Annotated in this window: 46 protein-coding genes (1 of these 46 running past the window's edge); 25 read left to right on the top strand and 21 right to left on the bottom strand. The window is 60.2% G+C overall.

Going from position 1 to position 51,535, the window contains the following annotated elements; genetic code table 11:
• Nucleotides 1-173: 173 nt before the first annotated feature.
• Entirely contained in the window at nt 174-1,892 is a 1,719-nt protein-coding gene (locus GGR39_RS10670; protein WP_221226085.1) for an AMP-binding protein, read from the bottom strand.
• A gap of 128 nt (nt 1,893-2,020) precedes the next feature.
• Here GGR39_RS10670 and GGR39_RS10665 point away from each other — a divergent pair, with 128 nt between their 5' ends.
• The 4 genes from GGR39_RS10665 (at nt 2,021) to GGR39_RS10650 (ending at nt 6,094) form a co-directional block, all read left to right on the top strand.
• The gene (locus tag GGR39_RS10665; RefSeq protein ID WP_183617100.1) at nt 2,021-2,959 is read left to right on the top strand and encodes an acyl-CoA dehydrogenase family protein; all 939 of its coding nucleotides are present in this window, start codon (nt 2,021-2,023) and stop codon (nt 2,957-2,959) included.
• A complete protein-coding gene (locus tag GGR39_RS10660; RefSeq protein ID WP_183617099.1) occupies nt 2,956-4,107 on the top strand; it encodes an acyl-CoA dehydrogenase family protein in 1,152 nt (383 codons plus the stop codon). The genes GGR39_RS10665 and GGR39_RS10660 overlap by 4 nt, the downstream gene beginning before the upstream one ends.
• A gap of 73 nt (nt 4,108-4,180) precedes the next feature.
• A complete protein-coding gene (locus GGR39_RS10655; RefSeq protein ID WP_343055857.1) occupies nt 4,181-5,266 on the top strand; it encodes an aldo/keto reductase in 1,086 nt (361 codons plus the stop codon).
• Between the two features lie 63 nt (nt 5,267-5,329).
• The gene (locus tag GGR39_RS10650; RefSeq protein ID WP_183617098.1) at nt 5,330-6,094 is read left to right on the top strand and encodes an SDR family NAD(P)-dependent oxidoreductase; all 765 of its coding nucleotides are present in this window, start codon (nt 5,330-5,332) and stop codon (nt 6,092-6,094) included.
• A gap of 98 nt (nt 6,095-6,192) precedes the next feature.
• Here the strand turns inward: GGR39_RS10650 and GGR39_RS10645 are convergent, their stop codons facing one another.
• From GGR39_RS10645 to GGR39_RS10635, 3 genes are read right to left on the bottom strand one after another with little or no spacing between them, the layout of a single operon-like run.
• Nucleotides 6,193-7,017, bottom strand: coding sequence for an enoyl-CoA hydratase/isomerase family protein (locus GGR39_RS10645; RefSeq protein ID WP_221226084.1), 825 nt, complete (start codon nt 7,015-7,017; stop codon nt 6,193-6,195).
• 28 nt (nt 7,018-7,045) lie between these two features.
• Entirely contained in the window at nt 7,046-8,647 is a 1,602-nt protein-coding gene (locus tag GGR39_RS10640) for a GMC family oxidoreductase (protein ID WP_183617096.1), read from the bottom strand.
• Nucleotides 8,648-8,693: 46 nt separating this feature from the next.
• Nucleotides 8,694-9,959, bottom strand: a complete 1,266-nt coding sequence (locus GGR39_RS10635) for a cytochrome P450 (RefSeq protein ID WP_183617095.1) — start codon at nt 9,957-9,959, stop codon at nt 8,694-8,696.
• Between the two features lie 284 nt (nt 9,960-10,243).
• Between GGR39_RS10635 and GGR39_RS10630 the strand changes: the two genes are divergently transcribed.
• The 5 genes from GGR39_RS10630 to GGR39_RS10610 all read left to right on the top strand — a co-directional run bounded on the left by GGR39_RS10630 (nt 10,244) and on the right by GGR39_RS10610 (nt 18,349).
• Nucleotides 10,244-11,977: an FAD-binding protein gene (locus tag GGR39_RS10630; protein WP_183617094.1), complete on the top strand. Its 1,734-nt coding sequence runs from the start codon at nt 10,244-10,246 to the stop codon at nt 11,975-11,977.
• Nucleotides 11,978-12,122: 145 nt separating this feature from the next.
• On the top strand, nt 12,123-13,217 hold the full coding sequence (locus GGR39_RS10625) for an NAD(P)H-dependent amine dehydrogenase family protein (RefSeq protein ID WP_221226082.1): 1,095 nt from the start codon (nt 12,123-12,125) through the stop codon (nt 13,215-13,217).
• A gap of 61 nt (nt 13,218-13,278) precedes the next feature.
• A complete protein-coding gene (locus GGR39_RS10620; RefSeq protein ID WP_183617092.1) occupies nt 13,279-14,079 on the top strand; it encodes an SDR family NAD(P)-dependent oxidoreductase in 801 nt (266 codons plus the stop codon).
• Nucleotides 14,080-14,322: 243 nt separating this feature from the next.
• Nucleotides 14,323-16,785, top strand: coding sequence for a TonB-dependent receptor (locus GGR39_RS10615; protein WP_183617091.1), 2,463 nt, complete (start codon nt 14,323-14,325; stop codon nt 16,783-16,785).
• A gap of 229 nt (nt 16,786-17,014) precedes the next feature.
• Nucleotides 17,015-18,349 carry an aromatic ring-hydroxylating oxygenase subunit alpha gene (locus GGR39_RS10610; RefSeq protein ID WP_183617090.1) on the top strand — a complete coding sequence of 445 codons (1,335 nt, stop codon included), beginning with the start codon at nt 17,015-17,017 and terminating at the stop codon, nt 18,347-18,349.
• A gap of 57 nt (nt 18,350-18,406) precedes the next feature.
• On the opposite strand, the gene GGR39_RS10605 is transcribed toward GGR39_RS10610, so the two are convergent.
• The 9 genes from GGR39_RS10605 to GGR39_RS10565 form a co-directional block, all read right to left on the bottom strand.
• Nucleotides 18,407-18,826, bottom strand: a complete 420-nt coding sequence (locus GGR39_RS10605) for a carboxymuconolactone decarboxylase family protein (RefSeq protein ID WP_183617128.1) — start codon at nt 18,824-18,826, stop codon at nt 18,407-18,409.
• 49 nt (nt 18,827-18,875) lie between these two features.
• Nucleotides 18,876-19,730 (bottom strand): SDR family NAD(P)-dependent oxidoreductase, encoded by an 855-nt coding sequence (locus GGR39_RS10600; protein WP_183617089.1) that lies wholly within the window; start codon nt 19,728-19,730, stop codon nt 18,876-18,878.
• Nucleotides 19,727-20,467, bottom strand: a complete 741-nt coding sequence (locus GGR39_RS10595) for an enoyl-CoA hydratase/isomerase family protein (protein WP_183617088.1) — start codon at nt 20,465-20,467, stop codon at nt 19,727-19,729. Before GGR39_RS10595 ends, GGR39_RS10600 begins: the two co-directional genes overlap by 4 nt.
• An 11-nt stretch (nt 20,468-20,478) precedes the next feature.
• On the bottom strand, nt 20,479-21,450 hold the full coding sequence (locus GGR39_RS10590; RefSeq protein WP_183617087.1) for an NAD(P)H-dependent flavin oxidoreductase: 972 nt from the start codon (nt 21,448-21,450) through the stop codon (nt 20,479-20,481).
• 26 nt (nt 21,451-21,476) lie between these two features.
• The gene (locus tag GGR39_RS10585) at nt 21,477-21,857 is read right to left on the bottom strand and encodes a cupin domain-containing protein (protein WP_183617086.1); all 381 of its coding nucleotides are present in this window, start codon (nt 21,855-21,857) and stop codon (nt 21,477-21,479) included.
• Nucleotides 21,858-21,998: 141 nt separating this feature from the next.
• Nucleotides 21,999-22,391, bottom strand: a complete 393-nt coding sequence (locus GGR39_RS10580; protein ID WP_221226080.1) for a cupin domain-containing protein — start codon at nt 22,389-22,391, stop codon at nt 21,999-22,001.
• A 288-nt stretch (nt 22,392-22,679) separates the two neighbouring features.
• Nucleotides 22,680-24,095 carry an acyl-CoA reductase gene (locus GGR39_RS10575; protein WP_183617084.1) on the bottom strand — a complete coding sequence of 472 codons (1,416 nt, stop codon included), beginning with the start codon at nt 24,093-24,095 and terminating at the stop codon, nt 22,680-22,682.
• Nucleotides 24,096-24,107: 12 nt separating this feature from the next.
• A complete protein-coding gene (locus GGR39_RS10570; protein WP_183617083.1) occupies nt 24,108-25,487 on the bottom strand; it encodes a hypothetical protein in 1,380 nt (459 codons plus the stop codon).
• A 155-nt stretch (nt 25,488-25,642) separates the two neighbouring features.
• Nucleotides 25,643-26,545, bottom strand: a complete 903-nt coding sequence (locus tag GGR39_RS10565) for a helix-turn-helix transcriptional regulator (RefSeq protein ID WP_183617082.1) — start codon at nt 26,543-26,545, stop codon at nt 25,643-25,645.
• 139 nt (nt 26,546-26,684) lie between these two features.
• On the opposite strand from GGR39_RS10565, the gene GGR39_RS10560 reads away from it, so the two are divergent.
• The 4 genes from GGR39_RS10560 to GGR39_RS10545 all read left to right on the top strand — a co-directional run bounded on the left by GGR39_RS10560 (nt 26,685) and on the right by GGR39_RS10545 (nt 32,583).
• Nucleotides 26,685-28,280 (top strand): GMC family oxidoreductase, encoded by a 1,596-nt coding sequence (locus GGR39_RS10560; RefSeq protein ID WP_183617081.1) that lies wholly within the window; start codon nt 26,685-26,687, stop codon nt 28,278-28,280.
• Nucleotides 28,281-28,289: 9 nt separating this feature from the next.
• A complete protein-coding gene (locus GGR39_RS10555) occupies nt 28,290-29,768 on the top strand; it encodes an aldehyde dehydrogenase family protein (RefSeq protein WP_183617080.1) in 1,479 nt (492 codons plus the stop codon).
• A gap of 214 nt (nt 29,769-29,982) precedes the next feature.
• On the top strand, nt 29,983-30,933 hold the full coding sequence (locus GGR39_RS10550; protein ID WP_183617079.1) for a LysR family transcriptional regulator: 951 nt from the start codon (nt 29,983-29,985) through the stop codon (nt 30,931-30,933).
• A 357-nt stretch (nt 30,934-31,290) separates the two neighbouring features.
• Nucleotides 31,291-32,583, top strand: coding sequence for a cytochrome P450 (locus GGR39_RS10545; RefSeq protein ID WP_221226079.1), 1,293 nt, complete (start codon nt 31,291-31,293; stop codon nt 32,581-32,583).
• A 1-nt stretch (nt 32,584) separates the two neighbouring features.
• Here the strand turns inward: GGR39_RS10545 and GGR39_RS10540 are convergent, their stop codons facing one another.
• Both GGR39_RS10540 and GGR39_RS10535 read right to left on the bottom strand, forming a co-directional pair.
• Complete coding sequence (locus GGR39_RS10540; protein WP_183617078.1) at nt 32,585-33,379, bottom strand: helix-turn-helix transcriptional regulator; 795 nt, start codon at nt 33,377-33,379, stop codon at nt 32,585-32,587.
• 170 nt (nt 33,380-33,549) lie between these two features.
• The gene (locus GGR39_RS10535) at nt 33,550-34,695 is read right to left on the bottom strand and encodes a thiolase C-terminal domain-containing protein (RefSeq protein WP_183617077.1); all 1,146 of its coding nucleotides are present in this window, start codon (nt 34,693-34,695) and stop codon (nt 33,550-33,552) included.
• A gap of 162 nt (nt 34,696-34,857) precedes the next feature.
• Here GGR39_RS10535 and GGR39_RS10530 point away from each other — a divergent pair, with 162 nt between their 5' ends.
• The 6 genes from GGR39_RS10530 (at nt 34,858) to GGR39_RS10505 (ending at nt 39,616) form a co-directional block, all read left to right on the top strand.
• The gene (locus GGR39_RS10530) at nt 34,858-35,664 is read left to right on the top strand and encodes an enoyl-CoA hydratase-related protein (RefSeq protein ID WP_221226078.1); all 807 of its coding nucleotides are present in this window, start codon (nt 34,858-34,860) and stop codon (nt 35,662-35,664) included.
• A complete protein-coding gene (locus tag GGR39_RS10525) occupies nt 35,664-36,083 on the top strand; it encodes a Zn-ribbon domain-containing OB-fold protein (protein ID WP_183617076.1) in 420 nt (139 codons plus the stop codon). The genes GGR39_RS10530 and GGR39_RS10525 overlap by 1 nt, the downstream gene beginning before the upstream one ends.
• 6 nt (nt 36,084-36,089) lie before the next feature.
• Nucleotides 36,090-37,010: an SDR family NAD(P)-dependent oxidoreductase gene (locus GGR39_RS10520; protein WP_183617075.1), complete on the top strand. Its 921-nt coding sequence runs from the start codon at nt 36,090-36,092 to the stop codon at nt 37,008-37,010.
• Nucleotides 37,011-37,014: 4 nt separating this feature from the next.
• A complete protein-coding gene (locus GGR39_RS10515; protein WP_183617074.1) occupies nt 37,015-37,470 on the top strand; it encodes a MaoC family dehydratase in 456 nt (151 codons plus the stop codon).
• A 105-nt stretch (nt 37,471-37,575) separates the two neighbouring features.
• Complete coding sequence (locus tag GGR39_RS10510) at nt 37,576-38,523, top strand: quinone oxidoreductase family protein (protein WP_183617073.1); 948 nt, start codon at nt 37,576-37,578, stop codon at nt 38,521-38,523.
• Between the two features lie 97 nt (nt 38,524-38,620).
• A complete protein-coding gene (locus GGR39_RS10505; RefSeq protein WP_183617072.1) occupies nt 38,621-39,616 on the top strand; it encodes a phosphotransferase family protein in 996 nt (331 codons plus the stop codon).
• Between the two features lie 51 nt (nt 39,617-39,667).
• Here GGR39_RS10505 and GGR39_RS10500 read toward each other — a convergent pair whose 3' ends face one another.
• Nucleotides 39,668-40,330, bottom strand: a complete 663-nt coding sequence (locus tag GGR39_RS10500) for a nitroreductase (RefSeq protein WP_183617071.1) — start codon at nt 40,328-40,330, stop codon at nt 39,668-39,670.
• Between the two features lie 80 nt (nt 40,331-40,410).
• Nucleotides 40,411-41,946 carry a class I adenylate-forming enzyme family protein gene (locus GGR39_RS10495; RefSeq protein WP_183617070.1) on the bottom strand — a complete coding sequence of 512 codons (1,536 nt, stop codon included), beginning with the start codon at nt 41,944-41,946 and terminating at the stop codon, nt 40,411-40,413.
• A gap of 362 nt (nt 41,947-42,308) precedes the next feature.
• Here GGR39_RS10495 and GGR39_RS10490 point away from each other — a divergent pair, with 362 nt between their 5' ends.
• Nucleotides 42,309-43,397: a CaiB/BaiF CoA transferase family protein gene (locus tag GGR39_RS10490; RefSeq protein ID WP_343055856.1), complete on the top strand. Its 1,089-nt coding sequence runs from the start codon at nt 42,309-42,311 to the stop codon at nt 43,395-43,397.
• Here the strand turns inward: GGR39_RS10490 and GGR39_RS10485 are convergent.
• A complete protein-coding gene (locus GGR39_RS10485) occupies nt 43,384-44,313 on the bottom strand; it encodes a LysR family transcriptional regulator (RefSeq protein ID WP_183617068.1) in 930 nt (309 codons plus the stop codon). The genes GGR39_RS10490 and GGR39_RS10485 overlap by 14 nt on opposite strands.
• Before the next feature lie 220 nt (nt 44,314-44,533).
• On the opposite strand from GGR39_RS10485, the gene GGR39_RS10480 reads away from it, so the two are divergent.
• The 5 genes from GGR39_RS10480 (at nt 44,534) to GGR39_RS10460 (ending at nt 49,720) form a co-directional block, all read left to right on the top strand.
• Entirely contained in the window at nt 44,534-45,553 is a 1,020-nt protein-coding gene (locus tag GGR39_RS10480; protein ID WP_183617067.1) for a zinc-dependent alcohol dehydrogenase, read from the top strand.
• Nucleotides 45,554-45,814: 261 nt separating this feature from the next.
• Complete coding sequence (locus GGR39_RS10475) at nt 45,815-46,987, top strand: acyl-CoA dehydrogenase family protein (protein ID WP_183617066.1); 1,173 nt, start codon at nt 45,815-45,817, stop codon at nt 46,985-46,987.
• A 2-nt stretch (nt 46,988-46,989) separates the two neighbouring features.
• Nucleotides 46,990-48,099 carry a CaiB/BaiF CoA transferase family protein gene (locus GGR39_RS10470; protein ID WP_183617065.1) on the top strand — a complete coding sequence of 370 codons (1,110 nt, stop codon included), beginning with the start codon at nt 46,990-46,992 and terminating at the stop codon, nt 48,097-48,099.
• On the top strand, nt 48,096-48,947 hold the full coding sequence (locus GGR39_RS10465) for an HTD2 family dehydratase (protein ID WP_183617064.1): 852 nt from the start codon (nt 48,096-48,098) through the stop codon (nt 48,945-48,947). The genes GGR39_RS10470 and GGR39_RS10465 overlap by 4 nt, the downstream gene beginning before the upstream one ends.
• Nucleotides 48,944-49,720 carry an HpcH/HpaI aldolase/citrate lyase family protein gene (locus tag GGR39_RS10460; protein ID WP_183617063.1) on the top strand — a complete coding sequence of 259 codons (777 nt, stop codon included), beginning with the start codon at nt 48,944-48,946 and terminating at the stop codon, nt 49,718-49,720. Before GGR39_RS10465 ends, GGR39_RS10460 begins: the two co-directional genes overlap by 4 nt.
• A gap of 16 nt (nt 49,721-49,736) precedes the next feature.
• On the opposite strand, the gene GGR39_RS10455 is transcribed toward GGR39_RS10460, so the two are convergent.
• The 3 genes in view from GGR39_RS10455 to GGR39_RS10445 are tightly spaced (at most 3 nt apart) and all read right to left on the bottom strand, a layout consistent with a single transcriptional unit that may run on beyond the window.
• Nucleotides 49,737-50,144, bottom strand: coding sequence for a Zn-ribbon domain-containing OB-fold protein (locus GGR39_RS10455; RefSeq protein WP_183617062.1), 408 nt, complete (start codon nt 50,142-50,144; stop codon nt 49,737-49,739).
• Nucleotides 50,141-51,310: a thiolase family protein gene (locus tag GGR39_RS10450; protein ID WP_183617061.1), complete on the bottom strand. Its 1,170-nt coding sequence runs from the start codon at nt 51,308-51,310 to the stop codon at nt 50,141-50,143. Before GGR39_RS10450 ends, GGR39_RS10455 begins: the two co-directional genes overlap by 4 nt.
• A gap of 3 nt (nt 51,311-51,313) precedes the next feature.
• Nucleotides 51,314-51,535 carry the 3' end of an aromatic-ring-hydroxylating dioxygenase subunit beta gene (locus GGR39_RS10445; RefSeq protein WP_183617060.1) on the bottom strand. Its footprint extends 270 nt past the window's final position, so the window shows 222 of its 492 coding nt (coding positions 271-492); its start codon lies beyond the right edge, outside the window; the stop codon is at nt 51,314-51,316.

The raw sequence follows: 51,535 nt of genomic DNA, 5'->3' as shown, positions 1-51,535 counted from the left end.
CGGAAAGCTCGTCGACATCTTCCAGCCCGCCGAATGCGCCAACTACTTCAAATCATGCGGCTATGAACCGGAATGAACGGAAACTGCTCTAGCCGGGAAAAAGACGCCGCCTGAAGCCGCGTCGGTGGGGAGAGGGAGATCCGTTCCATCCACCCACCGCCTGCCCCGTGAAATCAGGCGGGAGCGGTCTCGGCCCTCAGCCTGGCGCGCAGAACGTCCTTACGCACCTTGCCATTGGCGGTCAGCGGCATGGCCTCGACGCACTCGAGGCGTTCGGGCCACTTGAGTTTTGCGGTGTCCTTGGCGGACAGGTGCGCGATGACCTCGGCGAGTGTGAGCGTCTGCCCGGCTTCAAGTACGATGACGGCACATGCGCGCTCGCCGAGACGTTCGTCGGGATAAGCGACGACTGCCACCTCGCGGATCGCGGAATGGTCGAGCAACAAGTCTTCGATTTCCTTCGGCGAGATGTTCTCGCCGCCGCGGATGATGATGTCCTTTTTGCGATCGGTGATCGTGATCGCACCATCCTCATCAAGATGGCCGATATCGCCGGTGAGGAACCACCCTCCCGGCAGGAAGCTTGTCAGTTCGAGTGACGGATCGGTGTAGCCGATGAACAGTTCGGGGCCTCGCGTCGCGATCTCGCCGTCGGTTCCGATCGGGACATCGTTGCCGTTGTCGTCGACGATGCGGATCTCTGTTCCTTCGCTCGGAACGCCGTCGGTGGTCGACCGCTGGGCGAAGGACCCGTTGTCATTGACGACGCTGACCGTTGGATGCTCGCTCAGACCATAGAAGCGTCCGGCCAGAAAGCCCGCATCGCTCGCCATGCGAATATGGTGCGGTGTCACCGCCGTGCCGCTCATCCTGTAGCTGACAATTGAGGAGAGATCGCGGCTATCCTGCCTTGCCGCTTCCAGCAGGCCGATCAGCATCAGCGGCACGCCGCCCGTCTGGGTCACGCGGTGGCGCTCGCAGACTTCCGCAGCGAGCGCGGCGTCCCAGCGATCGGCCGTGACCATTTCCACACCCTTGAGGATGGAGTGGAAAATCACCACTAGCGCGGCGATATGCCCCGGAGGCATCATGGTGAAATATGGGCCATCGTTTGCCAGGAACGGAACGGTGTATTCGGCCAGGATCGATTCATTCGAATGACGAATGCCCTTGGGCACGCCAGTGGTGCCCGAGGAAAAGAGAATGAGGCTGTCGTCCTGCGGGTCGCCCGTGGAAATCAGGCTATCATCCTTGCCATCGTCGTCGGAGGCCAGAAGGTCGCCGTAGCGCAGGGTCCGCGGCGTGAACGCCCCTCCGTTGCCGATGACCAGCACGGTGTCGAGCGATTGCGGCAGGGTCGCGGCGGCCAGACGCTCTGCAAAATCGATGCCGCGCCATGCGTCGGGGATGATGAGCATGCGGACGCGACCAGCCGTCAGGATCGTGGTCAGGTCGGCAGGGCCGTAAGTGTGGACAATCGGCAGGGCGACTGCGCCGAGATGCGCGATAGCCAGCTGCACTGGCACCACTTCCGGCACCATCGGCATCTGCACGGCGATTACATCGCCTTTGCGAATTCCCGCACGGGCCAGGGCGCGAGCGAGCTTCCAGGCCTGCGCATTGATCTCGGCGATGGTGGCGGTCTGGTAGCCGTGCTCGCTGTAGAAATGGTCCCGGGTGTTGGGCTTGCGGACAACAGCCGCGTCGATAGCCTGGGACAGAGTTTCCCCCGTAAAGAAGCCCTCGTCGATCCAGCGTTTGCGCAGGACGGCGCGATCTGCATCGATCTGGGCTCGATCCACTGCCATTTTCATCCGCTCCTGGTGTGCCTGTTCCACCGTCTTGGCACTTTTTGCATCGGCAAGACAACGCACGGTGCGAAGGGCTGTCATTGGCAAGATCAATACCAGTACCATCCATCGGGACAGTGACGAAGGCGATCCAAGGCGCGATAGCATCCGCGTGCCGACCGCGACAGCGAGCGGGCAACTGACAGGCTTGGCGCAAAAGGGAACGGCAATTGATCGACCTCATTCCGGACGAGGACCAGCAAGCGCTCCTCGATTCCTTTCAGGATCTGCTTGCGGCGGAAAGCCCGGTGGGGTCAGGCAAGGCGCCTGATCTGTGGGCGCAGATCGTGCCGTTGGGCTGGCTGGGCCTGGCCCGGCCCGAAGCGGTTGGCGGCGCTGGGCTGGGAGCGGTCGAACTGATGCTGCTTCTGCGCGAATGCGGGCGTTATCTGGCATCGCCTGCCTTGATGGCGACCCTCGTTGCTATCGATCTGCTGGACGAAGCAGGGCAGGGCGACCTCGCAGCACGGCTGGCGGACGGGCACGACCGGGTTGCCTTTGCCCTAGGGCGGGACGATCGCTCCGCTTATCTGGTGGACGGGGATGGCGCCGACCTTGCCCTGCGGGTTGATGACGGCGGGCTCGCCCTTCACCGTATCGCCGATGGGCGAACCCCGCTCGTCTCGATCGATGAGCGTACGACGCTCCACGCGGCTGGGCTGTCTGATTTGCTCGCTACCAGCGAGAAGGGCGCGTCTTTCCGGCTGATGCTGGCGGCCCAGTTTGCCGGCGTAGCCGAGGCGGTTCGCGACGTCGCTGTCGAACAGGCCAAGCTGCGCGAACAGTTCGGCCAGCCGATCGGTGCGTTTCAGGCGATCAAGCACCAGTGCGCCGACTTGGCCGTTCGCGCCGAGGCGGCCGGCGCGCAGGCAAGCTATGCAGCGCTGATGATGGCGAACGATCCGGCCAAGGCGACGGTCGAACTGGCCGCCGCCGTACGCATCGCCCGGCGGGCCGCGGTCTCAAGTGCGCAGGACAACATCCAGATCCATGGCGCCATGGGCACCACGGACGAATGCCATGCGCACCTTTATCTCAAGCGCGCCAACTTGTTGTCCATGCTGGACGGCGCGTCGTCCTGGCAGGCGGAGGCTTTGCTCGCGGTATGAAAATCGAAGTTACCAACGACGAAAAGCAGTTCCGTGAGGAAGTGCGCGCCTGGCTCGCCGATAACGTTCCCAAGGAGCGCAGGCCGACCGAGGGGGAGGCCGCAGCGCAGTTCGACCGGCAATGGGTCAACCAACAGTATCTTGGTGGTTGGTCAGGCATCGCTTGGCCAAAGGAATTTGGCGGGCGGGGCGAAAGTCTTGGCCGACAGATGATCTGGCTGGAAGAATATGCCCGCGCGGGGGCTCCCGAGATTGGCAACTTCTTCGTCGCGATTGCCCACGCCGGCCCCACGATCATGGCGCGCGGCACTCCGGAACAGCAGGAATTCCATTTGCCCCGCATCCTGAGCGGCGCGTCGATCTGGTGCCAGGGCTTTTCAGAGCCCGGTGCCGGGTCTGACCTTGCGGGAATTTCTACACGAGCCGTTATTGAAGGGGACGAACTGGTGGTCAACGGGTCCAAGATCTGGACCAGCTATGGCCATGTCGCGGATTTCCAGGAGTTGTTGGTCCGCACCGATCCTTCGTCGGGCCGACACAAGGGGCTGACCTGGGCGATCTGTGACATGAGCCTCCCGGGTATCGAAGTCCGTCCCATTCGCAGCATGGCCGGGCATCACGAATTCAACCAGGTCTTCTACGACAACGTCCGCATTCCGCTGAAGAATGTGGTAGGCACCGTTGACGACGGATGGAGTGTCGCGATGGCGACACTCGGATTTGAGCGCGGTACCGGGATCATCGTGTTCCAGGTTGAACTGGCGCGCCGGCTCGAGGAACTGGTCGAGCAGGCAAAGGCCAGCGGGGCGATACGCGACATGGTCATTGCCGATCGGCTTTTGAACCTGCGTGCCGAGGTGCATGCCTTGCGCGCAATGACGTTGATGAACATTTCGCGGTCGGATCGGAATGGCGCGCTTGGAGCCGAGGCGACGCTCGTTGCGGTGTATCATGCCGAAATGGAAAAGAAGGTCGCGCGGATGGCTTTCGAGTTGGCAGGGAACCGGGGTCTTGAAGCATTTCCCGGCAAGTGGAGCGTGGCGTTCGAGTATTACAATAGCTTCGCCCATACCATCGCGGGCGGGACCTCGGAAATACGTCGCAATATCATCGGCGAGCGGGTTCTGGGACTGCCAAGGGGGCGTTGATCAGGAGATCGGGTGGAAGCGCAAATTGTCGCCATCCACCCCTCTGTCCCGGCAAGGGGACTAGTCGCGCACCGTGGCGATCAACAGACTTAATCCTCAAAAGCAGATAGTTCCGGAGACGAGCGCCATGGCATCGCTTAATGAATATCGTCACTTGGGCCGCTCCGGTCTGCGGGTCTCGCCGCTTGCTCTTGGAACGATGAATTTCGGGGCCGAGTGGGGTGCAGACGAAGATGCCAGTCGCGAGATGTTCGATACCTACGTCGACGGGGGCGGCAACTTCGTCGACACGGCTGGATATTACTCAGCGGGCAAGTCGGAATCCATGCTCGGCCGCTTCATGCAGGGGCGCCGCGACAACATCGTCGTGTCAACCAAATACTCGCTGAATGCTCCGGCCGACGTGAATGCAGCGGGCAATAGCCGTAAAAGCATGGTCCTGTCGGTAGAGCAAAGTCTGCGGCGCATGCAAACCGATTATATCGACCTGCTGTTCCTGCACACCTGGAACGATACAGCACCCGAGGATGAAATCCTGCGCGCTTTCGATGATCTCGTGCGCCAGGGCAAGGTTCTTTACACCGGGCTGTCCAATATCCCCGCATGGCGAGTGGCTCGATTGCAGACCATGGCAGAGCTGCAGGGCTGGACCCGCTTTGCCAGCCTGCAGATCGAATACAGCCTGCTGGAGCGGACTGTCGAACGTGAGCTTATGCCGGCAGCGCTGGCGTTGGGAATGGGCGTTCTGCCATGGTCCCCGCTCAGCAGTGGCCGCCTGGCTGGAGGCTATGCGACCGGTGCGGTTGCAACTGGGCGCCGGTCCGCGATGCTGGCGGCTGCCAATGCCGTCTCGCCGGAGGTGACGCGCGTGGCCGACGCGGTCAAGGCGGTCGCAGACGAGATCGGCATCAGCTCTTCGCAGGTTGCACTCGCCTGGACCAAGCGCAACCCCGCTGTGACCGCGCCGGTAATCGGGCCGCGTACCACCGAACAGCTGATTGACACGATCGCCGCGCTCGATGTTCAGCTCGACCAGGCGCAGGTCGATCGTCTGGAAGAGGCCGCGAAGCTGGAAACGCTTTATCCAGATCGACTGCTTGCCTTCGATTTCATTCAGGCCGGCCTGTCAGGTGGGCACAAGGTCCTGCCCCGCATCTAAACACAGGCCGGGAGTCGGAACCGGCATCGCCGTTCCGCTCGGCATCCTGCAGGAGCTTTGAATATGGATCTCGGTCTTGGCGGGCGCGTTGCAATCGTAACCGGTGGCGCAAGCGGTATCGGCCTTGCCATTTGCTCGACGCTTCTTGAGGAAGGAGCGGTCGTTGCCATGCTGGATCGCGATGCTGGCCTGATCAGGGAGGCATGTGACGCCTTGGGCGCTGGGGACAGGATCAGCGGTCATGCCATCGATGTTGCGGATGGTTCTGCGTTCGCGTCCTGTCTCGATGCCATATCGGCCCGGTACGGCCGGATCGACATATTGGTGAACAATGCTGGCATCGCCAATTTCTCGAGCCTCGGGGAAATGACCGATGAAGCTTGGCAGGCGGTGTTCGACACGAACCTGGGCGCGGTGCGGACATCAACGCGGTTCGTACTTCCCCTCATGCGAAAGCAGGGTGGGGGCGCGATCATCAACGTGTCGTCCATCGTGGCCGAACGGGCTCAGGCGGGAAGTTCCGCCTATGCAGCGTCGAAGGCGGCGATCCGCCAGTTCACCGCTGTGACCGCTGTCGAATGCGGCCAAGACGGGATACGGGCAAATTCGCTGCAGCTCGGTCCGATCCTGACCCGGGGGACGGAGCAGTATCGCAAGGACTTCCCTGATCGTTATGCGCTGGCGGTGGGTGCGGTCCCGCTCCGCCGATGGGCTGATCCAAAAGAGGTGGCGCAGGTCGTGGCCTTTCTCGCCTCGGATCGTGCTAGCTTTGTCACCGGCGCTTCCATCGCAATCGATGGCGGCCTGGCGGTTGCCGCTGCGACTTGAACAAGGGGATTGGCACGGCCCGATGAACGGCCGGCGTGTCATCCACCTGCCGAAGATCGCAGCGGGAGTGACTGGGCAAGGCCGCTGGCCCTATACGCTCACCGCAGTGCGCTCGGGTCCGGATTCCATTCGGGATCACGGCGCTCTACGAAGGCCGTAGGGCCTTCGATCGAATCCGGATGCGCCCACTGCATCCGCAGCAGCGACCAGCCATATTCCAGAGACTGGTGATATCCCGTTTCCATCGAGTGCCAGATGGCTTCCTTCGAGCGGGCCATCGCCACCGGCGAATTGCGCGCCATATCTTCGGCGATCTCGAGCGCTTTCGATAGCACGTCGGCAGCCGTGGGAACCAGCTCATCGACGAGGCCAAGCTGGTAGGCCCGTTCGGCAGAGAGCTGAAATCCCTTGCCCTGTAGGGTCATGCGCAGAGCCGTGCCGAGAGGGAGTCGCTTGGCCAAGCCGATATTTTCGATCGCGCCGACCTGACCTACGTTGACATGGGTGTCGATGAAGCGGGCGGTTGAGCACGCGACGATGACGTCACTGTCGACCACGAAATGAAGCCCGCCGCCGACGACGAGTCCGTTCACCGCGCATACCACAGGCTTAAGCACCTTGTTCTGCAGCGATGTCAGCGTCACCGCCTGTTCCAGGGGGACATTCTGCAGACCCTGTTCACTCTGCCCTTCACTCAATTTGGCGACGTCGGCACCCGTGCAGAAATGGCGGTCGCCCTCGGCCGTGACGACCGCAACGCGGATGTCCGGGTTGTGCTTCACCTCGTGCCACATCGCCTTGAGGGTATGACCCATCTCCGCCGTGAAGGCATTGCCGCGCTCAGCGCGGGTGAGGGTGATGATGGCGATCCTCTCCCTCCGCTCGAAGCGAATTTCTGGCGTGGTCAGATGCTGATCGATCACAAGGTTCTCCATGTCATACGGCGCGCAGTCAGGTGAGCCGATCCTGACGGATCAGGTCCGAGGCCCGCCAAGCCAAGGCCATCGTCGGTGCATTGGTGTTGCCTGAAAGCATTTCAGGGAACACCGAGCAGTCAGCGACGCGCAGGTTCTGCGCACCGCGAACGCGCAGCCGCTCGTCAAGCGGATAGCCGGTGCCCATCGCGACGGTGCCGCATGCGTGATAGCCGGGCACGGCATAGCGTCGGAAGGCCGCCAGAATTTCCTCATCGGTCTGCGCACTGACTGTGGGTTCGGTCTCACCCACCACAAAGTCGCGTAGAGCCGGCTGCCCCATCAACTCGCGAATGTATCGGATCGAGGCAATGCTGACATCCCGGTCATGCTGGGTATCGAGATAGTTGATATCGATATCTGGCGGCGCCGAAGGGTCACTCGACGTAATCAAGATGTGGCCCTGGCTGTCGGGACGCAGTGGGTAGGAAAAGACTGTGACGCCTGGCTCTTCCTCGAACTTTATTGGTGAAGCGGGGTCGAGCGAGAAAGGCGTGAACATGATTTGCGAGTCCGCCCGATTGCTCTGACGGGATGAGCGGACGAAGGCAGCCATCTCGTGCGATCCCCACGCCAACGGCCCTGAGCCCGTCAATGCCCAGCGCACCACGTTGCCGACCAACCGCGGCCCGCTGAAGGAGCGGTTCAGGCTGTAGCGCATGTCCCGGATACGAAAGCCGAGTTGAAGGAGGCAATGCTCGCGCATGTTGAAGCCGATCATCGGGCTGTCGATGACGACAGGCACGCCGGCCTTTCTCAGCCTGTCCGAATTGCCGATCCCGGACAGCTGAAGAATCTTGGGCGAGGCGAGGCCGCCGGCGCACAGGATAACTTCACCATGGGTGTGGAATGTGACCGCTTCGCCATTTCGCTCCCCCTCGACACCGACGGCGCGGTTGCCATCCATGATCACCCTGTTGATCCGGACGCCGGTTTCGACGGCGAGATTGGGCCGGCTCCTCGCAGGCTTCAGGAAGCCCCGCGCAGCGCTGCACCGGCGGCCGTTGCTGTCGATGTTCCATTGAAGGTAGCCGATGCCTTCCTGGTCCAGTTCGTTCTGGTCTTCCTTTATACGCAGGCCCATTTGCGTGCCTGCGCGCAAAAATGCCTTATGCAAGGGCGTCTTGTTGGGGTTGTCGGTAATCTTGATCGGGCCGCCCACTCCCCGGACGCCGTTGTCGCCCAACGCATGATCTTCGAGGCGCCGGAAATAGCTCGACATGTCATTCCAGGACCATCCGGGGTTGCCGAGACTTTCGATCTGGTCCCAGTCGGCCGGCTGGCCGCGGATCCACACCATGCCGTTCACAGCGCTGGACCCGCCCAGCATTTTGCCACGCACCCACATGTCGGTGCCCTTGCCATCGCCGCGATCGAATTGCGCTGGATGGTATGAGGTCAGGTTTGCATCCATGAGCGACTTGCCGAAGCCCTTCGGCATGCGGACAAGCATACTGTCGCCCTCGCCACCTTCTTCGACCAATAGGACGCGGGACGACGTATTTTCGGATAGCCGCGCAGCCATCACGCTGCCTGCAGACCCGCCGCCGACAACGATGTAATCAAAGGTATCTGGCATAACAGATCCCCCTCCCGTTGTTATCGTTTGTTAAACAAGTCTTTGTTCAGTGATTGGCGACAGGATCGAAACGGACGTAGAGATGTTCGGAACGTCGCAGGGTCGCGCCGCGCAGCTTCGGCTCTGGCATATCCGGATCAAGCCGCAGGTTGTGAAGCCGATCCAGAATGGCCGTAAGCGCGCGGGTCATTTCGACACGGGCCAGATGCTGTCCGACGCATATGTGCGGGCCCTGCGCGAAACTGAAGTGCTGCTTGGCATTACGGCGGGTAATGTCGAACTTGTCGGGATTTTCGAACAGGGCGGGGTCGCGGTTCGCTGCGCCCCCAATGACCTGGATCACCGAACCCTTCGGAATCGACACGCCGCACAATTCGGTGTCCTCGCGAGCAAAACGATCCATCACCAGGACGGGACCATCGAAGCGCAGCGCTTCCTCGATCGCATTCGGAATGAGCGAACGGTCGTTGCGCAGCATTTCGAGCTGATCGGGGTTCTTGAGCAGCATCGTCAACAACACGCCGGTCCCCCGATAGGTCGTATCGGCGGCGGCGTTGATCAATTGGCGGAAAAATGAAATCAGCACTTCTTCCGGCAAATATTCGCCATCGATCTGCGTATGGACCAGCAGGCTGAGCAGGTCATCGCCGGGCTCCTTTCGCTTAAGATCTATCATCGCGCCGAAATACTCACCCAGCTTTCGGGAGGCCTCTTCGGCGTGTGCAGTATCGACGGCGATCAGTGTCTGGGCGATCGCTAGCTTATGGAAGATTGTACCTTCCTGCTGAGGCAGCCCAAGCTGGCGGTATACGACGCGGAATGGATAATGAACTGTGAATTGTTGTACCAGATCCGCCTTGCCGGTGTGCTGGAAGTCCTGCATCAGCTCATCCACGACCGGATCGACAATCGTACCGCCCCACTCACGCACATATTGTGGAAGGAAAACCTTCTGGAAAATGCGCCGGAACTGACCATGCTCGGGCGCATCCATCGTTGAAATCGAGCGACCGAACGCCCGTCCCAGATTGAAGGCATAGGCGCCATTGCCGAAAATTTCAGGCGTCTGCAGAACTTTCTGAACAGCTTCCGCGCTCAGAACCATGAAGCGCTGCGCATCGGCCGGCTGGGTGATGTCCGGAAATAGCCCCATCGTTGTGCGCCAGTCCGCCGCCACAACGCCGCCGGATTCCTCGCGCAGCTTGGCCAACTGAGGATAGGGATCGTCATTGTCGCCAAACGCGAGCTCATCGCTCATAAAGGGATTAAAGCTCGCCTCGTCAAAATCCCGCAGCTTTGGGGCGATGGTCATTTTTGCTCTCCAGGGTCGCCTGATAGGGAAGGGGCCAACAGGCATAGCATCCTCTACTTCCGCTCTAGGTCAGGCGTGCGTGTGAAGCTTTCGGAATATGCCTCTGGCAGCGATTTGATAGACACATAGCGGGGGCGGCGCCCTCCTGTAGACTGCCTGAAAAGCGCTGGGGCCGGTTGGCGCCAGCCATCATAGTGCGTCATTCGACCATAGAACGAGCATTACCCAGACTTATAGCGCGCTTCGTGCCGCGACGGCTGGGAGGGTTGAGGAGTACAATTTAGATGCGCCTGAAGGACTGGGAGCTTCAAGACGAGTACGATCTGGTGATCGTGGGATCCGGCGGAGCTTCTTTTTGTGCAGCCCTTGCGGCGAAGTCGCTTGGTAAGCGGCCTGTAATCTTGGAAAAGCAATCGGTTGTCGGCGGCTCCACCTCGTTCTCGGGTGGTGTTTGGTGGGTGCCGGATAACCCGCTGCTGGCCGGTGCGGGTGTCGAGGACAGCTTCGACAAGGCACACGAATATCTCGCGAACTGCGTCGATCATTCTGGTCCTGCGGTGACCGAGGAACGGACCCGTGCCTTCCTCAAATCCGCACCTCGAATGGTTGCTTTCCTTCAATCCCTGGGCGTGCGCATCCGCCGGCCCACCGATGCCTGGCCGGACTATTACGATGATCTCCCTGGCGGCGTGCCTGAGGGGCGGTCGCTGTTGGCTGAGCCTTTCGATATGCACCAGCTTGGCGAATATGAACCATGGCTGGCGATGCATCCGATGATGACGACCTTGCCGTTCGGGGTGGACGAAGTGCCGACGCTCTTCCTGCTCAAGCGCAACTGGGCCGGTAAGAGGAAGGCCGTGAAGTTTGCCCTGATGACCGTTCTGAACAAGTTGCTCGGCCGCCGCATTGTGGCAAATGGCGCGGCGATCCAAGGACAGATGGTCAAGGTGGCCGTGGAGCACGACATTCCTTTCTTTCGCGATGTTCCGGTGGATGATCTGATCGTCGCGGATAATCGCGTCATAGGGGTGAAAGCCACTTATCGCGGCAAGCCTGTTGAAGTGCGTGCCCGGGATGGCGTGCTGGTCAATGCCGGTGGTTTTTCGCGCAATGACGATATGCGCAAGAGATATGGCCACCAGCCGATCAATGCAGGGTGGACCAATGCCAATCCCGGCGACACGGGCGAGTTGATGCGCGCGATGATGGCGCTTGGCGCTGCAACCGAATGCTTGGATACGGCGGTTTGGTGCATGACGTCGTTCGCGCCGGACGGATCATGGCCTAAGGGCGCACAGCAGAACGGATATCCCTATCCCTTCATGCACATTCTCGACACATCGTTTCCCCACGGCATCATCGTGGACCGCGACGGGCGTCGGATGGTCAATGAATCTGGTTCTTATCAGGAAGTCGGCGAAAAAATCTTTGAGCGTCATCTGAAGACGGGCAGGGGGCTTCCAGCCTGGGCCATCATGGATAGCCGGCATCGCAAGCGCTATCCTTGGGGAACACTTCCCCCGGGCGTCACCCCCAAGGAATGGATCGAAACCGGCTACATGAAGAAAGCCGGAAGCCTGGGAGAACTGGCTGCGATCTGCGGTATCAATCCTGTCGGCCTGAAAGATGAAGTTGCCCGGTTCAATGGCTTCGCCCAATCCGGCGTCGATCAGGATTTTAACCGTGGGGGCAGGGCCTTTGACCGGTCGCACGGCGATCCGACTGTCTCCCCCAACCCCAATCTTGGCGAGATCGCAGAGCCGCCGTTCTACGCAGTCGCTTTGCACCATGGCGACGTGGGTACCTCCGGTGGCGTCGTGACGGACGAATTCGCTCGGGTCAGGCGCCCCGATGGCAGTGTGATCAGGGGGCTTTACGCCGCCGGAAACGTCGCGGCCTCTCCGTTTGGGCGCACCTATCCGGGCGCGGGTGCAAGCATCAGCAGCGCCTTTACTTTCGGCTACATCGCAGCCCATCATATGGCTAAATCCAACAAGCTAATTGACCTGGTAGGCTAAGGTCTGATCGGCAAATCGTCTTGCTTTCTGAACGCCATCGGTCTGGCGAATGGTAGTAGCTGGCAATAACTGGGTCCTGCAGATCGAAATATTGCGTAGGTTTTGTATTAGCAGAGACAAATCATAAATATATATCTTGTGGAGGATGCAAATGTCGGCAAGAACTTACAAAGTTGTCCACGTCGGAACAGGTGTAACGGGCAAATGCGGCCTGAATGCCCTTCTTAACCAACCTGACATGCAGTTGGTCGGCCATTTGGTGTTTGATCCAGCCAAAGTCGGCGCGGACGCCGGGGCGCTTTGCGAACTGGGTTACGAAGTCGGCGTTGAGGCGACGAGCAATGTCGATGATCTTATCGCGCTGAAGCCGGACTTCATCAACTATTTCGGCGACGGTCAGACGAAGTTCGACCAGTCGTATGATCTGATCAAGCGCTTTCTGGAGGCGGGCATCAATGTTGGCACGCCGTCCATCTACGCTATACTACATTCCAAGAGTGCTGATCCGGAATTGATCAAGCCGCTGGAGGAGGCGTGCCGCAAGGGCAACTCCTCTCTTTTCATCAGCGGCATCGATCCGGGTTATGCGAGCCCCTGGCTGGCCGTCGGCCTGCTGAAGTCGGCCGACGAGGTGTCCGAAATTCGAATGCAGGAAATCGCCGACTATTCCTTTTACGATGTCGAGTGGGTGATGCGCGAGATCTACGGCATGGGCAAGCCGCTCGGCTCGCATAGCACGCTTTCGGACGGATCTTTCATGCGCTGGGTATGGACCCCGACGATTAATGCCGTGGCTGACCGCATGGGCATCGAACTGGACGAAATCCGAACCTTCTTCGACGGTGCGGTCCATGACGAGCGTATCGATACGCTGTGGGGGCCGATCGAGCCTGGCACTCTGGCTGCCGTGCGCTTTGGTCTTGAAGGCATTTATCAGGGCAAACCGCTGATCATCCTCGATCATATCACGCGCTGCGCTCTCGATGTCGCGCCGCACTGGCCTCAGGCTAAGGGCGGTGAAATCGAAAAGCTGCGCCACGAATATACCGTACTGATCAAGGGCAACCCGAACCTCGACCTTCGTCTGGCGATGGGGGAAACGCGCGAGGGCTATGACGCCGGGCTGACCACAACGGCCAACGTCATCGTAAACGCCATTCCGTTAATCGTGTCGCATCAGGCGGGGATCATCGATGAACTGGAATTTCCGGTTTATTCGACCCGTAATATCAAGGTGTAACCGCGCGGACTCGCATAAAAGCCGCACTACGGCTCGCATTTCACAAGCATGGGATTGAATCATGGGACGTCTCGAAGGAAAAATCGTCATCATTACTGGCAGCACCGAAGGAATAGGTGAGGCCACGGCTCACAAGTTCGCAAAGGAGGGGGCTGCCGGCATTCTCATCGTTGGTCGAAACGAAAAACGCGCGCACGAAGTTGCGGAGGCGGTCAACAAGGCCGGCGGCAACGCCTACCCCTGCCGCACCGACGTGTCGAAAGAGGCCGACGTCGAAAACATGGTTCGCACCGCCGTAGAGCGTTGGGGCCGACTCGACGTATTGATAAACAACGCCGCCAAGACGAGCACGCACGGTGATGTCGCCGTGGCCGACACGAACTTGCAGGAGTGGCAGTCGGCTTTCGATGTCAACACGTTCGGCGCGATGCTGTGCTGCAAGTATGCCGTCCCGGCCATGATCAACTCGGGTGGCGGATCAATCGTCCATTCATCCTCGGGTATTGGCCAGGTTGGTGGTGACGAATGGCCGGCCTATGCCTGCTCCAAGGCCGCGTTGGTCCGTCTGAGCGAACATGTGGCCGTCGCTTATGGCCGACAGGGTATTCGCAGCAACGCGGTCGTTATCGGTCTGATCGAGACAAGCGCCATCGATCAGATGCCGCCGCCTTTCCGCAGCGTGATGGAGCGCAATCACCTGCTTGGTCGCCTTGGCCAGCCGGATGAGATCGCCAATGTCATGGCGTTTCTTGCGTCAGACGATGCGTCTTTCGTCACGGGCGCGACGATTGCAGCGGATTGTGGTTATCTCGCTCACCATCCCCACATGTCAGAGGTGCGCCAGTTGATGGAAAGTCTCTAAGTCACTCCATAGCGAAATTATTGATACGCTCACTCTCTTTCCTGAATAATGATCCAGGGAAGAGAGTGTGTTTCTATTCTACTGCCATAAATACCTATATACATATCGATAACCCCTTGAAGGGACATGCTGCCATATTGGTGAGGCATTACAGGGCTGCCGTGTTGGGGACCTGCTCTACCTGTATTTGGCATGCCGGGTAGCGGGCCATATTTTCTGCTTTGGAAAAGGGCCATATTAGAAATGAAAGAAAGACTTGCAGGGGTGTCGGTTTCGATACTGGCTCTGTTCATCGGCTGTCCCGCGCTGGCGCAGGATGGACAAGGGGCAGGGCAAGGCGCGCAGGGCCAACAGGCAAACCAGGATGGCGGCTTGGGAGAAATCATCGTCACCGCGCAACGCAAGGCGGAATCTCTTCAAAAGGTCCCACTGGCAGTCACGGCGCTGAGCGCAGATATACTTGAAACGCGCAAGATCACAAGCCTGACCGCTTTTTCGACCCAGGTCACTCCAGGCCTCGTAGTGAATGCCTTTGCGGGCGGCTCACCGGTACCCACCTTTCATATGCGCGGTGTCTCTTCGCCTGATCCGACCACTGGTCTGACAGAGCAGGGGGTTGCGGTTTACATCGACGGCGTTCCCTTGGGGCGGGCGCCGGGCGTGGGTATCGAACTCGGCGATGTTGAGCGGATCGAGGTATTGCGCGGTCCGCAGGGAACGCTGTTCGGCCGTAATGCCGAAGGCGGTGCGGTGCAATTCGTCACCAAGCGGCCCACGGGTCAACTGGGTGGGCAATTCGAGGCCGAATATGGCAACTACGACTCAAAGCGCGTCACCGGGCACCTCAACCTGCCGGCCGTAGGGCATTTGTCGTTCAAACTCAGCGCCATTTATTCGTCCCACGATGGCTACACGAAGAATGTGCGGCCGCGCGCCTTCGACACAGTCAACCCAGATGACATCAACGACTTCGGCGCATATGAGCAGAAGGGCTTCAGGGTAGCGGCCCTGTGGGACCCGACTTCGAACTTCACCGCGCTTTATGCCTTCGACTATGCCGACGTGGCGTATACGAATGACATTTCGCTCCGTGTGAATGGCCGACAGCCCAGCGAAATTGCATTCTGCGCCAATCCTGCTTTTGCCGCTACCTATTGCAGCGATCCTGCGAACTTGGTCGCGAATGTCTATCAGAACACACTAGCGGGCGTGCCTGCCAATACCCGTCCGACATCAAGCAATCTGCCGATCTATATGCCCTTCAGCAAGGACCGGACCCGGGGTCATCAACTCACCTTGGAATGGCATGCCACTGATAGGCTTCAGATCAAGTCCATTTCCGCCTATCGCACATTGAATGCCGAGGAGTATCCCAACAATGGGGAATCGATCGGCTTTGTCCAACTTGTCCCGACCTCACTGTTCCCAGCCGCAGGGGCCGCGAATGGCACACTCAGCAATTTCGTAGCGTTTAGTGGTATTACCAATCCCGGGCGCGTAAAACAGAACCAAAAGAGCGAGGAACTGCAGGCGATCTACAAGGATGATCATTTCAACGTCACTGCCGGCCTGTTCTACTATAACGAACATGTCAAAGATATGCGAAGAACAGTGAATACTCTTTTGTATTTCTATGATCCCGCTGATCCTTCGCGATTGCAGGGGGTCGCTGTGCAGCCAACGACTTTGTCTCCCACATCGAATGAGACCGTCTTTGATGCCGAGGCCAAGTCCTACGCGGCCTATGCACAGGGTACTTACACCCCTCCTATTTTAGACGAGCGACTGCACCTGACCGCGGGTCTGCGCTATACGCATGACCGCAAGACGTTCAACCGACTCGTTTTCTTGGGCGCTGCCGACGGGCAGACTTCCACGGTATTCAAGGCGGGTCGGGTCGATCCCGCTTTCATTCTGGCCTTTGATATAAACCAAGATATCAATACCTATTTTAAATATGCTCAGGCTTATCGCACGGGTGGGGCCAATATCAGGGATCTTGTCGGACTCACTCCCTACGGATCGGAAGTCAACAAGACCTTCGAATTGGGTGTCAAATCCCAGCTGTTTGATCGCCATGTCCGCCTGAACCTGGCTGCGTTCCGCAGCACCGTCTCTGATGTTCAGGTCAGCACTCAAAACCTTGTCAGCAACCCGGGCAGTACGACGGGGCGTAACCTGCCTGGTGACATCAGGATCTGGGGTATAGAAAGCGAGTTGACCGTTGCACCAGTCACCGGGCTTACACTCACCGCAAATTACTCCTATTTGAAAGTGGATGCGCCGAGCTTGTTCGTGACCGATATCGGTTCCTTTCGCTATCTTCCGCCCAACTCGCCAAAGCATCAGCTCTATCTGGGTATAGACTACGCCACTCCTCTGACATCGGAGGTGAAGCTGGCACTCCATGGGGACTACAATTATCAGTCCCACAGCACGACAGCGCCGCTGGTCCCCGCCGATGGTTCGGTTGTCGATCCGGGCCGAACGCTCAACAACTTCAATGCCCGAATGGCCATCCAACACATTCCGTTGAGCGGTGATGTGACCGGCGAGATCAGCCTGTTCATGCGGAACATTTTCAACAAGGTAGGTAACGAGTTCACTTATGGAGCGGCGACCACCGATCCAACGGCCGCCCCCTCTGGCAATGTGTTCCTCACACCGCCCCGGACTTATGGGATACAGTTCAAGATTGAATTCTGATCTATCAATGCATGATGGCGGGCTCTTGACCCGCCATCAACGATCATTTGTCACGCTGTCCGCCGATGGGGTGCCGAGCTGACGCAGGCAGGCGCGGATTGGGCGCGGCGTCAGACCCATGTGCAATGGCCGTTAGCCTCTGAGCGCGGTAGCCACATTGCCGGCAGCGGATACATTGCCGACGGTGCCAGGTCAGTCCCGGCTGTAAAAGTGCTTGCAGGAGACGGCAATGAATATCGAAGCGGGCAAAACCATTCCGAATTTCATGGTGGCCAAGGAAAATTATCTCTCGAAGGATTTCCTGGTGAGGGAGAAGGAAAATCTGTGGCCGCAGGTTTGGCAGGTGGCATGCCGCGAGCAGGAAATTCCAAAGCCCGGCGACTATGTCGTTTACGACATCGCTGACGATTCCATTATCGTGGCCCGGAACCGGGACGGTGCCATTGTCGCCTATCACAACGTCTGTCCGCATCGCGGGCGACGTCTGGCGACGGGATGCGGGACGACAAACCAGTTTCGCTGCGGCTTTCACGGCTGGACCTTCGACACAAACGGTAAGAATATCCTGGTGCAAGATCGCGACGATTGGAAGGGCGCGCTCGATTGCATGCAGCTCGACCTGCATCACGTGAAAGTAGATAGCTGGGGCGGTTTCGTGTTCGTCAACATGAACCCGGACTGTGAACCGCTGACGGAATATCTCGGCGTGATCCCGGAATATCTCGGGCCGTACGAGTTTGAGAATATGAGCTTTCGCTGGTACATGACATTGCATCTTCCAGCCAATTGGAAGGTGGCTCTTGAAGCATTTATCGAGGGCTACCATGTCGCGGCAACGCATCCCCAGTTACTACCGTATCAGGGCGATGATTATTCGATGAGCTACGCGCACGGGAAGCATTCCAATTTCGGTTATCCAGATGCCAAATCGCCGATCGGGATGCCCTCGCCGCGTATCAAGCTGGAGTGGCCCAAGGACAAACGCGACGGAATGCTGCTTTTCTTCACCGAATATGAGCGGCAGCTGAAGGCGATCTTTACCGACCGCAACCACAAAGCGATCGAAGAGAAGCTGAAGGAAATTGTACCAGAGGATGCCTCGGCGATCGAAGTCATGATGGCCGCAATTGAACTTGGTCGCCAGGCAGCCGAAGAGGAGGGCTGCGGTTTCCCTGAGAAGCTGACGATCGAACATATCATGATGGCCGGTGCGGACTGGCATGTGTTCCCCAACTGCGCGACGCTTCCCTGGTTCGATGGCGCACTATGGTATCGGTCGCGCCCCAACGGCGACGATCCCGACTCCTGCATCTTTGATATCTGGTCACTCAAGCGCTATGCCAAGGGGCAGGAGCCGCCGATCGAAAGGCAGCTTCACAAGTCAATGGATGGCGTCAGCGCCGGTCAGATCTTGGACCAGGACATCGCGAACATGGGTCTAGTCCAGAAGGGTATGAAATCGCGCGCTTTCAAGGCGGCGGTTACCAACCCGCTGCAGGAGGTCCCCGTGAAGAATTTCCATCGCACGCTGGAGCAATATGTGATGGGGCAATCTCGGGACTGAACATCCTCCCTCCATCCCGCCTGCCGCACGGCTTGTGACGGCAGGCGGGATGGCCAGTCAGACGAGACCCCGCTCTTCGGTGGTCTTGCTCTGAGTATCGATACCCCGTTCACGCAGCACTTCGATAAGCGCGGAACTGGCCTGTGTGCACGCGGGCAGGCCGAGATAAGGGATCGACTGGATCACCGCCTCTTCGAGCTCGGTCCGCGTCAGCCCATTGGCCAGCCCGATCCGAAAATGGTTCTTGAGCTCTGCCGTCTGACGGGTTGCGATCAATATGGCGATCACAACTAGGCTGCGATGCTTGCGCTCCAGTCCGGGACGCGTCCATACGCTTCCGAATGCAAAATCGACGGCGATCTGGCCCAGTGTGCTTGAAAAGCCGTCCTGCTCGACGGCTTGACGCATCATGTCGCCCGCGTCCTTGCCCAGCACGTCGCTGAAAAATTCAAGCCCACGTTCTCTTGTCTCGTTCATCAACCGTCTCCCATGCGCAAATGTTCTTCTGGTTCGTTCCGGCGCGGCATCAGGCAATGGAGATACCGCCATCGACAGCGATCAGCTGGCCCGTCACGTAGCGGCTGGCGTCGCTTGCCAGATACAGGCACGCTGCGGCGATGTCGCCGGGTTTGCCGAACCCGCCCAACGGAATAAAGTCTGGTTGGGTCATCGGTCCACGAAGAGGAAGAGATAGTTGCGCCGGATCGATATTATCGTTCTGGATCGCGCCAGGGATCACGGCGTTGACCCGGATGGAATGTTCGGCCAACTCACGGGCGAGGGTGCGTGTCAGGCCGTCGTTACCGGACTTCGATGCCGCATAGGCCACATTGTCGAACAAGACGAAACGGCTGCCCGCGATGGACGAAATGTTGATGATTGATCCGCCAATACCGCCCCGCAGCATGGATCGCACTGCTGCACGGCAGCAGAAAGCGACCCCTTCGAGATTGACGGAATGGATGCGTGACCAGGTGCCTGCGGTCATGTCGTCAAAGCGCTCGAATCCGAACGCAGCCGCGCAATTCACGATCACGTCCAGTTCCCCAAACTCCTGGCTTACCCGGGCTACCATGGCATCGATCGAGGCGGGGTCCGACTGATCATAGCAGACGGCCATGACCCGATCAGTGCCAATTTGGCGGGCAATGGTGGACGCGCCGGTTTCATCCCGATCGGCGAGCGCGACCATTGCGCCAGCTTCGGCGAAAAGCGATGCGATAGCACGGCCGATGCCACCGGCTGCTCCGGTCACGATCGCGACCTTTCCATCGAGGCTAAACAGCTTTGTGATGGCAGGGTCTTGCATTTTTTCTTCCTCGGCGATCAGGAGGTCGCATTGCCGGCGGCGCGACAAGTTCTTCAGTCGTTCCTCGTTCAACCTTTCGTGAAGGCGGCAACCCTGGCGGTGAAATCCGGCGCGACGCCCGGGTGGCGGTAGTGGGTGTGCGCCAAGGCCTGATCCAGCGGCAGTCCCTCAATTTCGCGATAAATCTGCTTGACTGCCCGATTGCTGAAGCCGCTGTTTTTCCGTATCTGTGCAACGAGGTCGCTGAGGGATATGTCCAGCTGTCCCGCTGGCGCCATCAAATCGACAAGCCCGACGCGCAAAGCCTCTTCTGCGTTCATCTCGCGCGCGGTCATGGACAAGCGCTTCGCATTCGAGACTCCAATTCGGCGGGCGAGACGCGGATACAAGCCCCACGCCGCTACGAGACCCCATTTGCCGTGGGTGTCGGCGAAGCGGGTACCCGCGTCGGCCACGATGAAATCACATCCCAGCGCGAGTTCGAGCCCGCCAGTAAAGCACACGCCATGGACGGCCGCGATCGTTGGCATCGGCAGTCGCGAAAGCGCCTCGACAACCATGGGCTTATATGTCGGGGGCAGGGGCGTAGTTAAGCCGCTGAGCGCGGCAAGGTCCGCACCTGCACTAAAGCCTTTGCCCGCGCCCCTCAGGACGACACATTCAACTTTGCCGTTGTCCTGCGCAAGGAGGCGGAGATAGTGGTTGAGCTCTTCGAAAGCGGCGTTGTCCAGCGCGTTATGCTTTTCGGGGCGGTTGAGCACCAGTGTGCAAAGCCCATTTTCGTCAAGCCGTAATATTCGCTCAGTCATCGTTGGCGACCTCAAACATTCTTAACGGGCTGGCGGCTGGACGGGATGGTGCACGCGGCGTCATATTCCTGCGCCAGACGCTCGACGAGTTCGGCGACGGAGGGAATGTCGTGGATCAGCCCAATTCCCTGCCCGCCGCTCCAGATGTCACGCCAGGGCATGATTCCCGCAGGGAGGTGGGCCGTGCCGCGCTCCTTGAGAACCGGCATGGCATCGGGATCCAGCCCGGTTGATCGAAGCGACGCCTTCAGCCAGCTGGCAGGCATGCCGTTGACACCGGCATTATAAATGACGTCTGCCTCGGTTCCATCGACCAGCATTGCTTTATAGGATTCGTTAACCTCCGCTTCCTGTGTGGCGATGAAACGGGTGCCCATATAGGCGAGGTCCGCACCCATTATCTGCGCAGCACGAACCACGGCACCATGCGAAACCGCACCGGCCATCACGATGATCCCATCAAAGATCTCGCGGATCTGTGGGATGAAGACCAGATGGCTGATCGTCCCGGCATGGCCACCTCCGCCGGCACCGATCGCAACCATGCCGTCGACGCCGATCGAAGCGGCCTTCTCGGCGAAGCGCATCGACGTAACGTCGTGGAAGTGCAGCATGCCAAGATCACGGATGATTGGAGAGATACGAGAGGGATCGCCGATCGAGGTAATGGCTATACGCGCGCCATATTTCGCGGCGAGGCCAAGGTTGATCCTGATGTCCTCCTCAGGAAGTTGCGTGGCAACATTGACCGCGAGCGGTCCCGCAGCTCGCCCGCCCTGGTCGGTGCTGAAGAGCACGGCCTCCTGGACGAGGCTCAGCTGATTTTCGAACGCGTCGTTTGAACTGTGGTTGTGCCGGGCTAGGGAGCCCCCGATTCCCGCTACGCAGGCTGCCGCTGCGAGGCGCGCGCTGGAGACATGATACATCGGCGCGGCGATTACCGGAACATAGAACTGCTCGTGCAGATCTGACGGAACAGGCATTCCCGTATTTCCTCCTGACCGATGCGTTACAGGGGCTTGGCGTCGATGACGATCGACGCCATGATCGCGGGCTCCGTTCCGCGGTTTTCCCACGCGTGCGCGACGCCGCGATCCACGAGGACATCCCCGGGGTTGAGAGTGGCTTCGCCATCCTCCAGGATGCAGGTGATCTGGCCGGACAGCAGAATGATGTAGTCTACCGTGTTGGTCGTGTGCATGCCAGCGAACGCGCCTTCGCCCTCGGCGGGCTGGCTCGATTTGGGCGGATACTCGAAAACATAGAATGCCGTGCCGTTGGCGGGCGCAGGCGATTCCGGGAAAGGCCGGTCGGCGGCGTCTTCATTGCCCTCGTTGCTCGCCGGGGTCTGGTCGGTCAGCCAGACAAGCGTGCCTGCGATCGCAGGCATTTCGAAATGCGTTGGCGGTCTACCGTCATGAATGAAGGTCGACTGGCCCTCCTGATTCATGCCCACGACCAGACGCCTGATCTGTCTTGCCAAAGATTTTCTCCTCTGTGTGGGCCCGCCTATTCGTCGGGACCGCTGTCTTCATCGGACGGCGGCGGTTGCGCCGATCGAGACGACCGCGAACCGTGCCGGCATCGGGCCACGGTTCTCGAACGCTCGGTATCCACCACGATTGACCATCATGTCGCCGGGACGGAGGGTCGCTTCGCCATCCTCCACGATGGCGGTCAGCTCGCCCGACAGCATGATGAGATAATCCGTCGTATCCGACACATGCATCCCAGGATGATCATGCGTATCACTGGTCTGGCCGCCCTTCAGAAGGGCGTCGAGTTGTTCCGGCGAAGCATCGTGCGAAGAGGGATATTCAAAAAAATAGAAGCAAGTCCCGCAGGGCGGAGCTGCTTTTGCAGGAAAGGCGCAGGCGGCCGCATCGTCCGTTCCGCTATTGTTTGCGGGCGTATGCGGGGTCATCCACAAGAGATAGCCCTGGATATCAGCCACCGGCACGACGGCATGGGTCGGCGGTGCGCCATCGGCTATAATGGTAGATCGGCCATCGTCGCCAAGGCCGGTGACTATCCGTCGCACATCCCGCTCCCTCCGACATCAAGAGCGACAAAAACCCCGGCATCTTCCTCCAGAGCTTTCCCGCCGGGAGAGGGTGTCGCCCATCGCCAAGTCCGACAAGCACCCTTTACGGGGACACCAAACGTGATTTCGGGGGCGGGGAAAGCGGGGCAAATCTCGTGCCCGGTCTTCTCAGCTCGGCGGTTCGACGTCAGAATAGACCCAGTGCATCATGCGGTGAAGCGGCAGGTTGCCATCGTGTGGCAGGCCACCAAAAGCGCCCATGTGCGCCATGCCGAGGTGGACGATGCGTTGCGCGCCCGCACTGGACAGCCCGTCGCGCAGTTCATGGATGCGGCCAGGCGGCCATACGCCGACGGTTTGGGTGGCAACGGTGACGTGGGCGATCGCTTTCCCGAGTTCCGGCACGCGCACGACATTCACCACCTTGCCGGTGGGATTGAAGGATACCGGGTCCTCCGATCGGATGACAATCCCGCCCCCATCGGCTTTGCCAGATACACGATAGACTGGTTCCAGACTGGCAAGCATGTCGATTTCGTCACGGAACTCGGCGGGCGGCACGGGGCCGTCTTCGCCGGCACTATACCGCGTTTCGCGCCGCATCGCGTTGGCCAAGGCTGCGCAATAGGCATCGACCTGCTCTTCGTCACCTTCTACGAACTGAAAGCGCGCGCAACTGCAGGCATCCTGATTGAAAGCGACGATATCCAGTACGGCCCTGTCGGCGACCGCCGCCGGGCTTTCGCTTACGAAGGCATCGGCTCCAATCATGGAAATTGACACTTTCGGGTCGAACGAGATGATCTCGAAACCGGGGGCGGCGTATTGCATGGCATGGCGAACAGCCGCATCGCCGCCCCAGACTACCAGCTTGTCGAAATATTGCGAACGCATGATATGGTCCTCGATGGCCTGGTCGCCGCCGCGCCAGTAAGCGGCCGAGAGGGATCTGGTGACTGGATGATTAGGACCGACCTCGGCCATCGTGCGAAGGAGCGCGCTGGCGGTGAACATGTCGTTTGAAGGCATCTTGAGCAGGTGTACGCCCCGGCTGAGCGCGGCCCGGATGATGGTGATCGGCGGCACGATCGGCGCATTGCCGGCGAGGATATGGACGGCCCGGGGCGGAAAGGCGCGTATGTCCACCTGGCCTGCAGGCAAGGTCCGCCGGTGCCAACCGTCGGCATCCTTGATCGGCCCGAGCGAGGCCTCCGCCTCTGCCTCTATGCCGTCGCGCGTGAACAGGGCTGGCAGATCGCGGTAGCAGTTTTCGAGGATGCGCGCTCCCAGTGTCGAACACCGTACGTTCGCGGCTGCAGCCTCCTGAAGATAAGGGTTACGGTCGAAGTCAAGCGCACGCCCGACCTCAACCAGAAAATCAATCACTTCGCCAATCGGCGTATCAAAAGCCGGCCCCGGCTCGTTGCGACGCCAGACGAGCGTATCAAGGTCGATCTGCGGGGTGACGACGGTATCGCCTGTCGCCCGGGAATAATGCTCGACCGTGGCGCTGAGATCGGTTTCGCCCTTGATGACATGCGGGACCAGTTGCCGCCCCTTATTGTCGATAGCTTGCTGGAACATGTTACCCTCCGATCAAGCATCTACGGCGGCTGACAGGGACCCGCGCACATAGGAGTCGATCGATCCCGCGCAGGTCAGCTTGCCTTCGCCTTCTTCAAGATCCGCATACCGCGCGACCTTGTGCACCATCGTCGTTCGGACGTCGTCGATGCCGCCGCCAAATTCCACCACGACCTTGTCGCCGGAAATAATGCCGCCCCAGTGCGAATCAGCAGTCACGTCAAAGAATGCCATGCGTCCTTCGATCGTCCCATTTCCATCGGTGGGATTGATCAGAACCTCGCCTGACTTGTCCAGCACAAGCGGGATCAGCCAAGGCGGAACCGAATAGGATTGCGTGCCAGGGACCTTCCCGCATAATCCGTTTACTTCACTCATCCCGTAGGTGTCGGCCATGCGTTCAGGCGTGAAGCCGTAGAAGGAGATGATCTGCTGCTTGTAGTCGTCAGGCAGGGAAACCCCTTTGGTTCCGCCACCGAAGCTGGCCATCGTATCGGGATGGAAGTCGCCGTCCTTCACGCCGCGCGCCCGCAAACCCTCGGCAATCTGATAGCCGGTGCCCCACATCAGGCCGAAGAAAATCGGGTTGTGCCGATGTTCGGCAATCAGGTCGAGCCAGGCGCTCCATTCGGCAACTCGCTTCTCCTGTCGGGCAGCGACGATTGCCTCATAGGCGGCGATTTCGCCCGGGCCGATCTTCCCAGCGGCAAGAAGCCTGCGAAGCTGCGCAGGCCGCATCGCATCGAATGCCGTGATCGGGTCGTCGCTCAACCGGAAGAACTTGTCGCCGGTGGCCGAGTAGGGGACATAGTAGCTGTTGGCGAAGGCGGCCATCTTGTGTGTCGCCTTGGCGGGCATCATGGTGAAGATATCGAAACGGCCGTCGGGCCGAGCGCCGCCAAGCGCGAAGTTCGTCGCGGCGCCGCAGGCGGCAATGGCAAGGTCGCGCTCCGCTGCGGATTGATTCATGAACGAGGATTTGCCCGAAGTCCCGCTCGACGCAAAGACATGATGACCGGCTGCGTGCGCACGGGCCAGCCAGTCGTCGATGGTCGCGATGCCGTCATTGTCAATATTGGCGGTGGAACATGCCGATAGTGTGCCGAGCCAAAGGCTCATATTGCGCCATTGGCTGTTATCGACGAAGCTTTCAGGATAGCTCTTATAGCTTGTATGAGAGAAAAGCAGCGGGACCAAATCGTCGAGCGTGCGGATTTCATCTATGCCCATTTCGCTCGCCCGCCGATCCAAAACGCGGATCTTCTCGCGTTTTTCCGCGAAGCTTTCCCGCGCAGCGGCAAGCTGGAGTTCGGCCAGATTGGGGATTTTTGCGCGGAAAGGGTCTTCATGAAATGCATATTGCGCAAGCGTCTGCGTAGCCGATCCGTACATAGGGCATTCCTCTCTCGCTTGTTGTAGCGGGATCCTAACACCGCTGTGTCCCTCCAGCTTGCGCGAATGCTGTCGCAAAGCGGACAGAGGATCGCGAAAGCGTCATTCCGGCCATGGCAGCTTGCCGAAATTCGGAGTTTGGGTGGCCGGGCCGGTCAAGACCTGAGGATGCAGGCCTGTTCGTGTACTCGGAACGCCCTAGGGGTCAGCCCAGTCGACCGCCGGAAGGAAGCGGTGAAGGCCGCTGAAGTCTTGAAGCCGCAGTCCAGTGCGACCTGCTTGACCATTGCGCCGGCTCTCAGGGCGGTTTTGGCAAAGTCCAGCCGCGCCTCCCCGATATAATTGTGCAGTGTCGTACCGGTCGTCGCTCTGAATGTGCGCATCAGGTGACGGGGGCTAAGGCCACATTCCCTGGCGATATCCGAGATCGGGATTGCGTAGTTATTCGCGCCCTCCACCAGGTCGCGTATACGGTCTAGCCGCCATTTCGGCAGCTTTTCCCCCTTACCGTCACATATCTCGCGCGCATAGCGACTGAAATCGATGAGCAAAGTCAAGGCGAGCGATTCAAGGAGCGCTTCATGTGCGAAGCCAGGGTTGCGGATTTCTGCGGCCATTCGTGCCAGTCCCTGGGCGATCTGCGGCCCTCGCACGTCGAAACAGGGGCTGGAAAAATCGTCGATCCGCTCTTGGGTTATCTCGCGCAGCGTGCCGACGTCATGTACGCTGAGACATAGGTTGTAGAAGTCGCCACGAGTACTCCTGACCGAAAATACGCCGTCTTTGGGCAAGAAAATAATCCTGCCGACCGGGCAGTACCGATTGCGCGACTTGTCGAAAAAGCCCGGCGTTCCGCGAGGTGCGAGAGCATAGTCGAAATAATGGGCATTTGTACGAAGTTCCGCCTCGTGGACACTGTCCCAAGTCATGCGGCGGATATCAATGTGCACGGCTGGAAAGGTAATGCTGCTTTCGATCTCCAACCGCTGCATCGTGGTTGGCAGGCAAGGCAGTGCGGCTTCTTCAGCCCGGGACAGGGGTGGCTGACGCGTGGCCATCGGCTCACGATACCTCAGATGGTAGGGACCTATTCTAAAATAGATCACGGCGCACCCAATGGAAAGGGCATCCAGTAGATTCGTCTCGTCCCCCGAACGGGACTCTTTCGCCCAGGATGGCCATGGCATAGCGCTTAGCATGGATACGTACGATTATATCGTTATCGGGGCCGGATCGGCTGGTTGTGTGATCGCCACGAATCTGGTCGAGGCCGGGAAAAGCGTTCTTTTGCTCGAATCAGGGCCGATCGATCGGGATTTCTTTATAACGATGCCGGGCGGGCTGCAGAAAATCAGCAAGAAGCTGGCATATCATTTCCGGACGGAGCCCGATGCGTCCGTGGGTGGCCGCACCGTTTATATGAAGCAAGGGCGCCTGCTTGGCGGCGGCTCTTCCGTCAACGGCATGGTCTATATTCGCGGCCAGGCGCAGGACTACGATGATTGGGCCGCCGCGGGCTGCGATGGCTGGAACTGGGAAGATGTTCTTCCTGTCTTCAAGCGGAACGAGGCCAACCAAAAATTCTCTGAACCCTATCACGGTACCGAAGGCCCGTTGCGGGTGTCCGATGCGGGCTATCACCATCCACTCGGCTACGCCTTTGTCCGGGCGGCGCAGGAGTGCGGCATTCCCTACAACGATGATTTCAACGGCGCGGATCAAACGGGCAGCGGCTTTTACCAGACGACCTCTGCCGATGGCCGTCGCCAGTCCACTGCCGTCGCGTATTTATCCCGAGTGCGCAAAAATCCCTTGCTGCAACTGCAGTGCGGTGCCGATGTCGAGACCATTCTGACCGAAAATGGCGCCGCGAGTGGTGTACGCTATAGCGTAGGCAAGGGACAAAGCCGCTCCGCCCTTGTGCGCGAGGAGGTCATTCTCGCCGCCGGTGCCTTCGGATCACCGAAAATCCTTCAGCTATCGGGAATTGGTCCCGGCGCGACGCTGGGCGAATTCGGCATTCCGCTCCTTCGGGATCTGCCCGGCGTAGGCGCTAATTTTCAGGATCACTATCAGGCGGGTGTCTATGGTCGGACACGCGATCCGATCAGCCTTTACGGCGCGGACAAGGGCGCGACCGCCGTTCGACATGGTTTGCAGTGGATATTGTTCAAGTCGGGCCTGCTCACATCCAACATCGTGGAGTCCGGCGGCTTTGTTTCGACCGACGGAACGGGCCGACCCGACATTCAGTTCACCACGGTTGCGGCGCTGACCGGCGATCCTGATCGGCCGGCCCTGCCGGGTCATGGCATCAGCATCAGTCCGTGCAATCTTAGGCCTAAATCGCGTGGTACGGTGGCGATCTCCGGCCGCGATGCAGCCGCTGCGGTCAAGATTCACGGTAATGTTCTGTCCCACCCTGATGACATGGCGACACTTGTGCGCGGCGTTAAGCTGGCGCGCCGTATCCTGCGCGCGCCGTCACTGGCAAGATTGATCAGCCACGAGCTGGCGCCCGGCCGCAATGGCGAGGAGGATCTGCCGGACTCGGTGCTTGAAGAGCATATCCGCACGGTGCTCAAAACCGTCTATCACCCTTGTGGGACGTGCAAGATGGGCAAAGCAAGCGATCCGCAGGCGGTTGTCGATTCGCGGCTGCGCGTCCACGGCGTGCCCCGCCTGCGTGTGGCGGATGCATCGATCATGCCGACGCTGGTCAGTGGCAACACCAATGCGCCGGCGATCATGATCGGACAGCGCTGTGCCGACTTCATTCTGGGAACGAAATAGGATCAGGGCGTGCTGGCAGGTCAGGAAGGCAAGTTATATATCGGCGGCGAGTGGATCGCGCCGAAGGGCAGCGGGTCGGAAGCTGTGGTCAACCCGGCGACCGAGGCTGTGATCGGGCACGTCGGCATAGCAGGGGCGGATGACGTCGACGCGGCGCTTTCCGTCGCTCGAACGGCTTTTGAAAGCGGGCCATGGCGTCGCATGTCAGTGGCCGAACGTGCCGCCATGCTGGGCCGCCTGTGCGACTGGCTGGACCAGCGGGCGGACCGCATTCGTGCGCTCATCACGGCGGAAACTGGGTCTATTCAGTCCTTTGCGCGCACGATGCAGTTTGCGACGGCGATGGAGCATGCCCGGCATTATCTCGTCCAGGCGACAAAGGTGGAGCCGGAGGCGCTTCCTCTCGAGCCTGTCGCCACCGCCGGCGGTGCCACGATGGTGGGTGGCGGTCTTGTCGTGTATGAACCGGTTGGCGTTTGCCTGGCCATCACCCCGTTCAACGTTCCCTTCATGCTGAATCTGGCGAAGGCGATTCCGGCGCTGGTGATGGGCAATACCGTTATCCTCAAGCCTTCGCCTTTGACACCCTATTCGGCGTTCATCATCGCCGACGCAGCCGAGGCGATTGGCTTGCCGGCCGGGGTTCTCAATGTCGTGAACTGCGGTCCGGCCGACAGCGCTAGGCTGACCGGCGATCCGCGGGTAGATCTGATAACGTTCACTGGATCGGACATGGTGGGTGCCGCGATCCAGGCCCAAGCCGCGCCAACGCTCAAGCGGTGTATCATGGAACTCGGCGGTAAATCAGCGATGATCGTTCGGGCTGATGGCAATCTGGATGCGGCGGCAAGGACCGCGCTAGCCAGCCTGACTTTCCATGCGGGGCAAGCCTGCGCCGCGATGACGCGGCTTGTCGTGCACAATTCCATCCGTGCGGATTTCGTAGAGAGGGTGAAGACCCTCTTCGAGGCTGTCAATATCGGCAATCCGGCTGATCCCGCAGTTACAATGGGCCCTCTGATTCGCGAAAACTCCCGCGCTCGGGTGCGGGAGATGGTGGCCTCCGGGATTGCTGACGGCGCAAGACTGGTGACGGGGGGACAGGTGCCCGAGTCGCAGGAGAAAGGCTTTTTCTATCGGCCCACTCTGCTGGACGAAGTGGATAATAGTTGGCGCGTCGCGCGGGAGGAAATCTTTGGCCCGGTCGGTGTCGTGATCGGTTTCGACGACGACGAGGACGCCATCCGGATCGCTAACGACAGCGATTTTGGGCTTTCAGGTTCCGTCTTCTCAGCAGACGTTGGGCGTGCCTATGCCATCGCGCTGGAAATGCGGACGGGCAAGGTCAACATCAACGGCGGGTCGGGGAAGATGAGTTCCTACCATCCGTTTGGCGGTATCAAACGCTCAGGATACGGGCGTGAATTCGGCGATATCGGGCTAAAGGAGTTCACCTATACAAAAACACTCGCCTTTCATCTGGCATGATCGGATGTCATGCAGCGCGCAGGACTTGGTTTGTGGATTCCAGGCATTCCTTTCATGGCTTGGCCTGTATACTTGTTAAGTGATCTGATTGCCCAACCCTTGATAGGTAATGACTTGCAATAGGTTCTGCCTATGACATGCTGTAAGTCGATAGGAGAGGCGTAGCGCCTGAGTGGGCCTGCGAAATTAGCCGATACCGTCGGCAGAGGTGAAAATGGACGAGACCCAGCTTCGGAACTTCCTGATGATCGGGCGGTGCTCATCGATTACAGAAGCTGCTGACCGACTGGGAATAGCGCAACCGTCGCTGAGCCAGCAGTTGCTGCGTCTCGAAGATGAAGTGGGTGCCAAGCTGTTCGACCGAACGTCGCGCGGGGTGGCAATGACTGATGCGGGACGCATGCTGCAGGAACACGCCGGGGCCATCCTGCTGTCGATGAGTCGCGCCCGAGAAGAAGTTCAGGCGGCTGAACATCTTCCACAAGGCGAAGTGACGATCGGGCTTCCAGCAACCGCAAGCCTCATCCTCGGCGTTCCGCTGCTGCAGGCGGCCATGGAAAAGATGCCGCAGGTCAACCTGCGCCTGCGTGAGGGGCTGAGTGCGACCCTACGGCGGTCGCTGGGTGAGGGGCGTCTGGACTTGGCCATATTGTACGACACGGAGGGCGCACGCTATCTCTCCGCCAAAACGGTGGCGCGCGAAACGCTCCTGTTCGTGGGGCCTCCCGGTGATTTCGGTGATCGGGATGATTTGGGAATTGCAACCGAGCCTGTCGATCCAGGTTTGGTCAAACAGCGCAAGCTTATCCTCCCGTCGTTGACCCATGGCTTGCGTAAACTGATAGAGGGTCGGCTGCAAATTGGACATCTCCACAACGCCGTCAGGCTGGAGCTAGACTCGCTCACCCATACCAAGACGCTGGTGGCGGGAGGATTTGGCTACTCTCTGTTGCCGCATGCGGCGATCATGCACGAACTCGCGAGAGGCGAGTTATCGGCTGCCCACATAGCTGGTGTTGACCTGTCGCGCACGGTCGCCATTGCGCGTAACCCCACCCAGGCGATCACACGTGCCGCAATGGAAATCAGTGACCTCGCAGCGCAGCTGCTGCATCAACTGATAGAGAATGGTGGTTGGCTGGCTGAGGCCGTCGATCCGAGCTAGCGCGATTTCAAAGCAGTTGGGATCAACTGCTAACTTGAAGAACGCGGCATCGGAAAACTTAGAGCAGCCGATCCAATGCAACCGGATTGGAAACTGCTTAGCGAAGCGTTTTTGCCGGTAGGTATACCGAACCACGTGCGGACGGGATCCTTATTTACGGCGGTCCACAACGTCACTACAGTATCGTGATTGCCGCAGGGCAGCCGCAAGACTGCCCAGCATGACGCAACCGGCCAAAGGCCTGGCCTATCGGGGTGGAGGGGCAAGGCAATTAACGCGGCATTGCAAATTAGGCTATGCGTGGCCTCGCTTTTTGATGGCAACTGCCGTCAGCGACTTCGTTAGCAGGTTGATCCGATGAACATTCAGACCGCGCAGAAAACACGAATGCCGCAAGAGATCGCGGATCGATTAGTCGACCCGAAGGTTTATGGGGAGTTCGATACCATCCATGCGGATCTGACCTGGCTGCGCCACAACATGCCGCTGAGCGTTGCAGAGACGGATGGGTATGACCCCTTCTGGGTCGTGACGAAGTACAAGGACATGGAGGAGATCGGTCGACAGCCGCGCTTGTTCACGAACAATGGGGTGCGCAAGACGTTGATCACGCAGGACTTTGAAGCGCGGGCGAAGGCGATGCAGGCGCAGGGGCGTGAGCCTGTGAATCGGTCGCTGCTGACCATGGATCAGCCCGAGCATATGCGTTATCGCCTGATAACGCAGGCGCGCTTTGCGCCCAAGGGCATACGTAGCCTTGAGGCTGACATTCGGGGGATCGCGAGCCGAAGCGTCGGTGCGCTGGCCGGAGCCAGCGAATGCGAATTCATGGACCGGGTGGCCAATCGCTTCCCGCTTCGCGTCATCATGAGCCTGCTTGACGTCCCGCGCGAGGACGAAGACATGTTGCTTAGCCTGACGCAGAGGTTCTTCAATCCTCGCGATACCGAAATTTCTGGCAAGCAAGGGGGCTTTTCTGTCGGGGCGACGTCGAACCATGATCTCGTTCATGAGATGAAAGCCTATTTCACCTCAATCGCTGAAGATCGCCGCGCCAATCCTCGGGACGATGTGGCATCCGTGATCGCCAACGCCAAGATCCGCGGTGTGCCGGTACCGGAATTTGATGTCGTCAGCTATTACATGACAATCGCGACAGCCGGGCACGATACCACGGCGTCATCCACCGGCGGCGCGGTGCGCGCCATGGCGGAAAACCCCGAGCAGTTCGCCTTGGTCAAGGCGGATCGCTCGCTTATCCCCTCGCTGGTGAATGAAGCTGTGCGGTGGACCTCGCCGGTCAGCCATTTCATGCGCACGGCCACCGCGGATTACGAACTGCGTGGCCAACATATCCGAAAGGGGGACTGGTTGATGCTTTGCTATCCATCAGGTAATCGTGACGAAGACATCTTCGTCGATCCCTTCACATTTCAGGTTGACCGCAAATCCAACTCGCAAATTGGCTTCGGCTATGGCGCACATGTATGCCTGGGACAGCATCTCGCCCGCATGGAGATGACGATCTTCATGGAAGAGTTCTTTGAGCGGGTCGAATCAATCGAGATGGCAGGGCCGGCGCGGCGCACGGATTCCATTTTAGTCGGCGGCTTGAAAAGCCTTCCCATCCGCTATCGGCTCGCCGAATAGCCTACAGCAATTTCAGGTAGCGCTGCAGAAGCTCGTGGCGTCCTCCGAGACGGAGGCGCGCATAAAGACGCTTGCGATACGTGGCCACGGTCTCCTCGCCCAAGCCGAGATCGAGCGCTATGCCGTAAGCGGTGATGCCGAACAAGATGCGCGCGCTGACCTGCAATTCCCTTTCCGAAAGGCCCCAGTCGCTTTCCCGAAGATTTTTCTCGATCTTTTCGATGGAGCCGAACTGAGCTGCCGCCTTGTCCTTGTCCCAATGCATCGCTGCGTGCTTTGCGCACACGGCAATCAGCACGTCCGCCGTACGGGCTAGGCTTTTCAGTTGTGTTCCCGCAAATTCGCCTGTCTCGTTCGAACGAAGCGCGGCAATGGCATAAAAATCCTCTGCCTTCTTTCCACAAACGACAACGCGATCGGCGATTTTGTAGTGTTCTAATGCACGATCCAGCGCCGGATCTTCCATTTGCTTCAGTTCGTCATGCATCAGTATCGCATGCATGCTCTCTTCCGTCGCCTTCTGAGCACACTTAAGCTCTGCATAGGAGCGAGCGGGCCAATCATTTTTGGCAGGAGGCGCTTTCAACGCGTGCTGCCCGCTGATGCTGGCTCCGCCAAGAAACCGAGGCTCGCCGCCGCGTACTCGGTAGATCGAGAAATGCTCAACCCCTGAAAGGTCGTGAAGCATCCGCAGGGTTTCGCCTTCGAACTCGTCAGTGCCTAGCGCATTGACCACCGCAGCAATCGCATCTGCCTTCGACGGTGCATCATCGAGTATTGCCACAGCCTCGTCCATTCAGCTTTCCATTTATCCGGTGCTGTTATCTCCCTTCAGAGTAAGCCATTTAGGGCTCGCGGCAAGTGCCTAGCGTAATAAAGGGCAGAACGTTTTTCTATTGCCGTGGAACTGTGCTGGGGTGAGGGTGCGGCAATATAGAATGACATACAGAATGCCCGTAAAAGGGATCAGCCCGACGCCAGGATCATCGTGCCATTCGAGCAGAACCAGCCTCCGGTGCCGCTGACACAAGCCAGCCTTGCCCCCTCTACCTGCCGGTCGCCACATTCTCCGCGAAGTTGGCGCGCTGCCTCCACCAGCAGAAAAAGGCCGCGCATTCCGGGATGGCACGCCGATAGGCCGCCACCGTCTGTATTGGTTGGCAGGCTTCCGCCCACGCGCAACTTACCATCCGCTACGAAGGGGCCACCTTCGCCCTTGGCGCAGAAGCCAAGGTCTTCTAGTGTTATCAACTCCATATAGGTGAATGCGTCATAGACCTGGGCAACGTCGATTTCATCCGGCCTAACCCCGGCCCTCTGGAAGGCGAGCGGACCCGCGACGGCAGCGGGCGACGTAGTAAAGTCCTCCCATTGGCTCATCGACACATGTGATCCAGCTTCGGCCGCGCCCAGCACCCAAACGGGGTCGCAGGCCAAGTCTTTCACCCTGTCTTCAGCGACCATGATCACCGCCGCGCCGCCATCCGATCGGATGCAGCATTGAAGCTTTGTGAAGGGGTCTGCGATCATTGGGCCGCCCAGCACGTCGTCGATGCTGATCGGCTCGCTATAGGCGGCAAAAGGCGTCAGACCCGCATTGTAGCGCGCGGAAACCGCAATTTCGGCCAAATGTTCGAGTGTGGTGCCATATTCATGCATGTGGCGGCGGGCGGCCATCGCATATTTTGAGATGAGCGAATGGCCGAACGGTGCTTCGAACTGGCTGGGTCCGCGTGTACCCCAATTGAGCGATGCGGTGCGCAGTTTCTTCTTTAAATCGCTGCGCGCCGTAGATCCGTAAGCAAGCAGGATCACGTCGGCGCGACCTGCCGAGATTGCGTCTGCGGCATGGGCGGCCATGACTTCCCATGTCGCACCGCCGACACCTGTCGAGTCCATCCAGCGCGGACGAATACCCATGTATTCGGCGACGTCGATCGGTTGCAGGGCACCCAGCCCTGCGGACGCCACACCGTCAATGTCGGAGGGGGCAAGGCCGGACTGTAACAGGGCTTCACGCGCCGCGCGCGCATGCAGTGCATAAGGCGTCGCATCGGGCGTGCCAGGTTCTCCCGACAGTCCCACGCCAGCAATCGCTACCCGCCTCGCCATTACATACTCCTTTTATGGTCCCGCCAGTGACGGGATGAATAGAGCAGCAGGTTTGGGCTGACTGTAACCGTCGGGGGGACTCGTTCATGTTCGGGGCGGGCAATAGGATTTGGGCAACTGATAGGCTTGATTTCGGGGCGCAGGAACTAAGGAGGGCGTGAGGTGAGTGAAGGGGAGTCGGACATGCTGCTTGTCGACATGGCGGGCGGTGTGATGTGGATCACTCTCAACCGGCCCGATCGTGCCAACGCCATCACGCCCGAGGGGCGTCAGCAGATAATTGAACTGTTGCGCCAGGCGGATGCGGACCCGGACGTCAGGGCGGTTGTAATCGGATCTACCGGTAAGCATTTCTGCGCCGGCGCGGACGTCAGCCGCATGGCCTCGACCATGGCGCAGAAGCGGGCGGTTGGCAGCACGATGCGGACGATGCTCTGGGGTGCGCAGGCCTTAATCACTGCGGTGCTGGATTGCGGCAAGCCGGTAGTCGCGGCGGTGCAGGGGCCGGCGGCTGGTCTTGGCGCCACCTTGGCGCTGGCATGCGACCTTGTGATCGCGTCGCAATCTGCATGGTTCTCCTTTCCCTTCGCGCTTCGCGGCCTTTCGATGGATGCGGGCAGCGCTTATCTCCTGCCGCGCAGGATCGGGCTACAGAGGGCCAAGGAACTGGCGTTCTTCGGCGAACGGCTCACAGCCGACGAGGCGATGGCCATCGGCATGGTGAACCGGGTCGCCACGCCGGCGCAGTTCGATGTCGCGGTCGAGGACATGGTCGCTCGTTTGGCCAAGGGGGCGACGACGGCCATCGGTCTGTCGAAGAAGCTGCTCAACGCATCCATGGATTCCGATCGCCAGGGCGCCTTCCTGGCGGAGGCTATGTCCCAGGAAATCAATTCGCAGACCGAAGACGTGCGTGAAGGCATCGCCTCCTTCGGTGAAAAGCGCGAAGTCGCCTACAGGGGGTATTGATGGCCAGCGCCGCACCACGTTTCGACTTGCCGACGATCGAGGACGAAACTCGTCCGTTCTGGGACGCCTTGCGTGAAGGGCGGTTGATGATCGCCCGATGTGGCGCTTGCGGAAAGGTCCATTATTATCCGCGCCCAATGTGCCCGTCGTGCTGGAGCGAGGATGTCTCGCTGGTCGAGGTCACGGGGCGTGGCACACTCTACACCTGGTCGACCGTGTATGTGAACGACCTCCCGCCCTTCAACACCAAAGTGCCTTATGTGGCCGCGCAGGTCGATCTGGAGGAGGGGGTGCGCTTGACGACAATGGTGGTCGATGCCGCTCCTCAGGATCTCGAGATCGGAATGAAGCTGCAGGTCGTTTTCGAGGCCATTTCAGACGATGTGACAATCCCGGTTTTTGCGCCGGCAAGGAGTTAAGGGAATATGACGGGATTGCTTGCAGGCAAGGTAGCCTTGGTAACGGGCGCCGGGCACGGGATCGGCCGCGGCCATGCGCTTGAACTGGCACGGCATGGCGCAAAGGTGATCGTGAACGATCTGGGCGGTAGCGTTCACGGCGAAGGGCAGAGCCGCGACGCCGAGGTTGTGGTTGATATCATCAAGGAGCGCGGTGGCGAGGCTGTCGCCGATTTCGGGAACGTCGCAGACGAGGCGTGCGCCGATGCCATGGTACAGCGTGGCGTAAACGAATGGGGGCGCATCGATATCATCGTCAACAATGCGGGCATCGCGCGTGACAAGGCGATCTGGAACATGTCGGTTGAGGATTTTGACCTTGTCATGAATGTGCATTTGCGCGGCAGTTGGCTGACAAGCCGGGCGGCGGCGCGGATTTGGCGCGCGGCGGCAAAGGCAGGCGGCGGACGCTATGCGGGCCGGATCATCAACACCACGTCTGGTGCGGGGTTGCTCGGCAATTTTGGGCAGACCAACTATGCTGCGGCGAAGGCTGGCATTGCTGGCCTTACCCTTACGCTGGCACTCGAACTGGCATCGATCGGCGCAACGGCCAACCTGATCTCGCCCGGTGGCCTCACACGGATTACCTCGACCCTTGGCATGGGTGCCCCCAAGGAACCCGACGACTTCGATCCGGAAGTGTTCGATCGCTACGATCCCTCGCTCGGTTCGCCGATCGTTGCTTGGCTAGCCAGCGACGAGGCACAGTTTGTTAGCGGTCAGTGCATCCGCGCGGTCGCCGATCGCCTGTCGGTGCTCAAGCCTTGGCACGAGTCCGCTGGCATCAGCAGCGGTGAGAAGCGCTGGAAGGCCGAGGACATCGGCAGGATCATGGGCACTGACCTGTTCGGTACCCGTGCCCCTGGCCTGAGGCTGGGGGGTTGATCGAATGACAGTCGTTTTCAGTCACGAATCCCTGCCGGGCCTGGTCGGAACCACCCTGGGGCCCGGCGAATGGATGGAGGTCACGCAAGACCGCATCAACCAGTTCGCCGAGGCCAGTGGCGACCATCAGTGGATCCACGTCGATGTGGAGCGCGCGGCAAACGGTCCGTTCGGAACAACGATCGCGCACGGGTTGCTGACGCTATCGATGATCTCCGCCCTCAATCAAGGCATGTTCACCTTCAGCGGCTTCAAGATGGGGGTGAACTATGGCTACGAAAAAATTCGTTTCCCTTCACCGGTCCCAGTTGGCTCGCGCCTGCGCGTTCTCGCCAAGGTCATAAGCTATGAGCCGGTGGGCAGCACCATGCAGACGGTGATCGAATGGACCGTTGAGCGGGAAGGTACGGAAAAGCCGTCCTGCATCGCTCAGATGATTTTCCGTCATACTCCCAACTAAGGGGGGCGGAACGAGGTCGGCCTTCCCGCCGCCGCCGGAAGGCGGATGCCGATGTGAAATGATGATGGCGGCCGACGACATGCCGCAAGACCGGGAGTTTTTCCGATGCGTGCTGTTCTTGTCGAGGCCAAGCATACCGTTCCGCACCTGGTCGAACGGCCTCGCCCGGTGCCGGTGCGGGGCGCGCGAGTGATCAAAGTCGATTGGGCGGGCCTGCAGCCGACCGATGTTCTGCGCGTGCTCGGCACCTACAAGAACCCGACTTTTCCCTATGTGGTGGGCGGCGAAGGGATCGGGCGGCTTGAGGATGGTACGCGTGTCTATTTCGGCCATTCCGTACCGCCGGAGGGCGCGATGTCGGACTATACCCTTGTTCCCGATGAGGAAATCTGGCCGATCAGCGAGGACGTCGATGCACAACAGGTCATCGCGCTGGCACTCGCCGGTCTCGGCGCACTTGTCCCGCTGGAAGAGGCCCAGATCGTCCCCGGCGAGCGTGTGTTGATCCTGGGCGCCACAGGGCCTGTGGGGCAGATCGGCACATTGGCGGCGCGTGAACTTGGCGCGGGCGTCGTCGTGGGGGCAGCCCGATCCCGTGAACGGCTGGAGCGTCTGAAGGAGCGCGGCATGATCGACGAGCTTGTCGTGCTGGGGGAGGGTGATGACCAAAAAGCGCTGTCCGAGCATATGGGGCCGCGCGGGTATGAAGTGGTCCTTGACCCGCTGTTCGGTGCGCCGGCCGAGGCGGCCATGCGCTGCGTGGCCGAGGGCGGCCGGCTCATGAGTATCGGGACCCGCGCGGGACGGACGATGACGCTGACGCTCACGGAATTGCGGCGGCGGCATCATCACGGCGTCGATACCGGCGAACTGATCCGGCCGCCGGCTGAACGGCGCGCTGCGTTCGACCGGCTGCTCGATTATGCCGCGCGCGGTAAATGGCAAATCGATGTGGCAGCATATGACATCGAAGACATCGAGGCGGCCTGGACTGCGCAGTGTGGCAGCCCCGGAGCGAAAATCGTGATGAGGGTTGCCAGTGACGCGCGATGAACGCCTGAGTGCGTGGCTAAGGACCTGCCCCGCCCTTAGTCCGCAAACCAGGCTCGAATCTCTCGTTCCGATGACAGGCGGGCAATCGAGTGAGCTCTTGCTTGCGACCATTGCCCAGCCATGCCAGTCGCCTGAAACACTCGTCATCCGTCTCGAACAGCGCGGCAAGCAGTTGTTCATGACGCCAGATATCGGGCGCGAATATCGCGTCATCGACGGAGTGTTCAAAGCTGGAACGGTGCCCGTGCCGCAGCCGATCGGTCTTGAATCAACAGGCGATGTGCTGGGCACCCCGTTTCTCGCCATGGGCCACGTGGCGGGAACACCGCTGCTCGGTCGTCCCTCGATGCACCTTGCCGGACCGCTGCCAGACTGGACTGCCGAACAGCGACGCGCGGCCGCCTTCCGCGGCGTGGACGTTATGGCGTACATCCATGGGATCGATTGGCTTTCCTCGCATGCCTTTCTTCTGGACTCAGCTTCGGCGGACAATGCGCTCGACCAGCACCTGCGCCGAATCGAACGATGGTATAATTGGGCGACCGGCGGCCGGCCACATCCAGTAACCGACCAGGCGCTTGCCTATGTGCTTGCCAACAGGCCGGCGATGGGAAAGGGCGATCCGGTTTTACTATGGGGCGACGCACGGCCAGGCAACATCCTTTTCAGTCAGGATCAGAATGTGGCGGCCGTGCTGGACTGGGAGGGGGCGTTCATTGGGCCACGTGCGCTGGACGTCAGCTACTGGTTGATGTCCGACCTTTTTCATGCCGAGGCCATCGGTGTCGACCGCCTGCCCGGCTGGCCGACCGAAGCGGAGACGATTGCCCGGTACGAGCAAGTCAGTGGGACACAGGTGCGAGATCTGGACTATTTCATCGTGCTTGGCGCTTTGTTCATGGGGACCACCCTCATCAGGGCAGCAGATATCGGCATCGCAGACGGGCGACTGCAAGCCGGATCGCGCTTGGGCATGGACAACAGCCTTACACAGATTATCGCGCAGCGGCTGGGTCTCCCCTCCCCGCCCCTATCGCCGGACTTTATCGCGCACCGCAACCTGCCCGCCGGGACGCGCGGCCTTGCAGCTTGAGGCGGATGTCTGAACGCTAGGCTCGGTCGGCCTCACCGGGCTCCGCGGATGTCAGTCGAAGCCAAGAAATGTGATTTGCTCCGTTAGCGGTACGCGTTCCCGTTCGAAGGTGTTGACTTCGGCGTTCGTATCGCGCCAGCCGATGGAAAGGCCACAGAATAGAACGACGTCGTTGGCCAACCCGAGCTGGTCCTTGATTGTTTTACCATAGAGGCCCATGAATTCTTGTGGGCAGCTGTCCAAGCCCTCACCGCGCAGCAATAGCATGATGGTTTGCAGCCACATGCCAACATCGGACCATTGTGGCTCCTTCATCAGCTTTGGGAAGTGACACAGGAGCAGCGCAGGTGCGCCGAAGCTGAAAATGTTGCCTTGCCGAAAGGCTTCGCGCGTATCCGTCTGATCGCGTCCGATGCTCATCGCCCCGTACATGCGCGCACCCAGCGCACGCAGACGCGACTTGTATTTCTCAAGCTGACCCGGCGCGGTGAATTCATATTCCAGCGGATCGTCCTGCTCGCTGGCCGCAAGGCGTTCCTGTAGCAAGCGCAGCGGCTCGCCCATCAGGACGGTCGCTTCCCAAGGTTGGTAATTGCAGCCCGAGGGTGCCAGGCGAGCTTGGTCGAGAACCCGATACAGCGTTTCAAACGGGACCGGGCGAGCGGAGAAGGCACGGATCGACCGGCGCGTTGCAACCGCTTCTGCGACATCCATTTATCTATTCTCCCGCGTTGTGGCAGCCACGTGTATGCGAAATCGACCCCCGCAGTATGGGATTACCGAAGTCGAAAATGTTATCCGCGGGTTATTTCAAGGCTCGCCGCGATGCGTTTCAACTCTGTTTTGTCAATCTTCATCATTGCGTTTACTGGCAGCGCATCAGTCAAGACCAGATGATCTGGGGCTTTATAGTCTGCCAATTCAGCGCGTATCTTGTCGCGCACAGTGGCAAGGGTAGGGGGTGATTCAGATTCGCGCGGCACGACGAAGGCCACGCCGATCTCGCCGATGACGGGCGCTGGTACACCCACAACGGCAGCGGCGGCGATTTCCGGCATTTCGGCCAGTACGCGTTCGACCTCGACCGGATAGACATTGTATCCGCCACGAATGTACATCTCACCGCTTCGCCCCGCCAGCACGAGATTGCCGGCCTTATCGAAGTGGCCAAGATCTCCTGACAACAGCCACCCGTCATCCAGGAATACCTCTGCAGTCCTTTCCGCGTCCTCCCAGTAACCGACCATTGCGGTTTTGGACCGTACCGCGATACGGCCGATCTCACCATGGCGCACGTCCTTAAAATCAGCGTCCAAAAGTCGCAGTTCGACCCCGGGCTGAGGTCTGCCGACGGTGCGGAATTGGACTTCGGCGCTATCGCTTGTTCGGGTCCCTGTCATCGATGGGCACTCGGTCATCGAATAGCGCACGATCAACGGTACCTTGAAAACCGATGATACCTGCGCGATCAGATCCGGCGGGGCGGGGGCGGTCGCACTGATACCGACTTTGAGATCGGGCAGGGAAAGATCCGCTTTCGCCGCCAGCAGCACCAGCTTTGCCCACTGGGTGGGGACGGCACCTGCAATCGTGATCCGCTCGTCCAGCAACAGACGCAAGGTATCGTCGGCGTTCCAGGGGACCGCCGCGATGACCAGCGTCATGCCAAAAGCGACCTGCTCCCATCCCTTCGACATGAACCCGGCATGGGCAAACGGAACAGAGCCAAGCTTGCGCGCAAAGGGCGCAGCGAGCGGGCCGGCAGTACGTATCGCACGGCGTAGGTTGTCGTGGCTGAAGCACGCACCCTTGGGTAGGCCGGTCGTTCCACTGGTCCATATGACCACGGCCAGATCGTCTGGCTTTCCAAGGTGTGGAACCGCTGCGGCACCCTCATGACGGATGGCGTCCAAATCGCTTCGCCGGATTGTCGCCTGGCCTTGGCTCGCAAATGGCGCGTTGTCCTCCAAAACGATTACGGGTGCACCGGATCGCGTGACAATGCTGTTAAGCTCGCGCCGGCCCAGGCGGACATTCACGCCGCTGGCTATCGCACCTATTAATTGAGCGGCTGCGAAGCAGATGGCAAAATCAATCGAGTTTTCAAGTGCAATCAATACGATCGAGCCCGGCACGGCACCGCGCTCTCGCAGCGCATGGCCGCAGCGCAAAGACTGCTCGTACCATTGGGCGTACGTGATGCGTTCGCTGCCGTGAACAAAGGCCTCCCGATGGGGAAATCTTACGGCCGCCGCTCGCATGAGATCGGCGAAGATGGGAACGTCGGGGTTAAGTACCGGCTGGGGATAGTCAACGTTTTCGTTATCCATTCGGATATTACCCCTTTCCCAACGCCGAGCAGCCTAACAACGCCGTCGTCGCTTCTGGGATAGAGCCTTGCCAATTGGCAATCTGCCCTTTGCACTTCCCGCGATTGGAAAAGTTTATGCCGATAACAGCCAAGCCATCGATTGCGCTCATGCCGCGCGTCATTGGCGCGGCCAATCGCGTAAAGTCATAACTATTCTTGCCGCCGCGGTCAGGATGCCCAACCAAGCTTCAATTGGGACAGTGGGCTTTCGCCTGGCGTCATGCGGCATGATAGGACCTTGGTGCCCCTAAGTCCGAAGGCCGCGATGCGTGCAGGCGGCCGGCACCTCTGTTTAGCCCGACATGCGAATGGGGGATTATATTGAGCACAGCACCCTTGGCGGGAGTCAGACTGTTAGAGTTTGACGGGATGGGACCGGTTCCGCTGGCTGGCCGGTTGCTATGCGCCATGGGCGCGGATATCGTCCGCATTGCGAAAACGGGATCGGCAGACCGGCCCGGCTCGGGTCTATTGCTTCATGATCGGCCCGTGGTTCGTCTCGACCTGAAATCGCCATCCGATCTGACCACCGTTCGCGATCTTGTCGACAGGGCCGACGGGTTGATAGAAGGGTTCCGTCCAGGCGTGATGGAACGATTGGGGATAGGCCCGCAGCAATGCCAGGCGCGCAATCCTGCACTCGTCTATGTGCGCGTGACGGGATGGGGACAAGAAGGGCCTCTGGCGCAGGCGGCGGGGCACGATCTCAATTATCTCGCTTTGTCCGGTATTCTCCATGCGATCGGTCCCGCTGACCGGCCGCCGCCGCCGCCTCTAAACCTGATTGGGGATTATGGCGCGGGGTCGGCAATGGCAGTGATCGCGATGCTTGGCGGATTGATGCAAGTGCGGAACGGGGCGAAGGGCGAGGTGATCGACGTCGCAATGATTGATGGTATCGCCGCGCTTTCGACATCCATCCATGCCTTGTCGAAGGCGGGCCGATGGAGCGAGCATCGGGACGACAACATGCTCGATGGCGCTGCGCCTTTCTACCGCTGTTATTCGTGCGCCGATGGCGAGTTCATCGCGGTGGGCGCGCTCGAACCGCTATTCTTTGCTGAACTGGTCGCGAAATTGGGGTTCGAAAAAGGTCGCTGGGTCCAGCGCAACCGCTCGGACTGGCCGGATATGGCGGCTGCGTTTACGGAACGCTTCGCATCGCAGGCGCGGGATGAGTGGGTCGCCCTGTTTAAAGGATCCGACGCCTGCGTTACGCCGGTGCTCAGCTTTGGCGAGGCGGTTCGCCATCCGCACAACGTGGCCAGAAGGATATTCACTGACGGACTGCCGTCGCCCGTGCCCCGCTTCCACTCGGCTGACGGCCCCGCGATGCGGTGTGGTGAAGAACTCGCTGCAACTGTCCTCGATCGATGGGCGAAGACCCCAAGCGGCCCTAAGTGCCGATGACGCTGCCTGTCCAATTCCCCGAAGCGACCAGTTCTCTGGCCACGGCTGCGAAGCTGTCGCCGACAAAGCGCGCGGCCGGTGAAATCTCACGATCGGCGGGATAGGTCATGACGATCCGCCGTCCGGGCACGGGATTCATCAGCGGAGCGGCAATCAGCTCACCTGCTTTGACGCGGGCATGTATCGGGGCGTAGGGCAATATCGTCGCGCCATAGCCAGCCCGGACAAGGTCGATCATGGCGGTGAGCGAATCTACCTCCAGCGATGCGCTTAGGGTGATCCCCGCCTGCATTGCCGCTGCGTCCAGGATTGCGCGCAGGCCATGCGCGGGGCTGGGTAGCACCATCAACTCATCTGCCAGCGAGGCGAAGGACACCGGGGTGCCGGCCACGAGGCGGCCACCCGGCGCAGCCACGAGCAATAACGTTTCATCCAGGATTGGCACGGTATGCACCAGTCCCCCGTCCGAAACGGCGTATGAAACACAACAGTCTAGTTCACCTCTTTTCAGCCATTCGACCAAGTGCCCGGAAAAGCCAGTAGTAAAGCAAAGCGACAGCTGGGGGTGAGCGGCTCGTATCGCGCGCACCAGTGGCAATGTCGCAACTTCGGCGACAGTGGGCGTGACGCCGACCCGAACCTTGCCCACAAGCAATGTGTAGGGATCGCGTGCGCATCGCCGAATATCATCCAGTCGCATCAGGATGTCGGACGCAGGGCCGATGATCCGATGACCAAGCTGGGTCAGGGTCATGCCTCTCCCGTGCCGTGAGAAGAGCGCCCCGCCAAGATCACTTTCCAACAGCCGTATCTGCCGGCTCAACGCGGGCTGAGCGATGCCCAGCCGGTCTGCCGCAGCGGTAACGCTGCCAAGCTCGGCCACGTTAACGAGTGTACGCAATTGGGCAATGTCCATGTGCGTCTCATATCGATCTATAGAATATGTGTATAGCTACTTGAGCCATCTTATATTCGGATGAGCGCACCTACAGTGCTAGGCTTTCGATCGCCTAGACTGACGAACGCTTTGGCGGACAGTGGTCAAGGCAAGGGCGGTCACCGCCAAAGGTACTCTATTGTGACTACCCGTAAGCATAGGAAGCGTGCCACGGCGCTTGGAAAAGAGAGAGGATCGCATGAAAGCCATCATCTTCAATGGACCCGATGCGTCCCTCACACTTGAAGACATAGCCGACCCGAAGCCTGCAGCAGGAGAGTTGGTCATCCGGGTTCAGCGATGCGGTATTTGCGGTTCTGACGTCCACCTGACAAAGGAGCATGGCTTCTTTCCCGTAGGCGGCGTCATTGGTCATGAGTTCGCCGGCGAGGTCGTTGCCGTCGGTCGGGGTGTGGAAGGTTTCCGTGAGGGGGATATCATCACGGCGATGCCAGGAGCGGGCTGCGGTGAATGTGAGCCGTGCCGGCGCTTTGGGCCGCTGACTTGCATTCACGGAGCGGACATGGTCGCCGGCGGCTTCGCCGAATATACGCGTGTCAAGGCGGCGACGTCGATCAAGCTGCCTGCGTCCTTGACGCTAGCGGATGGCGCTCTGATCGAGCCAATGGCTGTTTCGCTCCATGGGGTGCGTCTGGCTAATATCACGTCCGAGACCCGGGTCGTCGTTCTAGGCACTGGGGCAATCGGCCTTGCCGCGATTTTTTGGGCTAAGCAGGCTGGAGCCGGGCGGGTGGTTGCTGCATCGCGATCCGACCGGCATGCGCAATTGGCACAGCTGATGGGGGCGGAAGCTTTCGTTAAGACTGGAGACGGCGAGGCGCAACGTGTCGCCGACGCGCTGGGTGGCGCCCCGCAGGTCGTAATAGAATGCATCGGCGTGGAAGGGGCGCTGAATCAATGCATCATGATGGCGCAGCCCGGGGGAACAGTGGTTTCGCTCGGCTTTTGCACCAAGCCCGATGTCGTAGTGCCGGCGCTGGCTACGTACAGGCACGTCAGTCTTGCATTTTCGATGGCCTATTCGCTGGACGATTTCGAAACCGTCGCCCGAACCTTCGACAAGGGGCATGTCGAGGCCCGCTCCATGATTACCGAGACGATCCCGCTGGCCGCTGTTGCCGATACGATCGAACAGCTGCGCGCCGGAAGGGGCGATGCGAAGGTCCAGGTGGACCCGTGGATGAACCCGACCGGTTGATACTGATCCTTTCGGACAGGGCAGGCACGCGTGCCGATCTGCGTTGTGCGCTAGCGGCGCCCGTTCATCTCTTCACCGCACGGGCGGGCGACCTGCTTCTCAGCTTTTCTAATGACGGGGGTCAGCCACGGGACAAAGTTGAAGAGGAAACTGGCTAATTGATATCAAATCTCGGCATGCCTAACAGGCAAAACTTATATTATATTTGTCTTGCGCCGTGTTCTATGGATGTCTTCTTATCTATTCGACTGGCGGAAGATCATGGCAATTGCAAGCTTGCAGGGCGCTGACTATCCCGAAATCCGTGAGGAGATTGCCAAGCTCTGCCAGGCATTTCCCGATCCATATTGGCGCGCGCTTGACCGTGAGATGGGCTATCCGGCCGAGTTCGTGTCGGCGTTGGGGTCTGCTGGATATCTCGCTGCGCTCATTCCCGAGGAATATGGCGGGTCCGGCCTTCCACTTTCGGCAGCCGCTGCGATCCTGGAGGAAGTGCAGCGGGCGGGATGCAACGGATCTGCTTGTCACGCGCAAATGTACATAATGGGCGCGTTGTTGCGGCACGGCAGTGAGGAGCAGAAGCGCCAATATCTGCCGCGTATTGCCAGCGGGGATTTGCGCTTGCAGGCGTTTGGCGTTACTGAACCGACCAGCGGCACGGACACCGGGGCCTTGAAGACCGTGGCTGTGCGCCAAGGTGACAAGTATATCGTCAATGGCCAGAAAATCTGGACATCGCGGGCGGAATATTCCGACCTCATGCTCCTACTCGCGCGGACCACGCCACGTGAGGAAACGGCTCGGGGCATCGATGGGCTGTCCATTTTCATCCTGGACATGAATGCCGCTCGTGCGGCCGGCGGCCTCACGATCCGCCCGATCCGAACGATGATGAACCATTCGACGACAGAAGTATTTTTCGACAATGTCGAGATACCTGCGGAAAATCTGATCGGCGAGGAAGGGAAGGGCTTTCGCTACATCCTTTCAGGAATGAACGCAGAGCGCATTTTAATCGCTGCCGAGTGCATCGGTGATGCCAAATGGTTCATCGAACGGTCGCGTGCCTATGCGAGTGAGCGGCAGCTGTTTGGTCGGCCGATCGGCCAGAACCAGGGTGTCCAGTTCCCCATCGCCAAGGCCTATGCCCAGATGCGGGCGGCCGAGCTGATGGTTCACGAGGCCGCTCGCTTGTTCGAGGAGGGTGAACAATGCGGTGAGCAGGCGAACATTGCCAAGATGCTCGCGGCGGACGCATCCTGGGCTGCTGCGGAAGCGGCGGTGCAGACCCATGGGGGCTTCGGTTTTGCCGAAGAATACGATGTGGAGCGCAAGTTCCGCGAAACGCGCCTGTATCAGGTCGCGCCAATTTCGACCAACATGATCCTGAGCTATATTTCCGAGCATGTTCTCGGGCTGCCCAGGTCGTACTGAACATGTCGCGCCTGCCCCTTGAGGGGATTACCGTCGTTGCTGTCGAGCAGGCGGTAGCCGCCCCCTTCTGCACATCCCGCCTTGCCGACGCTGGCGCTCGGGTCATCAAGATAGAGCGACCGGAGGGGGACTTCGCGCGCGCTTACGATGATGTCGCTGCGGGGCAGAGCAGTTATTTCGTTTGGCTGAACCGCGGCAAGGAGTCGATCGTGCTCGACCTCGCGAGCGAGGGGGGCAAGGCCGAATTCTCGGATCTGCTCCAGGATGCCGACATTCTGGTCCAGAACCTCAAGCCGGGCGCGCTTTCGCGGCTCGGCTTCGGCCAAGATGTCTTGCGTCAGCGGCATTCCCGGCTGATCATCTGTTCGATCAGCGGCTATGGCGAAACGGGCCCCATGGCGGCGCGCAAGGCCTACGACTTGTTGATCCAGGCCGAATCGGGGCTGGCTTCGGTCACCGGCGGGCCAGAGGCGCCTGCCCGGGTCGGCACCTCCATCGTCGACATCGCAACGGGAGCGACCGCCCACGCGGCCATCCTGGAAGCGTTGATCGCGCGGTCAATTTCTGGTGAGGGTGCCGACATCCGGGTGTCGATGTTCGACGTCATGGCCGACTGGCTGACCGTGCCTCTGCTCCATCAGCAGGGGGGCAAGCCGCCGCAGCGAATCGGTATGGCACACCCCTCCATCGCACCCTATGGCGTGTTCGAAACCCGTGACGGCAAGCTGTTGCTGCTGTCGATCCAGAGCGATCGCGAGTGGGCTGCAATGGCGACCCGGTTATTGGGCAAACCGGAATTGATCACTGATCCGCGCTTCGCCACCAATGTGCGACGAGTTGAGAACCGGCAGGATACCGATCATATCGTAGCCCAGGCGTTTGCCTCGATGGACGAGGCGACCGCACGAGAGCGCTTGTCTGATGCTGATCTGGCCTTTGCCAGCGTCAACGACATGGCGGCGCTTGCCGTTCATCCGCAACTGCGCCGCATAACGGTCAACACGCCCAACGGTCCGGTATCCTACCCCGCGCCGGCACCCATTTTTGCCGGTAGCGAGCGTTCGTATAGGCCGGTGCCGGCGCTGGGTTCCGACGCCCGGGTTTCGCCATGAACGACGATATCGACCTGACGCATCTTCGCACCTGGATCGGTCGCCATCAAGTGGCGGAGGACGTGGTGAGCCCGTCGCTCGTCGATCGCTTTAACGCCACCATGGGCCTGAACGCGGAGCCGGCGCGTGTGGGCGAGGCTGCACCACGCCTCCTGCATTTCTGCCTCTGCCTGACAGTCGCCCCGACATGGCAGTTGGGGCCGGACGGGCATCCGGCACGTGGCGGCTTTCTGCCTCCAGTTCCTCTGCCGCGCCGGATGTGGGCTAGCAGCAAGATCGCCTTTGATGGAGATCTCAAGGTTGGCGAAGCTATCCAGCGTAAGTCGGTGGTCGCATCGGTCGAGGTCAAGCAGGGGAGCGGCGGCGCGCTGTGCTTCGTCGATATCGATCATCATATTATCGCCGATGGGCGCGACGCGGTGACGGAGCGCCAGACACTGGTCTATCGCCAGCCGGCTGACGCCGCCGCCAAGGGGGCAAGTGCCGATGTGGCGTCCCAGGGCAAAACGGTGGCGAGCGTAGACATGACTCCGCCGCTTCTCTTCCGCTATTCGGCAATCACGTTCAACGCGCATCGCATTCACTACGATCTGTCTTATGCGACAGGGGAAGAGGGATATCCCGGGCTTGTCGTTCAGGGACCGCTTCAGGCGACATTGCTGTTTTACCATGCCGCCCGCTGCCATGGCCGCGCGCCAGACAGCTTTGCGTTCCGTGGGCTTTCCCCAGCGATTGCGGGGGCACCTCTCGCTTTGCATGCCGGACCTTTGACGGACGGTCGGATGAATTTGTGGAGCGCCATGCCTGAGGGGGCCGTGGCGATGCAGGCCCAAGCCGAATGGCGATGAGTGTCGCAACTTGCCTTGCACCGCTCTTCGTCCCCGCCGATAGGCCAGAACGCTTCGCCAAAGCGGCGACAAGCGGGGCGGACGCGGTTATCCTCGACCTGGAGGATGCCGTCGCTCCAGCCAGCAAGGGTGCGGCGTTGTCGGCGTTACGCGCCGATTTTACCGAACTGCCGATCATAGTGCGGATCAATGCCGCGGGAACATCGTGGCACGACGCCGACATTGCCGCCGTATCGGGACTTCCGGTCGCCGCCATCATGCTGCCAATGGCAGAGCGACCCGAAGACGTGGCGCGTGTCGCGCGCTGCAAGCCTGTCATTGTATTGGTGGAGACAGTCGTGGGCATGGCGGCCGCGCGCGATATTGCGCGTTGCGGCGCTGCGGCGCGTCTGGCTTTCGGATCGGTCGATTATGCGGCCGACCTCGGCTGCGATCATGTACGCGATGCCTTGGCGGCCGCGCGGGCGGAGATGGTCTTCGCTTCCCGCATCGGTAATCTGCCCGCGCCCCTGGACGGGGTCACGACGGATGTCGGCGACGGCGCGGCGGCCGCGGACGACGCCCGCCATGCTGCTTCCATCGGCTTTGGTGGCAAGCTGGCGATCCATCCTCGTCAGATCGCGGTGATACGAGACGCGTTTGTGCCATCCGCAGACGCCATCGACTGGGCGCTGCGCGTATTGGACAGCGGTGATGGCGTCGCCGTGGTCGATGGTAAGATGGTGGACGAACCTGTCCGTATCCGTGCCAGAAAGATCCTCGCGCGGCGATGACGGCTGGTTTCGTAGGTTATACGGTCGCGCCCGTCCTTCGAAATGCGACCAGCTTTCGATCTCCCACACGCAGCACTTCAGCTGTGACCGCTTGCCCCACCGCGAAGGGGCCGGGGCCGATCAGGGGAGCGAACAGACGCGGTCCCTCTGACAGTTCGACGATACCCCCCGTGAACGGTGCGAGATCGGCAAAGGCCGGATGGTGTACCGTATGGCAGCGCGTGGCGCTGTAGATGATGCCACTGCCGGTTGCGCGTTCGGCAAGAAATACATCACCACCACAGGCATCGCATAGGATGACCGCCAGGTGCGGCGTGCCGCAACGGGCGCAGCGTTGAATCTCAAGCTGCCCCGCATCGAGTGCCGCGAAAAACAACGCTGAGGCCAGATCGGGATCGGGTACCGGAAGCTTGTCGTAGCTCATCCGCCTGTCGTCCCCAGGATCATCCCGATGTGGTAGTCGAAGCGCCCGCCATCATTGGTGACCAATATGCGGCGAATGCCGGGCACTTGGCGGTCGCCAGCCTGGCCCCGCGCCTGGATGACAGCTTCGGCAACAGGCGTCATACCCTGTAGATAATAGCCGGACAAATGACCGCCGCCCGTGTTGATCGGCATGCCGCTGCCTCCGGGCCCTGCCGCTCCGTCCCGATAAGCGAGCCTGCCCTCACTTGGCGGATGAAATCCGTAAGCCTCCAGCGTTAACAGCGGTAAGATTGAAAAGGCGTCGTAAAATTGCCCCATATCGATGTCCTGGGGTCGCAAATCTGTTGCTTCGAAAAGGGCCGGGCCCGCGATTGCGCCGCCATGGGTGAGTATCCGGTCGTGCCCCGCCCGGTCGGGGACGCCGGGATGACCATCAGCGGAGGCAAGGATGTGCACCGGCGGCTGCGCTCCATCGACCGCCCGCGCGGGGCTTGTCACGATCACGGCGACGCTGCCGTTCACTGGCGCCGAACAATCGAACAGGCGAAGCGGTTCGGCGATCATGCGGGCGTTGAGATAGGCATCGAGGGTCAAGGGCTTGCGATGAACAGCTCCCGGGTTGAGTTCGGCCCATCGCCGCGTGGTGATCGCGACATCCGCCAGTACCGTCTCGTCGAGAGCATGAAGCGCAAGATAACGCGCAGCGCTCAGCGCATAGGTAGCCGCCCCTCCAAAGAGGCCCGCGCTATAGCGCAAGCCCTCCATACCGGACGATGTCTTGAGGCGGCCGAACGCGGCGCCGGTCTTCTTGTCCCGGGCAAGCGGTGCGTCGGCAAACACGCAGGCAACAGTGTTCGCAATTCCGCAGGTTACGGCCATCGCCGCAAGCTGAATCGCGGCAAGAGCGCTCGCCCCCTCGCACAAGGTGATCCGGTTCAATCGCAGGTCGCGCAAACCCAAGGCGCGCTGCAGATCGAGGCCAAGCACCGCGTCGTTTGCCGCACTTGTCCGGCAGACGATCAGACCGTCAATGGCCCCGACCGGCAACCCCGCGTCGCCTGCCGCAGCAACGACGGCTTGCCTAGCCAACTCGGCAGGAGCCACGAAGGTGTCACGGGTAAGCCCGGCGAGGCCCAGCCCGGAGATGGCGGCAGCGAGCGGCATTGATTAGATCAGGAAGGCCAGGTTGTCGATAGGGTGCTCGCAATTGACAAGCACAACCGTCTTGCGGCGCAGCTTGATATCGTCGCCAACGGGCACGAGGACATAGCTCGTGCGACCGCCCCAAATGGTGAGCGCCTGACGGCGGCTTTCGATCAGCACGAAATTGGCCTCTACCATTAATTCGTTGTCTCCCCACGCGATCTCAATGTTGGAGATCGTGCGACG

It is taken from the genome of Novosphingobium fluoreni (assembly GCF_014196615.1).
GTDB classification, from domain to species: Bacteria; Pseudomonadota; Alphaproteobacteria; order Sphingomonadales; family Sphingomonadaceae; genus Novosphingobium; species Novosphingobium fluoreni.
Note: the sequence above shows the minus strand (reverse complement) of the source record. Positions and strands in the feature narration are given on the sequence as shown.

What these genes read in the sequence shown, in the direction of transcription:
- GGR39_RS10500 (WP_183617071.1), bottom strand. Translation starts at nt 40,330, where the DNA reads ATGGATGTCGCAGAAGCGGTTGCAACGCGCCGGTCGATCCGTGCCTTC.
- GGR39_RS10485 (WP_183617068.1), bottom strand. Translation starts at nt 44,313, where the DNA reads ATGGACATTGCCCAATTGCGTACACTCGTTAACGTGGCCGAGCTTGGC.
- GGR39_RS10525 (WP_183617076.1), top strand. Translation starts at nt 35,664, where the DNA reads ATGGCCAGCGCCGCACCACGTTTCGACTTGCCGACGATCGAGGACGAA.
- GGR39_RS10570 (WP_183617083.1), bottom strand. Translation starts at nt 25,487, where the DNA reads ATGTACGGATCGGCTACGCAGACGCTTGCGCAATATGCATTTCATGAA.
- GGR39_RS10575 (WP_183617084.1), bottom strand. Translation starts at nt 24,095, where the DNA reads ATGTTCCAGCAAGCTATCGACAATAAGGGGCGGCAACTGGTCCCGCAT.
- GGR39_RS10595 (WP_183617088.1), bottom strand. Translation starts at nt 20,467, where the DNA reads ATGACTGAGCGAATATTACGGCTTGACGAAAATGGGCTTTGCACACTG.
- GGR39_RS10480 (WP_183617067.1), top strand. Translation starts at nt 44,534, where the DNA reads ATGAAAGCCATCATCTTCAATGGACCCGATGCGTCCCTCACACTTGAA.
- GGR39_RS10540 (WP_183617078.1), bottom strand. Translation starts at nt 33,379, where the DNA reads ATGGACGAGGCTGTGGCAATACTCGATGATGCACCGTCGAAGGCAGAT.
- GGR39_RS10635 (WP_183617095.1), bottom strand. Translation starts at nt 9,959, where the DNA reads ATGACCATCGCCCCAAAGCTGCGGGATTTTGACGAGGCGAGCTTTAAT.
- GGR39_RS10605 (WP_183617128.1), bottom strand. Translation starts at nt 18,826, where the DNA reads ATGAACGAGACAAGAGAACGTGGGCTTGAATTTTTCAGCGACGTGCTG.
- GGR39_RS10630 (WP_183617094.1), top strand. Translation starts at nt 10,244, where the DNA reads ATGCGCCTGAAGGACTGGGAGCTTCAAGACGAGTACGATCTGGTGATC.
- GGR39_RS10640 (WP_183617096.1), bottom strand. Translation starts at nt 8,647, where the DNA reads ATGCCAGATACCTTTGATTACATCGTTGTCGGCGGCGGGTCTGCAGGC.
- GGR39_RS10615 (WP_183617091.1), top strand. Translation starts at nt 14,323, where the DNA reads ATGAAAGAAAGACTTGCAGGGGTGTCGGTTTCGATACTGGCTCTGTTC.
- GGR39_RS10660 (WP_183617099.1), top strand. Translation starts at nt 2,956, where the DNA reads ATGAAAATCGAAGTTACCAACGACGAAAAGCAGTTCCGTGAGGAAGTG.
- GGR39_RS10515 (WP_183617074.1), top strand. Translation starts at nt 37,015, where the DNA reads ATGACAGTCGTTTTCAGTCACGAATCCCTGCCGGGCCTGGTCGGAACC.
- GGR39_RS10535 (WP_183617077.1), bottom strand. Translation starts at nt 34,695, where the DNA reads ATGGCGAGGCGGGTAGCGATTGCTGGCGTGGGACTGTCGGGAGAACCT.
- GGR39_RS10625 (WP_221226082.1), top strand. Translation starts at nt 12,123, where the DNA reads ATGCAAATGTCGGCAAGAACTTACAAAGTTGTCCACGTCGGAACAGGT.
- GGR39_RS10465 (WP_183617064.1), top strand. Translation starts at nt 48,096, where the DNA reads ATGAACGACGATATCGACCTGACGCATCTTCGCACCTGGATCGGTCGC.
- GGR39_RS10650 (WP_183617098.1), top strand. Translation starts at nt 5,330, where the DNA reads ATGGATCTCGGTCTTGGCGGGCGCGTTGCAATCGTAACCGGTGGCGCA.
- GGR39_RS10545 (WP_221226079.1), top strand. Translation starts at nt 31,291, where the DNA reads ATGAACATTCAGACCGCGCAGAAAACACGAATGCCGCAAGAGATCGCG.
- GGR39_RS10590 (WP_183617087.1), bottom strand. Translation starts at nt 21,450, where the DNA reads ATGCCTGTTCCGTCAGATCTGCACGAGCAGTTCTATGTTCCGGTAATC.
- GGR39_RS10510 (WP_183617073.1), top strand. Translation starts at nt 37,576, where the DNA reads ATGCGTGCTGTTCTTGTCGAGGCCAAGCATACCGTTCCGCACCTGGTC.
- GGR39_RS10610 (WP_183617090.1), top strand. Translation starts at nt 17,015, where the DNA reads ATGAATATCGAAGCGGGCAAAACCATTCCGAATTTCATGGTGGCCAAG.
- GGR39_RS10460 (WP_183617063.1), top strand. Translation starts at nt 48,944, where the DNA reads ATGAGTGTCGCAACTTGCCTTGCACCGCTCTTCGTCCCCGCCGATAGG.
- GGR39_RS10475 (WP_183617066.1), top strand. Translation starts at nt 45,815, where the DNA reads ATGGCAATTGCAAGCTTGCAGGGCGCTGACTATCCCGAAATCCGTGAG.
- GGR39_RS10585 (WP_183617086.1), bottom strand. Translation starts at nt 21,857, where the DNA reads ATGCCTGCGATCGCAGGCACGCTTGTCTGGCTGACCGACCAGACCCCG.
- GGR39_RS10565 (WP_183617082.1), bottom strand. Translation starts at nt 26,545, where the DNA reads ATGGCCACGCGTCAGCCACCCCTGTCCCGGGCTGAAGAAGCCGCACTG.
- GGR39_RS10670 (WP_221226085.1), bottom strand. Translation starts at nt 1,892, where the DNA reads ATGACAGCCCTTCGCACCGTGCGTTGTCTTGCCGATGCAAAAAGTGCC.
- GGR39_RS10470 (WP_183617065.1), top strand. Translation starts at nt 46,990, where the DNA reads ATGTCGCGCCTGCCCCTTGAGGGGATTACCGTCGTTGCTGTCGAGCAG.
- GGR39_RS10620 (WP_183617092.1), top strand. Translation starts at nt 13,279, where the DNA reads ATGGGACGTCTCGAAGGAAAAATCGTCATCATTACTGGCAGCACCGAA.
- GGR39_RS10455 (WP_183617062.1), bottom strand. Translation starts at nt 50,144, where the DNA reads ATGAGCTACGACAAGCTTCCGGTACCCGATCCCGATCTGGCCTCAGCG.
- GGR39_RS10450 (WP_183617061.1), bottom strand. Translation starts at nt 51,310, where the DNA reads ATGCCGCTCGCTGCCGCCATCTCCGGGCTGGGCCTCGCCGGGCTTACC.
- GGR39_RS10495 (WP_183617070.1), bottom strand. Translation starts at nt 41,946, where the DNA reads ATGGATAACGAAAACGTTGACTATCCCCAGCCGGTACTTAACCCCGAC.
- GGR39_RS10550 (WP_183617079.1), top strand. Translation starts at nt 29,983, where the DNA reads ATGGACGAGACCCAGCTTCGGAACTTCCTGATGATCGGGCGGTGCTCA.
- GGR39_RS10520 (WP_183617075.1), top strand. Translation starts at nt 36,090, where the DNA reads ATGACGGGATTGCTTGCAGGCAAGGTAGCCTTGGTAACGGGCGCCGGG.
- GGR39_RS10560 (WP_183617081.1), top strand. Translation starts at nt 26,685, where the DNA reads ATGGATACGTACGATTATATCGTTATCGGGGCCGGATCGGCTGGTTGT.
- GGR39_RS10580 (WP_221226080.1), bottom strand. Translation starts at nt 22,391, where the DNA reads ATGACCCCGCATACGCCCGCAAACAATAGCGGAACGGACGATGCGGCC.